General features: G+C 72.1%; 63 protein-coding genes (1 of these 63 running past the window's edge). 33 read left to right on the forward strand and 30 right to left on the reverse strand.

What is annotated here, in order from left to right:
* Window positions 1–172 precede the first annotated feature (172 nt).
* From ABEB28_RS40835 to ABEB28_RS40845, 3 genes are all read left to right on the forward strand, one after another.
* Complete coding sequence (locus ABEB28_RS40835; protein WP_345733691.1) at window positions 173–430, forward strand: hypothetical protein; 258 nt, start codon at window positions 173–175, stop codon at window positions 428–430.
* 109 nt (window positions 431–539) lie between these two features.
* Window positions 540–737, forward strand: coding sequence for a hypothetical protein (locus ABEB28_RS40840; RefSeq protein WP_345733692.1), 198 nt, complete (start codon window positions 540–542; stop codon window positions 735–737).
* A 90-nt stretch (window positions 738–827) separates the two neighbouring features.
* Complete coding sequence (locus ABEB28_RS40845) at window positions 828–1,463, forward strand: FMN-binding negative transcriptional regulator (protein WP_345733693.1); 636 nt, start codon at window positions 828–830, stop codon at window positions 1,461–1,463.
* Here ABEB28_RS40845 and srmL read toward each other — a convergent pair.
* The 6 genes from srmL to ABEB28_RS40875 form a co-directional block, all read right to left on the reverse strand.
* Window positions 1,448–2,572 carry a PheS-related mystery ligase SrmL gene (gene srmL / locus ABEB28_RS40850; protein ID WP_345733694.1) on the reverse strand — a complete coding sequence of 375 codons (1,125 nt, stop codon included), beginning with the start codon at window positions 2,570–2,572 and terminating at the stop codon, window positions 1,448–1,450. The genes ABEB28_RS40845 and srmL overlap by 16 nt on opposite strands.
* A 167-nt stretch (window positions 2,573–2,739) precedes the next feature.
* A complete protein-coding gene (locus tag ABEB28_RS40855; RefSeq protein ID WP_345733695.1) occupies window positions 2,740–3,462 on the reverse strand; it encodes a DUF72 domain-containing protein in 723 nt (240 codons plus the stop codon).
* Between the two features lie 4 nt (window positions 3,463–3,466).
* Window positions 3,467–4,105: a hypothetical protein gene (locus tag ABEB28_RS40860; RefSeq protein ID WP_345733696.1), complete on the reverse strand. Its 639-nt coding sequence runs from the start codon at window positions 4,103–4,105 to the stop codon at window positions 3,467–3,469.
* Between the two features lie 77 nt (window positions 4,106–4,182).
* Window positions 4,183–5,949 (reverse strand): thiamine pyrophosphate-dependent enzyme, encoded by a 1,767-nt coding sequence (locus tag ABEB28_RS40865; protein ID WP_345733697.1) that lies wholly within the window; start codon window positions 5,947–5,949, stop codon window positions 4,183–4,185.
* A 36-nt stretch (window positions 5,950–5,985) separates the two neighbouring features.
* Window positions 5,986–6,834 (reverse strand): siderophore-interacting protein, encoded by an 849-nt coding sequence (locus tag ABEB28_RS40870; protein ID WP_345733698.1) that lies wholly within the window; start codon window positions 6,832–6,834, stop codon window positions 5,986–5,988.
* Window positions 6,831–7,805, reverse strand: a complete 975-nt coding sequence (locus ABEB28_RS40875) for an ABC transporter substrate-binding protein (RefSeq protein ID WP_345733699.1) — start codon at window positions 7,803–7,805, stop codon at window positions 6,831–6,833. Before ABEB28_RS40875 ends, ABEB28_RS40870 begins: the two co-directional genes overlap by 4 nt.
* A gap of 125 nt (window positions 7,806–7,930) precedes the next feature.
* Here ABEB28_RS40875 and ABEB28_RS40880 point away from each other — a divergent pair, with 125 nt between their 5' ends.
* The 7 genes from ABEB28_RS40880 to ABEB28_RS40910 all read left to right on the forward strand — a co-directional run bounded on the left by ABEB28_RS40880 (window position 7,931) and on the right by ABEB28_RS40910 (window position 13,659).
* A complete protein-coding gene (locus ABEB28_RS40880) occupies window positions 7,931–8,914 on the forward strand; it encodes a FecCD family ABC transporter permease (protein ID WP_345733700.1) in 984 nt (327 codons plus the stop codon).
* Entirely contained in the window at window positions 8,911–10,062 is a 1,152-nt protein-coding gene (locus tag ABEB28_RS40885; RefSeq protein ID WP_345733701.1) for a FecCD family ABC transporter permease, read from the forward strand. The genes ABEB28_RS40880 and ABEB28_RS40885 overlap by 4 nt, the downstream gene beginning before the upstream one ends.
* Window positions 10,055–10,873 (forward strand): ABC transporter ATP-binding protein, encoded by an 819-nt coding sequence (locus ABEB28_RS40890; protein WP_376981379.1) that lies wholly within the window; start codon window positions 10,055–10,057, stop codon window positions 10,871–10,873. The genes ABEB28_RS40885 and ABEB28_RS40890 overlap by 8 nt, the downstream gene beginning before the upstream one ends.
* Window positions 10,874–10,925: 52 nt before the next feature.
* A complete protein-coding gene (locus ABEB28_RS40895; RefSeq protein WP_345733702.1) occupies window positions 10,926–11,351 on the forward strand; it encodes a YybH family protein in 426 nt (141 codons plus the stop codon).
* A 75-nt stretch (window positions 11,352–11,426) separates the two neighbouring features.
* Window positions 11,427–12,590, forward strand: a complete 1,164-nt coding sequence (locus ABEB28_RS40900; RefSeq protein ID WP_345733703.1) for a serine hydrolase domain-containing protein — start codon at window positions 11,427–11,429, stop codon at window positions 12,588–12,590.
* A 40-nt stretch (window positions 12,591–12,630) separates the two neighbouring features.
* Complete coding sequence (locus tag ABEB28_RS40905; protein WP_345733704.1) at window positions 12,631–13,002, forward strand: VOC family protein; 372 nt, start codon at window positions 12,631–12,633, stop codon at window positions 13,000–13,002.
* Between the two features lie 18 nt (window positions 13,003–13,020).
* On the forward strand, window positions 13,021–13,659 hold the full coding sequence (locus ABEB28_RS40910; RefSeq protein ID WP_345733705.1) for an O-methyltransferase: 639 nt from the start codon (window positions 13,021–13,023) through the stop codon (window positions 13,657–13,659).
* Here the strand turns inward: ABEB28_RS40910 and ABEB28_RS40915 are convergent.
* Window positions 13,616–14,185 carry a hypothetical protein gene (locus ABEB28_RS40915; protein ID WP_345733706.1) on the reverse strand — a complete coding sequence of 190 codons (570 nt, stop codon included), beginning with the start codon at window positions 14,183–14,185 and terminating at the stop codon, window positions 13,616–13,618. The two genes, ABEB28_RS40910 and ABEB28_RS40915, sit on opposite strands and share 44 nt — an antisense overlap.
* Window positions 14,186–14,313: 128 nt before the next feature.
* Between ABEB28_RS40915 and ABEB28_RS40920 the strand changes: the two genes are divergently transcribed.
* The 3 genes from ABEB28_RS40920 to ABEB28_RS40930 all read left to right on the forward strand — a co-directional run bounded on the left by ABEB28_RS40920 (window position 14,314) and on the right by ABEB28_RS40930 (window position 16,889).
* The gene (locus ABEB28_RS40920) at window positions 14,314–14,664 is read left to right on the forward strand and encodes a LexA family protein (protein WP_345733707.1); all 351 of its coding nucleotides are present in this window, start codon (window positions 14,314–14,316) and stop codon (window positions 14,662–14,664) included.
* 109 nt (window positions 14,665–14,773) lie between these two features.
* Window positions 14,774–16,303 (forward strand): DHA2 family efflux MFS transporter permease subunit, encoded by a 1,530-nt coding sequence (locus tag ABEB28_RS40925; RefSeq protein WP_345733708.1) that lies wholly within the window; start codon window positions 14,774–14,776, stop codon window positions 16,301–16,303.
* Entirely contained in the window at window positions 16,287–16,889 is a 603-nt protein-coding gene (locus tag ABEB28_RS40930) for an acyl-CoA-like ligand-binding transcription factor (protein ID WP_345733709.1), read from the forward strand. The genes ABEB28_RS40925 and ABEB28_RS40930 overlap by 17 nt, the downstream gene beginning before the upstream one ends.
* A 14-nt stretch (window positions 16,890–16,903) precedes the next feature.
* Here ABEB28_RS40930 and ABEB28_RS40935 read toward each other — a convergent pair whose 3' ends face one another.
* Entirely contained in the window at window positions 16,904–17,575 is a 672-nt protein-coding gene (locus tag ABEB28_RS40935) for a hypothetical protein (protein WP_345733710.1), read from the reverse strand.
* 134 nt (window positions 17,576–17,709) lie between these two features.
* Between ABEB28_RS40935 and ABEB28_RS40940 the strand changes: the two genes are divergently transcribed.
* Entirely contained in the window at window positions 17,710–18,015 is a 306-nt protein-coding gene (locus tag ABEB28_RS40940; RefSeq protein ID WP_345733711.1) for a hypothetical protein, read from the forward strand.
* 19 nt (window positions 18,016–18,034) lie between these two features.
* Here the strand turns inward: ABEB28_RS40940 and ABEB28_RS40945 are convergent, their stop codons facing one another.
* The 3 genes from ABEB28_RS40945 to ABEB28_RS40955 form a co-directional block, all read right to left on the reverse strand.
* Window positions 18,035–18,313 (reverse strand): ribbon-helix-helix domain-containing protein, encoded by a 279-nt coding sequence (locus tag ABEB28_RS40945; protein ID WP_345733712.1) that lies wholly within the window; start codon window positions 18,311–18,313, stop codon window positions 18,035–18,037.
* Complete coding sequence (locus ABEB28_RS40950) at window positions 18,310–18,594, reverse strand: hypothetical protein (RefSeq protein ID WP_345733713.1); 285 nt, start codon at window positions 18,592–18,594, stop codon at window positions 18,310–18,312. The genes ABEB28_RS40945 and ABEB28_RS40950 overlap by 4 nt, the downstream gene beginning before the upstream one ends.
* A 102-nt stretch (window positions 18,595–18,696) precedes the next feature.
* Window positions 18,697–18,969, reverse strand: coding sequence for a hypothetical protein (locus tag ABEB28_RS40955; protein WP_345733714.1), 273 nt, complete (start codon window positions 18,967–18,969; stop codon window positions 18,697–18,699).
* A gap of 233 nt (window positions 18,970–19,202) precedes the next feature.
* Between ABEB28_RS40955 and ABEB28_RS40960 the strand changes: the two genes are divergently transcribed.
* The 3 genes from ABEB28_RS40960 to ABEB28_RS40970 all read left to right on the forward strand — a co-directional run bounded on the left by ABEB28_RS40960 (window position 19,203) and on the right by ABEB28_RS40970 (window position 21,537).
* Window positions 19,203–19,535: a PadR family transcriptional regulator gene (locus ABEB28_RS40960; protein ID WP_345733715.1), complete on the forward strand. Its 333-nt coding sequence runs from the start codon at window positions 19,203–19,205 to the stop codon at window positions 19,533–19,535.
* Window positions 19,532–20,326: a hypothetical protein gene (locus ABEB28_RS40965; protein WP_345733716.1), complete on the forward strand. Its 795-nt coding sequence runs from the start codon at window positions 19,532–19,534 to the stop codon at window positions 20,324–20,326. The genes ABEB28_RS40960 and ABEB28_RS40965 overlap by 4 nt, the downstream gene beginning before the upstream one ends.
* A 221-nt stretch (window positions 20,327–20,547) precedes the next feature.
* Entirely contained in the window at window positions 20,548–21,537 is a 990-nt protein-coding gene (locus tag ABEB28_RS40970) for an LLM class flavin-dependent oxidoreductase (protein WP_345733717.1), read from the forward strand.
* Here the strand turns inward: ABEB28_RS40970 and ABEB28_RS40975 are convergent.
* The 5 genes from ABEB28_RS40975 to ABEB28_RS40995 form a co-directional block, all read right to left on the reverse strand.
* On the reverse strand, window positions 21,534–22,847 hold the full coding sequence (locus ABEB28_RS40975; protein WP_345733718.1) for a right-handed parallel beta-helix repeat-containing protein: 1,314 nt from the start codon (window positions 22,845–22,847) through the stop codon (window positions 21,534–21,536). The genes ABEB28_RS40970 and ABEB28_RS40975 overlap by 4 nt on opposite strands.
* A gap of 79 nt (window positions 22,848–22,926) precedes the next feature.
* Complete coding sequence (locus ABEB28_RS40980) at window positions 22,927–23,319, reverse strand: GntR family transcriptional regulator (RefSeq protein WP_345733719.1); 393 nt, start codon at window positions 23,317–23,319, stop codon at window positions 22,927–22,929.
* A complete protein-coding gene (locus tag ABEB28_RS40985) occupies window positions 23,316–23,969 on the reverse strand; it encodes a hypothetical protein (RefSeq protein ID WP_345733720.1) in 654 nt (217 codons plus the stop codon). The genes ABEB28_RS40980 and ABEB28_RS40985 overlap by 4 nt, the downstream gene beginning before the upstream one ends.
* The gene (locus ABEB28_RS40990; RefSeq protein WP_345733721.1) at window positions 23,966–24,634 is read right to left on the reverse strand and encodes a hypothetical protein; all 669 of its coding nucleotides are present in this window, start codon (window positions 24,632–24,634) and stop codon (window positions 23,966–23,968) included. The genes ABEB28_RS40985 and ABEB28_RS40990 overlap by 4 nt, the downstream gene beginning before the upstream one ends.
* Window positions 24,631–25,527 carry an ABC transporter ATP-binding protein gene (locus tag ABEB28_RS40995; RefSeq protein ID WP_345733722.1) on the reverse strand — a complete coding sequence of 299 codons (897 nt, stop codon included), beginning with the start codon at window positions 25,525–25,527 and terminating at the stop codon, window positions 24,631–24,633. The genes ABEB28_RS40990 and ABEB28_RS40995 overlap by 4 nt, the downstream gene beginning before the upstream one ends.
* Before the next feature lie 138 nt (window positions 25,528–25,665).
* Here ABEB28_RS40995 and ABEB28_RS41000 point away from each other — a divergent pair, with 138 nt between their 5' ends.
* Window positions 25,666–27,054 carry a bifunctional glycosyltransferase family 2/GtrA family protein gene (locus tag ABEB28_RS41000; protein ID WP_345733723.1) on the forward strand — a complete coding sequence of 463 codons (1,389 nt, stop codon included), beginning with the start codon at window positions 25,666–25,668 and terminating at the stop codon, window positions 27,052–27,054.
* On the forward strand, window positions 27,051–29,252 hold the full coding sequence (locus ABEB28_RS41005; protein ID WP_345733724.1) for a mannosyltransferase YkcB-related protein: 2,202 nt from the start codon (window positions 27,051–27,053) through the stop codon (window positions 29,250–29,252). The genes ABEB28_RS41000 and ABEB28_RS41005 overlap by 4 nt, the downstream gene beginning before the upstream one ends.
* Before the next feature lie 48 nt (window positions 29,253–29,300).
* Here ABEB28_RS41005 and ABEB28_RS41010 read toward each other — a convergent pair whose 3' ends face one another.
* Complete coding sequence (locus ABEB28_RS41010; RefSeq protein ID WP_345733725.1) at window positions 29,301–30,317, reverse strand: TIGR03617 family F420-dependent LLM class oxidoreductase; 1,017 nt, start codon at window positions 30,315–30,317, stop codon at window positions 29,301–29,303.
* Window positions 30,318–30,367: 50 nt separating this feature from the next.
* On the opposite strand from ABEB28_RS41010, the gene ABEB28_RS41015 reads away from it, so the two are divergent.
* Window positions 30,368–30,670, forward strand: a complete 303-nt coding sequence (locus ABEB28_RS41015; protein ID WP_345733726.1) for a DUF1905 domain-containing protein — start codon at window positions 30,368–30,370, stop codon at window positions 30,668–30,670.
* Here the strand turns inward: ABEB28_RS41015 and ABEB28_RS41020 are convergent.
* Window positions 30,645–31,172, reverse strand: coding sequence for a DUF1990 domain-containing protein (locus ABEB28_RS41020; RefSeq protein WP_345733727.1), 528 nt, complete (start codon window positions 31,170–31,172; stop codon window positions 30,645–30,647). The two genes, ABEB28_RS41015 and ABEB28_RS41020, sit on opposite strands and share 26 nt — an antisense overlap.
* A 107-nt stretch (window positions 31,173–31,279) precedes the next feature.
* On the opposite strand from ABEB28_RS41020, the gene ABEB28_RS41025 reads away from it, so the two are divergent.
* The 3 genes from ABEB28_RS41025 to ABEB28_RS41035 are packed head-to-tail and all read left to right on the forward strand — an operon-like array spanning window position 31,280 to window position 33,531.
* Window positions 31,280–32,683: an FAD-binding oxidoreductase gene (locus ABEB28_RS41025; RefSeq protein WP_376981387.1), complete on the forward strand. Its 1,404-nt coding sequence runs from the start codon at window positions 31,280–31,282 to the stop codon at window positions 32,681–32,683.
* A gap of 4 nt (window positions 32,684–32,687) precedes the next feature.
* Window positions 32,688–32,864, forward strand: coding sequence for a hypothetical protein (locus tag ABEB28_RS41030; RefSeq protein WP_345733729.1), 177 nt, complete (start codon window positions 32,688–32,690; stop codon window positions 32,862–32,864).
* Between the two features lie 31 nt (window positions 32,865–32,895).
* On the forward strand, window positions 32,896–33,531 hold the full coding sequence (locus tag ABEB28_RS41035) for a protease complex subunit PrcB family protein (protein WP_345733730.1): 636 nt from the start codon (window positions 32,896–32,898) through the stop codon (window positions 33,529–33,531).
* Here the strand turns inward: ABEB28_RS41035 and ABEB28_RS41040 are convergent.
* From ABEB28_RS41040 to ABEB28_RS41065, 6 genes are all read right to left on the reverse strand, one after another.
* Window positions 33,528–34,307, reverse strand: coding sequence for a S1 family peptidase (locus ABEB28_RS41040; RefSeq protein WP_345733731.1), 780 nt, complete (start codon window positions 34,305–34,307; stop codon window positions 33,528–33,530). The two genes, ABEB28_RS41035 and ABEB28_RS41040, sit on opposite strands and share 4 nt — an antisense overlap.
* A 94-nt stretch (window positions 34,308–34,401) precedes the next feature.
* Window positions 34,402–35,175: an ABC transporter ATP-binding protein gene (locus ABEB28_RS41045; protein ID WP_345733732.1), complete on the reverse strand. Its 774-nt coding sequence runs from the start codon at window positions 35,173–35,175 to the stop codon at window positions 34,402–34,404.
* A 604-nt stretch (window positions 35,176–35,779) separates the two neighbouring features.
* Window positions 35,780–36,718, reverse strand: a complete 939-nt coding sequence (locus tag ABEB28_RS41050; RefSeq protein WP_345733762.1) for a FecCD family ABC transporter permease — start codon at window positions 36,716–36,718, stop codon at window positions 35,780–35,782.
* A 23-nt stretch (window positions 36,719–36,741) separates the two neighbouring features.
* Window positions 36,742–37,731 carry a FecCD family ABC transporter permease gene (locus ABEB28_RS41055; RefSeq protein ID WP_376981385.1) on the reverse strand — a complete coding sequence of 330 codons (990 nt, stop codon included), beginning with the start codon at window positions 37,729–37,731 and terminating at the stop codon, window positions 36,742–36,744.
* Complete coding sequence (locus ABEB28_RS41060; protein ID WP_345733733.1) at window positions 37,709–38,491, reverse strand: siderophore-interacting protein; 783 nt, start codon at window positions 38,489–38,491, stop codon at window positions 37,709–37,711. Before ABEB28_RS41060 ends, ABEB28_RS41055 begins: the two co-directional genes overlap by 23 nt.
* On the reverse strand, window positions 38,488–39,474 hold the full coding sequence (locus ABEB28_RS41065) for an ABC transporter substrate-binding protein (RefSeq protein WP_345733734.1): 987 nt from the start codon (window positions 39,472–39,474) through the stop codon (window positions 38,488–38,490). Before ABEB28_RS41065 ends, ABEB28_RS41060 begins: the two co-directional genes overlap by 4 nt.
* Window positions 39,475–39,567: 93 nt before the next feature.
* Between ABEB28_RS41065 and ABEB28_RS41070 the strand changes: the two genes are divergently transcribed.
* Both ABEB28_RS41070 and ABEB28_RS41075 read left to right on the forward strand, forming a co-directional pair.
* The gene (locus ABEB28_RS41070) at window positions 39,568–40,365 is read left to right on the forward strand and encodes a helix-turn-helix transcriptional regulator (RefSeq protein WP_345733735.1); all 798 of its coding nucleotides are present in this window, start codon (window positions 39,568–39,570) and stop codon (window positions 40,363–40,365) included.
* A 134-nt stretch (window positions 40,366–40,499) separates the two neighbouring features.
* On the forward strand, window positions 40,500–40,964 hold the full coding sequence (locus ABEB28_RS41075) for a DUF4383 domain-containing protein (protein WP_345733736.1): 465 nt from the start codon (window positions 40,500–40,502) through the stop codon (window positions 40,962–40,964).
* Window positions 40,965–41,042: 78 nt separating this feature from the next.
* Here ABEB28_RS41075 and ABEB28_RS41080 read toward each other — a convergent pair whose 3' ends face one another.
* The gene (locus ABEB28_RS41080; RefSeq protein WP_345733737.1) at window positions 41,043–41,645 is read right to left on the reverse strand and encodes an MSMEG_1061 family FMN-dependent PPOX-type flavoprotein; all 603 of its coding nucleotides are present in this window, start codon (window positions 41,643–41,645) and stop codon (window positions 41,043–41,045) included.
* 121 nt (window positions 41,646–41,766) lie between these two features.
* On the opposite strand from ABEB28_RS41080, the gene ABEB28_RS41085 reads away from it, so the two are divergent.
* Together ABEB28_RS41085 and ABEB28_RS41090 are read left to right on the forward strand one after the other, a co-directional pair.
* Window positions 41,767–42,741 (forward strand): helix-turn-helix transcriptional regulator, encoded by a 975-nt coding sequence (locus tag ABEB28_RS41085; protein WP_345733738.1) that lies wholly within the window; start codon window positions 41,767–41,769, stop codon window positions 42,739–42,741.
* Between the two features lie 58 nt (window positions 42,742–42,799).
* Window positions 42,800–43,156, forward strand: a complete 357-nt coding sequence (locus tag ABEB28_RS41090) for a BBE domain-containing protein (RefSeq protein ID WP_376981375.1) — start codon at window positions 42,800–42,802, stop codon at window positions 43,154–43,156.
* A 30-nt stretch (window positions 43,157–43,186) separates the two neighbouring features.
* Here ABEB28_RS41090 and ABEB28_RS41095 read toward each other — a convergent pair whose 3' ends face one another.
* On the reverse strand, window positions 43,187–44,113 hold the full coding sequence (locus ABEB28_RS41095) for an SDR family oxidoreductase (RefSeq protein ID WP_345733739.1): 927 nt from the start codon (window positions 44,111–44,113) through the stop codon (window positions 43,187–43,189).
* Between the two features lie 46 nt (window positions 44,114–44,159).
* Window positions 44,160–44,483: an STAS domain-containing protein gene (locus ABEB28_RS41100; RefSeq protein WP_345733740.1), complete on the reverse strand. Its 324-nt coding sequence runs from the start codon at window positions 44,481–44,483 to the stop codon at window positions 44,160–44,162.
* A gap of 242 nt (window positions 44,484–44,725) precedes the next feature.
* On the opposite strand from ABEB28_RS41100, the gene ABEB28_RS41105 reads away from it, so the two are divergent.
* Window positions 44,726–47,122 (forward strand): putative bifunctional diguanylate cyclase/phosphodiesterase, encoded by a 2,397-nt coding sequence (locus tag ABEB28_RS41105; RefSeq protein ID WP_345733741.1) that lies wholly within the window; start codon window positions 44,726–44,728, stop codon window positions 47,120–47,122.
* On the opposite strand, the gene ABEB28_RS41110 is transcribed toward ABEB28_RS41105, so the two are convergent.
* Both ABEB28_RS41110 and ABEB28_RS41115 read right to left on the reverse strand, forming a co-directional pair.
* Complete coding sequence (locus ABEB28_RS41110) at window positions 47,085–48,719, reverse strand: PAS domain-containing protein (RefSeq protein ID WP_345733742.1); 1,635 nt, start codon at window positions 48,717–48,719, stop codon at window positions 47,085–47,087. The genes ABEB28_RS41105 and ABEB28_RS41110 overlap by 38 nt on opposite strands.
* Before the next feature lie 150 nt (window positions 48,720–48,869).
* Complete coding sequence (locus tag ABEB28_RS41115; RefSeq protein ID WP_345733743.1) at window positions 48,870–49,118, reverse strand: hypothetical protein; 249 nt, start codon at window positions 49,116–49,118, stop codon at window positions 48,870–48,872.
* A 143-nt stretch (window positions 49,119–49,261) separates the two neighbouring features.
* Between ABEB28_RS41115 and ABEB28_RS41120 the strand changes: the two genes are divergently transcribed.
* Window positions 49,262–49,744 carry a GNAT family N-acetyltransferase gene (locus tag ABEB28_RS41120; RefSeq protein WP_345733744.1) on the forward strand — a complete coding sequence of 161 codons (483 nt, stop codon included), beginning with the start codon at window positions 49,262–49,264 and terminating at the stop codon, window positions 49,742–49,744.
* Here ABEB28_RS41120 and ABEB28_RS41125 read toward each other — a convergent pair.
* Complete coding sequence (locus tag ABEB28_RS41125) at window positions 49,704–50,633, reverse strand: LysR family transcriptional regulator (protein ID WP_345733745.1); 930 nt, start codon at window positions 50,631–50,633, stop codon at window positions 49,704–49,706. The two genes, ABEB28_RS41120 and ABEB28_RS41125, sit on opposite strands and share 41 nt — an antisense overlap.
* 72 nt (window positions 50,634–50,705) lie before the next feature.
* Between ABEB28_RS41125 and ABEB28_RS41130 the strand changes: the two genes are divergently transcribed.
* From ABEB28_RS41130 to ABEB28_RS41145, 4 genes are all read left to right on the forward strand, one after another.
* Window positions 50,706–51,368, forward strand: coding sequence for a cyclase family protein (locus ABEB28_RS41130; RefSeq protein WP_345733746.1), 663 nt, complete (start codon window positions 50,706–50,708; stop codon window positions 51,366–51,368).
* Complete coding sequence (locus tag ABEB28_RS41135) at window positions 51,365–51,655, forward strand: CBU_0592 family membrane protein (protein ID WP_345733747.1); 291 nt, start codon at window positions 51,365–51,367, stop codon at window positions 51,653–51,655. Before ABEB28_RS41130 ends, ABEB28_RS41135 begins: the two co-directional genes overlap by 4 nt.
* A gap of 481 nt (window positions 51,656–52,136) precedes the next feature.
* On the forward strand, window positions 52,137–53,039 hold the full coding sequence (locus ABEB28_RS41140) for a tyrosine-type recombinase/integrase (protein ID WP_345733748.1): 903 nt from the start codon (window positions 52,137–52,139) through the stop codon (window positions 53,037–53,039).
* A 654-nt stretch (window positions 53,040–53,693) separates the two neighbouring features.
* Window positions 53,694–53,969, forward strand: partial view of an OmpA family protein gene (locus tag ABEB28_RS41145; protein WP_345733749.1) — the beginning only. It continues 1,353 nt past the right edge of the window; only the first 276 of its 1,629 coding nucleotides appear in the window; its start codon is at window positions 53,694–53,696; its stop codon lies beyond the right edge, outside the window.

Consider the following 53,969-nt stretch of genomic DNA (forward strand, 5'->3'; position numbering starts at 1 on the left):
CGGACACCGAACCGGGCAAGCCAGGAATTGGCTGCCCGGCCCGGCGATCAGCTGAGCCGGCACTCGGCATTCCGCGGACGCTCAGCCGGACAGAGGTACCAGTACCCCGGGCTCCGACGCCGTTGGCCACCCATTAGGGTCACCGCGTGACTCTGCGGGACGGGACGCCCCGTTGACCAGGGCCGGGGACGCCACCCCCGACCACTGCGGGATCGGCATGCCGGACGGAAGCGACTGTCCGAACCCCGCCGAAGTGAAGCTCGCCGACGGCTCCGGGGCCGCGGCGTGGAGCTGCGCCGAGCATGCGGACGAGGTTCTCGTCAGCGCTCGTGGCGTTTTCATCGCCAGCGACGAGCCGGACGGTCTGACCGCCTTCCTGGCCGCCCGCGGCCGCCAGCCCGACGGCACCCTGAACCCGAGGAGTTCCTGATACGTCAAGTGACCGCTTGGTTGCGGCTCCAACGGGGAATGAGGGGATCAGTTCCTGCGGGCACCAAACCAACCCCCCGTCGGGTGCCCCCACCCCAGGAGGTCGCGAGATGCGTATCGGAAGCATTGTGCTGGTGATCTGGTTGCTGATCGGCGTCATCGCGGCAGCACAACGCGACTACTTCTCCGGCGGAGACGCCACCTGTGCGAAGACGGGCACGGTGATCGTCACGATCATCGCGGGTCCGCTGAACTACTTCGGGCTCAACCCGAAGGTGGACTGCGAGACTCCGCAGCCGTCGAAGTAGTGGGGAACGGCGGGGCCGGCGGTGGCGTAAACCACTGCCGGCCCCGTGCTGTGCGCGGTTAATGTCGGTGGAGCGAGAGGAGCTCCACCGATGTACGTCCCGTCCCACTTCGCGGTACCCGCGGACCGCCAGGCCGAGCTGCTCGGCCGCGGTGGTTTCGCGCACCTGGTGACGCCGACCGCGGAAGGGCTGGTCTCCACGCCGCTCCCCCTGCTCTACGACCCCGGACGCCCTGGACGGGGCGCGTTGCTCGGGCACGTCGCCCGGAACAACCCGCACTGGCGCGACCTACCGGACACCGAGTCGCTGGCGATCGTCACCGGGCCGGACGCGTACGTCTCGCCGGGGTATTACGCGACCAAGCGGGAGCACGGCCGAGTGGTGCCGACGTGGAACTACGAGGTGCTGCACGTCCACGGGCGGCTCGTCGCGCACGACGACGTCGCCTGGCTACGGGACCTGGTCACCCGGCTCACCGATACGCACGAGGCCGGGCGGGCGGCGCCGTGGGGCGTCACCGACGCGCCGGAGCGTTTCATCGACGGCCAGCTCCGGGCCATCGTCGGCCTGGAGCTGGTGATCAGCCGGGTCGAGGCCAAGGCGAAGCTCAGCCAGAATCGGTCGGCCGCCGACCAGGACGGCGTGCTCGCCGGGCTGGCCGCGTCCGGGCTGCCCGGCGAGGCCGCGGTGGCCGCCGCGATGCGAGCCGTTCACCCGGGTGGCTGACCGGCCCACTCGTGATGCGGGCCGCGGTGCACCGCGGTGTAGACGGCGTCCCGGAGCCGGTTCGCCTGCTCGTCGGTGAGCGCACCGGTCAACGGCCGCAGGACGAGACGCAGCAACGCGTTGACCTGACCCGGGCGGAGTCCCAGCCGACGCCGCGCTGCGACCGGTAGCTCGTCGTAGCCGGTGACCGCGAGGATCGAGACCGACTCGAGCTGCTCGGCGTCCGGCCCCAGCGCCGCCCGCACGGCGTCACCGACCAGCTCGGCGTCCGGAGCCGCGTCGAGGACGACCGACACGTCGCGGCGGATCGGTGGTTGCCGGGACACCGGCCGCCAGGGCGCCAGATCCCGCATCTGCGTCGCGACCCGGGGATCACCGGAGCGGAGCAGGCGGATGTCGTCGACGCCCTTCCGGAGCATGAGCGCCCGGTCCAGGCCCATGCCGAGCGCCAGCCCGTTCCACCGGCTCGGTGCCAGCCCGGCACATTCGAGCACGGCCGGCGCGATCAGCCCGCACTCGGCCAGCTCGACCCACCCGGCCGGTGTCTCGACGTCGACCTGCCGACCGTCGACGGTGTACGGATGGGTGGCCGGCACCAGCCGGTAGCGCGCGCCGGGCAGCACCGCCTCGACGACGCGGGCCACCATCTCTTCCAGGTCGGAGCCGCGCTGGGGCCGGGTCGTCACCCGCCACAGGTCGACCTGGTGCGGCGCGCCGACGTGCAGCCGGTCGATCGTGTCCCGGCGGTAACAGAGTCCTGGCAGCGCCACCAGGACGTCGGGGCTCGGTGCCGCGGCGAGTGCGCGGAGCGCGGGCGGAATACCGGCGGTCGTGTGGCTGCGCAGCATCACGGTCTCGGCGACGTACCGGCTGTACCGGGCGTCCCGGGTGACCGCGTCGGCGGCGTAGCCCAGCCGGTCGTAGTTGTCCTCGACGGACACCAGCGGGCGGCGTCGCTGGACGTCGAGTGCGCACTCCCAGGCGGCGGTCAGCGCGGAGAGCACGTCGTCCAGCAACAGCTGCATGGCGTGCGGCCCGGAGGACGGATCGGACAGGTCACGCAGCCGCAGGGCAGCCGCGAGCTCGGGGATCGAAAGCAGAGTGGGCACGAGCGTTTCCTCGTCGACGTCGGGGTGGGAACGGGTCTCTCCCCCGGCGGTCGACGCCCGCGCTACCGGCCGATCACGGCGCCCGCGCGGCTGAACGACAGCCGGGGGCGGCGAAAGGAGGCCGGTGAGATCCGCATACCCCCACGGTAAAACCGTCGGCGAGCGAATTAACCGCCGACGAACGCGCGCAGCGTCTCGGCGTTGCGCACCGCGTGGCCGTGGCCGTCGTTGTTGAAGTACGCGTACACCTCGTGCCCCGACCCGGCCCACTCGCGGAGCCGCTCCGCCCACCAGCGAAGGTCGTCGTCGGAGTACGACCCGGCGTAGAGGTGCTCGGTGTCCGGGCCGTGGAAGCGCACGTAGACGAAGGGCGCGGTGGCGCGCAGGATGCACGGCAGCTTCGCGCCGCTCATCACGCAGTACGCAGCTCCGTGCCGCTCCAGCAGCCCGAACACCGCCTCGTCGTGCCAGCTCGGGTGACGCAGCTCGACCGCGACCGGCAGCCAGGACGGCAGGCAGCCGAGGAAGTAGTCCAGCCGGGCGTCGTCGCGTTGATGGGCGGGATGAGTCTGCACGAGCAGGACCCCGCGCTTGTCCCCCAGCTCGTGCCAGCAGGCCGCGATCCGCTCGATCCACACCTCCGGCTCGAAGAGCCGTTTGGCGTGGGTCAGACCACGCGGCGCCTTCACGGTCAGGCGGAAGCCCTCCGGGAGGCGCTGCCGCCAGCCGGCGAACGTCGCGGTCTTCGGCCACCGGTAGAAACTCGCGTTCAGCTCGACGGTGGAGAACCGCTGGACGTAGTGGGCGAGCCGATCGCGGGGCGGCGTACCCGGTGGGTACAGCACGTTCTCCCAGTGGTCGTAGCTCCAGCCCGAGGTTCCGATGTGCACGTCTCTAACCTGCCCAGACGGGCGCCTCCGCTACCGCCCGAGGCGCCGCGAACGAGTCCGGTAGCCCGTTCACGTAGCGGGCGGCGGCCAGCGCGGCGACAACGAGGACGACGAGGCTCGCCATCGCGACCGTGACCCCGACGGCAACCCCGCGCAGCCGTCGCGGTCGAACCCCGTCTGCCGCGGGCACCCGCCAGAACGCCAGAACGACCAGGGCGACGCCGAGCGCGAGCACACCGGCGGCGACGCCCCGGTGCTGGTCGACGGTCTGCGGCTGCGGGATGAACCAGGCCTCCTCGTATCCGCTCCGGTACTGCTCGGCCCGGTAGCGCCCGACCCCGACCAGGAAGACCTGGATCGGGAGCAGCCCCCACGCGATCGGACGCACGGCCGCGATCCGTCCCCGCCACGCACCGGCCGCGAGGACGGTGAGCGCCACGGCGAGCAGCAGCGAGACCAGGCCGAGGGCACCGGCGACGTCGAGGCTCTCGCTGTACTCGGACACGTCCTGCCACGATTGCTGCGCGTGGGCACTCAGCACCCGGTCGCGGCGCCACACCGCCTCGTCCGCGTACCACCGCACGGCGTAGAGGTGAGCCACGGCGGCCAGCGCCAGCGGAACGGAGACGAGGTAGCGACGCATCGCACCAGGTCAGCACCCGCCCGCAGACGTCGCCACGATCTGTCGGCTAACCGTCTGCGGGCCGGCCGCTACCGGGCTCAACGACCGAGCTGGGACAGCTTGTCCTTGAACAGCGTCGTGGCGGTGGCGACCTTGTTCGGCTGGCCCTTGAGCCACGACTCGGCGAACTTCTTCGCCTGCTCGTACCCGACCTTGCCGGGCAGCGGCGGCTCGTTCGGGTTGACGTCGATGTCGACCAGCGCCGGTCCGTCGAACGCCAGCGCCTCGGCGAGCGCACTCCGGACGTCGCCGGGCTCGGTGACCTTGCGGCCGTATCCACCGCAGGCCTCCGCCCAGGCCGCGAAGTTGCCCTCCGGCATCGGGTACCGGACGCCGTGCTCCGGGTAGCCGAGCACCATCTGCTCCCAGAGGATCTGGCCGAGCGAGTTGTTGTTGTTGATCACGACCTTCACCGGCAGGCGGTGCTGCACCGCGGTGAGGAACTCGGCCATCAGCATCGCGAACCCGCCGTCGCCGAGGTACGCGATGATCTGACGCTCCGGGTAGGCCAGTTGCAACGCGTTGGCGTAGGGCAGGCCGGGAGCCATCGTCGCCAGGTTGCCCGACAGGTAGAAGCCCCGGTCGCCGCGGATCGTCCAGTGGCGGGCCGCCCAGGTCGCGATCGTGCCGGAGTCGCACGTGAGGATCGCGTCGTCGGTGGCGAGCTCGGACAGGACACCGACCGGGTACTGCGGAGCGATCGGCGCCCGGTCCGGGTTCTCCAGCGCGGCCATGTCGTCGCGCCAGGAGCGCATCTTGTCCTGGTACTTCCGCAGATGGGAACGGTCGTCCCGACGCTGCACCAGCGGAAGCAACGCGGCCAGCGCCTCGCGCGAGTCCCCGATCATCGGCACCTCGGTCGGCAGCCGGGCACCGGCCCGCACCGGATCGGCCTCGATCTGCACCACCCGGACCTTGCCCGGCGTCGGCAGGTGCTGGGTGTACGGGAAGTTGGTCCCGACCATCAGCAGCGTGTCGCAGTCCTCGGCCAGCTCCTCGCCGGGTTTCGTGCCGAGTAGCCCGATGCCGCCGACCGCGAACTCGGAGTCGTCCGGGATCACCGCCTTGCCCGGCAGCGTCTTGATCACCGGCGCGCCCCATGCATCGGCCAGCGCCAGCACCTCGGCGCGGGCGTGCAGCGCGCCGGCACCGGCCAGGATCGCCGGCCGCTCGGCCGCGTTGAGCACCTCGGCCGCGGCGCGCAGGTCCTCGTCGCGCGGACGCCCGGGCGCCGGGAGGTAGATCGGGGCCGTCGCCGGCGGGTTGGCGGGCGCGACGTGCTGGTACGGGTCGGCGTCCGCGTCGGCGACCTGTACGTCGTTGGGGAACGTCAGGTGCGCGACTCCGCGGCGGGCGTAGGCGGTCCGGATCGCGTAGTCGACGACGCCCGGCAGCTGAGCCGGGTTGGACACCACCAGGTTGTACTCGGCGACGTCCTGGAAGACGTGCTCGAGCGCGACCTCCTGCTGGTAGCCGCTGCCGAGCACGCTGGTCTCCTGCAGACCGGTGATCGCCAGGACCGGCGCGTGGTCGAGCTTGGCGTCGTAGAGACCGTTGAGCAGGTGGATCCCGCCGGGGCCGGACGTCGCCAGGCACACGCCGATCTTTCCGGTCGCCTTGGCGTAGGCGGTGGCCATGAACGCGGCGGCCTCCTCGTGGTGCACGAGGACGAACCGCACCCGATCGGAGTGGCGACGTAGACCCTCCATGATCCCGTTGATGCCGTCGCCGGGCAGGCCGTAGACGGTGTCCACGCCCCACTCGGCGAGCCGTTCGATGAGTGTCTCCGCTGCGATCCGTCCCATGCCCAGTGGATTGGACGCTGGGCACGGGACGAAACCTCAGTGGTCGCGGCCCAGGAGATGGGCCACGGCGTGCCTGGCTCGCTCACCCAGTGACTCCGGCGCGTCCTGGGCGGCGCCACGGCGCCAGTAACCGGAGATGTCACTCTGGTCCTTGCCCAGCCCGTGCGCCCGAGCCCACCGCCGGACCGGCTTCAGGCACCCGGCCTCCCCCGCCGCCCACAGGTAGGTGTGGGTGTCGGAGGGCAGCGTGACCGACTCGACGTACCGGCCCAGCAGATCGGTGCTCCCGGCCGGAGCACCGTTCCGGTGCAGCCACGTCAGCTGCGCCCCGTCGTGGCACTCGATCGGCTGCTCCTCGTCCGCGTCGGCCACCTCGATGGCGGCCACGGCACGTGTCGACGGCGCCAGCTCGGACAGCCACCGCGCGATGGCCGGCAGCGCCGTCTCGTCCCCCAGCAGGACGTGGAACCCGAACGCGGGCGGAACCACCCGGCCGGGCCGTGGCCCGGCCACCCAGATCGAGCTGCCGAGCGGGGCGGTCCGCGCCCAGGTGGCGGCGAGCCCGACGTCGTGCAGAACGACGTCCAGGTCGATCTCGCCGGCAGCCCGGTCGTAGCGGCGGACCGAGCAGTCCCGGACCGGCGGCATCGGGTCCGGCCAGTCGAGGTGGTCACCGTCCTGCGTCGGTGGCCGGGTGACGCCGGTGTCCCGATCGGGAAAGACCAGCTTGACGTGCTCGTCGGCGAGGTGGCTCTCGAAACCCGCCATTCCCGGGCCGCCGAGGGTCAGCCGCAGCATCCGTGGGGTGATCGGAGTGCGCTTCCGCAGCTCCAGCTCGCGGATTTTGATGTCGAAGCTCGCCCAGGTCGCCCTCGGTAAGGTCACGACGTGTAGTCCTTGGCCGCGGCCTCGAGATCGCGCGCCTGAGCCAGACTGGCCTCGAACGTGTAGATGGTTCCGCTGGTCAGCGGATACACGTGTCCCTTCTGGGCAGCAGGCAGCCGCTCGAACGCCGGCTCGTCGAGGACCTTCTGCACGCTGTTCAGCGGCTTCCCGCTCAGGTCGGTGTCGTAGAAGATGATGTCCTGGTCGGCCAGGTCGGGGATGTTCTCGAAAGCGAGGTCGGCGACGTAGCGCTCGGGGTTCGCGGTGTACTTCGGGTTGTATCCGAAGCCGGCCGCGTCGATCCGCTGGTAGGTCAGCGACTTGCTGGTGTCGACCGAGATCGCGGCACCGTCGAAGGATCCGAGCGCGGTGACCTTCCGCGAACCGATCTTGCTGCCGTACCTGTCGGCGACCTTCGTCAGCGCGGCGTCCAGACGGCTCTTCTGCTCGGAGAAGTCGGCGGAGACGCCGGCCAGATCCGCGATCCTCTCGTAGTTGGCCCACACGTCGGTCGGTTCCGCGATCTTGAGGATCACCGTCGGCGCGACCTGCGACAACTCCTTGTAGTCGATGGTCAGACCGCCGTTGTCCATACCGAGGATCAGGTCGGGCTTCACCGCGATGACCTTCTCGATGTCGACGCCCTCGAAGTTGCCGACCGTCGGCACCTCGGAGACCGTCGCGTACACCTCGGGACCGAGTTCGTCCTCGAGGAATTCGTCCTGCAGCGCGCCGACCGGGACCACGCCGATGTCGGCGAGTTCGGAGCCGGTGCGCCAGAGCGCGACGATGCGCTTGGGCTTGGTGGGAACGCCGGTCACGGTTCCGGTGAACGTGTCCTCCACGGTCCGCGTCGTGGCGGCCGACGGCTCGCCGTCGGTGTCCGCGCTGTCGTCGCCACCGCAGCCGGTCAGTGCCAGCGCGAGCGCGGTGCCGACGGCAGCCAGCGTCGAGAGACGGGTGTTTCGCATTCGTCTGTCCTCGGGTGGGGTGCCGCTGCGATACGGGCGGCAAGGTGAGGCTAACCTAAGTCACTGTGTCGGAAGTTCGTCAAGTGGCTCCTGGGGTTCGTCCTCCGGGCACTGGTGCACGCCGGATGCGCTGGGCGGCGCTCGTTCTCGTCGCGGCGGTGATCGCCTCGGTGCTGCTCAGCCTCGTCGTCGGTAGCCGCAGCATCGGCGTCGGCGAGGTGCTCCGCGCCGTGCTCTCCGACTCCGACAGCGACAACGCGACCGTGATCCGCAGTCAGCGGGTGCCGCGGACGATCCTCGGGGTGATGGCCGGCGCCGCCCTCGGGATGGCCGGCGCGTTGATGCAGGGCCACACCCGGAACCCGCTGGCTGATCCGGGGCTGTTCGGGGTGAGCGCCGGAGCGTCGTTCGGTGTCGCGGTGCTGGTGTTCGGACTGGGTGTCGAGGAGCCCGGCGCGCAGGCGACCGCGGCCCTGGTCGGTGCCGCTGCGGCGACGGTCGCGGTGTTCCTGGTGGGCTTACGCGGCCTGCACAGCGGAGCGCTGGTGATGCTCGCCGTGGTCGGCACCACGCTGTCCGCGTTGCTCGTCGCGCTGACGATGGCGATGATCCTGCTCGATCGGCGGACTCTCAACGTGCTGCGGTTCTTCGAGGTGGGGTCGATCGCCAACCGGGAAGACCAGGTGTTGCTGACGGTGGCGCCGCTGCTCGCGGTGGGTGCGGTACTCGCGCTGGTCAACGGCTTCGCGTTGAACCAGCTCGGGCTCGGCGTCGAGATCGCGCGGGTCCTGGGTGCGCGGGTACGCACCGCGCGCGTGCTGGGCATCCTGGCGATCACGCTGCTCATCGGCCCCGCCACCGCGCTGTGCGGACCGATCGTCTTCGTCGGGCTGGTCGCGCCGCACGCCGCGCGCCGGATCACCGGGCACGACTACCGCTGGCTGATACCGCTCGCCGGTCTGATCGGCGCGATGCTACTACTCGTCGCCGACGTGGTCGGGCGGGTGTGCGCGCCGCCGGGCGAACTGGAGGCCGGGATCGTGATGGCCGCGATCGGCGCTCCGGTCCTGATCGGCCTGACCCGGCGGCGCCGGGTGATGGCACTGTGAGCGTCGCGTCCCGCAACGTCGCGGGCGCCACCCGCGGCTCCCACGGCTTCCGCGGTTCCCACGGAGACGGCGACCCGGCGGCAGCGGGCCGGAAGCGCGCGACCGGACGGCGCGGGATCCGGATCGGGCCGGTCGGGATCCGCTTTCGCCCGCGCGCGGTGCTCGTCGCGCTCGTACTGCTGGCGTCGTGGACCGCGGTCGGCGCGATCGGGATGTTCACCGGCACCCTCGACTTCCCGCACGAGCGGGTCTGGGCGACGCTCCTCGGTGAGGGATCCCGGATCGAGAACCTCGTCCTGCTCGACGGACGCTTGGCCCGGGTCGCGCTGGGAGCACTCGTCGGCTTGCTGCTCGGCATCTCCGGCGCGCTCACCCAGACGCTGACCCGGAATCCGATCGCCAGCCCCGACATCCTCGGCGTCACCGCAGGCGCAGGCCTGTTCGCGGTCGTCGTCGTCGCCCATCCGGCGGCACTGTCGGAGGTCGGCATCCCGGCACGCGTCGGCTTGCCCACGGCCGCCGTGGTCGGAGCCGCGGCGACGACCGGACTGATCCTGGCGCTCTCCTGGCGCGCGGGATTCGACGGCTTCCGGCTGGTGCTCGTCGGCCTCGGCGTCAACGCGACCGCCATCGCCGGAACATCCTGGCTGCTCACCCGGGCGACGCTGGAGGAAGCCGCGATCGCCCAACGGTGGCTGACCGGCTCGCTGGACGGCGCCGAACCGGCCGACCTGTGGATCGCCGCACCGTTCGCCGTGCTCGGGATGGTGGCCTGCGTGCGGCAGGCGTCCTCGCTCCACGCGATCCGGCTCGGGCGGGAACTCGCCGCCGGACTGGGTGCGCGCCCGCCGGTGGTGGAGGCGTCGGCGCTCGCCGTCGCCGTGGTGCTGGCTGCGGCCGCCACCGCGGTCGCCGGCCCGATCGGATTCGTCGCGTTCGTCGCGCCGCAGGCCGCGATGCGGTTGTTCGGCACCGCGGGGCCTCCGCCGCTGGCAGCCGGGCTGACCGGCGCCCTGCTGGTCACCGCCGCCGACCTGACCGCCCAGCGCCTCCCGGTCGAGGTGCCGGTCGGCGTCGTCACCGCGGTGATCGGCGCGCCCGCACTGTTGCTGTTGTTGGCCCGGTACGCGAGGAGACTGAGTGGCTGAGGAACGGCGGGTGTCGAATTCCGTGCACCTGGCGGCGACCGGGATCGGCGCCGCCTACGGCGCCGCGCCGGTGCTGCACGACGTCGACGTGACGATTCCCCGCGGCCGGGTGACGACGATCATCGGACCGAACGGCTGCGGTAAGTCGACGCTGCTGCGGGTGCTCGCACGGCTGCTGACCCCGACGTCCGGCACGGTCCTTCTGGACGAGAAGCCGATCACCGACCTGCGGGCCAGGGAGCTCGCGACGCGGCTGGCGATGCTGCCGCAGAACCCGGTCGCACCGGAAGGCATGACCGTGGCCGACCTGGCGGCGCGCGGCCGGGCGCCCCACCAGCCCTGGTACCGGCAGTGGTCCCCGGACGACGACGCGATCGCCGCGGACGCGATGGCCGCGACCGGTGTCCTCGACCTCGCCGATCGCCCGCTCGACGAACTCTCCGGCGGGCAGCGGCAGCGCGCCTGGATCGCGCTCAGCCTGGCGCAGCAGACCGACGTCCTGCTGCTGGACGAGCCCACCACCCACCTCGACCTGGCGCACGCCGTGGAGGTGCTGGAGCTGGTCACCCGGCTGCGCGATCAGACCGGCCGGACGTTCGTGCTGGTGCTGCACGATCTGAGTCTCGCCGCTCGCTACAGCGACCAGCTCGTGGTGCTGCGGGGCGGTCGGGTGCACACGACCGGAGCGCCGGCCGACGTGGTGACCCCGGAGCTGCTGCGCGACGTGTTCGGCCTGGCCGCGCACGTCTTCCCGGATCCGGTCGACGGGTTGCCGACCGTGGTGCCTGCCCGCGCCACCGCGGCTCCGTGAGGTCCCGTTCGGACCTTGACCTCAAGCGAAGTTCAGCTTTTACCGTGCTGCCATGACGCTCACCGCACCACCCCGCCTGACCCACCCGCTCGACCCGGAGGACGAGGCGGCGCTCCGCCGGATCGTCCGTGACGTGGAAGACGGCTTCAACCGCAACGACCCCGCGCTGCTCTCCGCCCACATCGCCGAGGACGCCGTCATCGGTACCGCCCGCGGCACGTGGGCGACCGGGCGCGCGGCGATCGACGAGGCCAACCAGGCCGTCCTCACCGGCTTCCTGCGCGACGCGACCGCGTACTACGAGTTCTCCGACGCCGTCGCGCTCGCGCCCGACGTCGCGGTGGCGCAGAAGCGCGCCTGGTCGACCCGCGACGCGGCCGACGCCGGCGAGCCGCCGGAGATGATCGCGCTCTACGTCTTCGTCCGGCGCGACGGCCGCTGGTGGATCGCGCGCAGGCAGAACACGCTCGTCGCCTGAGGACGGGCGGGAAAGCCCGGTCCGGACCCCTTCCGTCGAGCGACAATCCTGGTGTCCCGACGGAAGGAGCCCGCCATGACCGAGCGGCAGCTGAGGTCGGTCGCCGATCTCGGGTTGTTCACCGGGGCACCGCAGCACGACCACTTCGCCCGCATGCACGAGCTGGTTCCGACCAGCACGATGGCGGCCGCGGCGGAGCCGTCCGAATGGCCACACGGTGACCCGGTGGAACTGCCCGAGGCGTTCGACTTCGACGGGCGCGAGCGACCGACGTCCCCGTTCCTCGTCGAGACGGACACCGCGGCGCTGCTGGTGCTGGCGGACGGCGTCGTCCGACACGAGACCTACCGGCTGACCGGCGGGCCGGACGTCCGGTGGCTGTCGATGTCGGTGGCGAAGAGCTTCGTCTCCGCGCTGGTCGGGATCGCGGTGGCCGAGGGCCACATCACCGGCGTGGACGAAGCGATCAGCACGTACGTCCCGGTGCAGCCGGCGTCGGCCTACGACGGCGTCTCCATCCGGGACGTGCTGCGGATGTCCTCGGGCGCGCGGTGGAACGAGGACTACAGCGACCCCACGTCGGACGTGTTCGTGCTCAACGCCGCCGTGGTTGGCGTCGGCACGCTCGACGAGTTCGTCGCGTCGATGGCGCGGGAGCACGCACCGGGCACGCTCTGCCGGTACAACTCCGGGGACACGCAGGTGCTGGGTGCGCTGGTGGCGCGGGCGACCGGGCGCTCGCTCACCGACTACATGCGGGAGAAGCTGGTCGAGCCGCTCGGCATGGGCACCGGCCACTGGCTCGTGGACGGCGCCGGGACCGAGGTCGCGTACGGCGGGCTCAACCTCACCGCGCGTGACTACGCCACGCTCGGCGAGCTCTACCGGTACGGCGGCCGGTGGCGCGGCAGGCAGATCGTCCCGGCGGCGTGGGTGACCGACTCGACCACCGTCGCGGCACCGCACCTCGCGCCGGGGCAGCCCGTGATCAGCGGGGAACGGGTCGGCCTCGGCTACGGCTACCAGTGGTGGCTGCCCGACGGCGACCGCGGCGAGTTCGCCGCGATCGGCGTCTACAACCAGTTCGTCCACGTCGATCCGGTGAGCCGGACGACGATCGTGAAGCTCTCGGCCAACCGCGCGTACGGCACCTCGACCGCGGAGGCGACCAACCGCGAGATGGAGACCCTGGCCTTCCTCCGCGCAGTCGCCCGCCACGTCGGACGCCACGTCGCCTGACCGCCCACGGGCTGTCGTACCCCCGCTCTACGGTCGTCACATGGACTGGAAAATCGAACTCATCCCCGTCCCGGTAACCGACGTCGACCGCGCGAAGGCGTTCTACGAGAAGCTGGGCTTATCCGCCGATCACGACCACGAGGTGCACGAAGGGCTGCGGTTCGTCCAGCTGACGCCGCCCGGGTCGGCCTGCTCGATCATGGTCGGCAACGGCATCACCGAGAAGACGCCCGGCACGCAGGAGATCCAGGTGGTGGTCGCCGACGCCGGGGCCGCGCGGGCCCAGCTGCTCGACGCCGGCGTCGACGCGAGCGACGTCGACGTGCAGCCGTGGGGCAACTTCGTCCACTTCCGCGACCCGGACGGCAACAGTTGGGCGCTGCAGGCGATCCCGTCGCGTCCCAACGGCTGATCGGCGAAGGGGAACGCGATGGACGACGCTCTCCGCGCCACGCTGGCCGACCTCTACGCCGACGGTGGCCGGCACGACGGGGCGGAGGCCGATCGACGGCGTCGGCGGCGCAACCTGGAGCCGGAGACCGCGGAGCTGCTGGCGATGATCCTGCGCGCCGCCGCCGCCCAACGCGTCGTGGAGATCGGCACCGCCAACGGGTACTCGACGATCTGGCTCGCCGACGCCGCCCGCGACACCGGCGGCCGCGTGACCACCGTGGACGTGGAGGAGTGGCCCGGCCTCGGCGCGAACCTCGAGCGGGCAGGTGTCCGGGACGTCATCGACGTCCACCGTGCCGACGGCGGCGCGTACCTGGCCAGCGTGCCCGACGGCAGCGTGGATCTGCTGTTCCTCGATGCCGAACGCGTCGAGTACCCGGGATGGTGGCCGCATCCGGCTCGGGTGGTCCGATCGGGCGGGTTGCTCGCCGTCGACAACGTTCTGTCCCACCCCGACGAGGTCGCCGAGTTCCTCGCGCTGGTCGACGCCGAGGCCTGGTTCGATCGCACGACCGTCCGCGTGGGCAAGGGGTTGACCCTGGCCTGGCGACGCCCGGCCGGAGCGCCGGGCGCTACTTCGGCACCGTCACCGCACGGAAGACGATCGTCTCGCTGAACGACGCGCCGTCCACCTGATACGCGTAGCAACCCGGTCCGCTGACCGTCGTCGTCGCCGGCAGATCGTTGTCGCGCGCCGGCAGCTCGGCGGAGAACCCGTCCGGGCCCGGGGTGCCGCGGTAGGAGAACCGGGCGCTGGCGGTGCCCGGACCGTCGATCCGGTCGGCGCGCAACACCACCGGCCCTTCGTAGCCGACGCCGACCCAGCGGACCTTCTTCACGTACGAGCCGTCGGGCTGCCGGTCGTCGGGGCGGAGTTCGAGCGTGGCGCCGTTCCGGAAGTAGTGGGCGACCGGATGGAGCGGCCCGTCGCCGAGCACGACCGACGCGTCGTCGGACGGCCCCCGCCGCGGCGTCGCCGTCGGGCACGCCTCGCCGGTCCCGACGCTCGGCAGGGCCAGCGGCCGCGGCGAGAACGGCGCCGTCGGCGCAGCGCCCGGCGAGTCCGGCGCCTCCGCGTCGTCGCACCCCGCCACGCTCAGCGTGAGCACGGCGAGCAGCGCCGCCCGCGTCCGGAATCGCATTCCCCGACTATCGACCCCGGCGGCAACACCGTCCAGGCTCGACGGTGCCACCGACGCGACCCGGTGGGAACACTCCTCTCCGCGGACGCTTCGTACATGTGATCGAGAAAATGTCGTAGGGTGCTGCTATGGCACCTCCCGAGCCGACCGGACGTCGGCGCGAGCACCTCGAGGACGCCCTCACCCTCCCCATCAGCCTGGTGAGCCACGGCGATTTCTTCACGCTCCGTGTCCGCGGTGACTCGATGATCGAGGCGGCGATCTGCGACGGGGACCTCGTCGTCGTGCGGAAGCAACCCACCGCCGACCACGGCGACATCGTCGCCGCGGCGCTCGACGGCGAGACCATCGTGCAGGTCCTCGAGGTGACCGACGGTCACGTCCGGCTGGCGCCGCGCAACCCGCATTACGCGCCGGTCGACGCCGACCACGCCACGATCCTCGGCCGAGTCGTCAGCATCCTCCGCCGGCTCCCCTGAACCCCGCTGACCGTCGGCGCCGCCCGAGCCGCGCCGTCGGTGCTTGACGTCTCGTAGAAAGTGGTGGTTACCTCCATTCGGTAGAGACAACCGAAAGGTGGTAGCCGCCATGTCAACCTCGGCAGCGCGGTGGTGGGCCCTGGCCGCCGTCAACCTCGGCGTCCTCGTCGTGGGATTGGACGGGACGGTGCTGTCGGTCGCGCTCCCGACCCTCGCCGGCGCCCTCGATGCCACCCAGTCCGACCTGGTCTGGTTCTCCTCCGGCTACCTGCTGGTGATCGCCGCGGCGGTCCTGCCGGTCGGTGTGCTCGGTGACCGGTTCGGCCGCAAGAAGGTCATGCTGGTGTCGCTCGTCGGCTTCGCCATCGGCTCGGTGATCTGCGCTTACGCGTCCTCGGTCGGCGTGTTCCTCGCCGGGCGGGTCGTGCAGGGGCTGGCGGGCGCCGGCATCACGGTGATGGCGCTCTCCGCCCTGGTCGTCCTGTTCCCTGAGACAGAACGGGCGAAGGCGGTCGGGGTCTACCAGGCAGCGAACTTCGTCGCGCTGCCGCTGGGCCCGCTCCTCGGCGGCTGGATGCTCGCGCACTTCTGGTGGGGCTGGGTGTTCCTCGTCAACGTGCCGATCGTCCTCGTCGCGCTCGGCGTCGGGTACCTGCTGATCCCGGAGTCGAAGGCGGACGAGCGACCGGGCCTCGACCCGGTCGGCACGGTCGCGTCCGCGCTGGGGCTGGTACTGGCCATCGGCGGCCTCATCCGGGCCGGCCAGCACGGGTGGTCCGACGCCGGTGCGCTCGCGCTGCTCGGTAGCGGTGTGGTGGCGCTGCTGGGGTTCGTCGCCTGGGAACGCCACGGCGCCAGGCGTCCGCTCATTCCCCCGGCGTTACTGCGATCGCCGACGTTCCTCCGCGGCTCGGCGCTCGTCGCCGTCGCCGGGCTCGCGATGATCGGCGCGCTCTTCACGCTCCCGCAGTTCTTCCAGGACGTGCAGGGCGTCGACACCCTCGGCTCCGGTCTGCGGCTGCTCCCGCTCATCGCGGGAACGGTGCTCGGTGCGGGCGTCGCCGACCTGCTCGTGCGCCGAACCGGTGCGCGGGCGACGGTCACGACCGGCTTCCTCGTGCTGGCCGCCGGCCTTCTTCTCGGCGTGACCACGGACGTCGGCTCGGGAGACGTGGTGGTCGGGGCGTGGACCGCCCTTCTGGGTGCCGGCACCGGCCTGGTCCTCGCCGCGTCCACGTCCGCCGCGCTGTCCGGTCTGGACGCCGAACGCAGTGGGGTGGGATCAGCGGTGGTCCAGGCGTTCAACAAGACCAGCGGTCCGTTCGGGACGGCGATCACCGGCAGTGTGCTCGTCGCCGCCTACCAGCACCGGGTCGACGCCGCGGACGTTCCCCCGGACGTGGCCGCGACCGCGCGGCGCGGCCTGGCCGACGGTCTCGACGTCGCGGCGCGGACCGGCTCCGACGCGGCGCGCGATGCCGTGCTCGCTGCCTTCGTGGGAGGATTCCGGACGTCCCTGCTGGTCTCCGCGGCCGTCGCGGTGGCGGGCGCGATCGCCGCGGCGGTGGTGCTCCCGGGCAGGCACACGACCGACGATCCGCCGTCGCGGAGGGACCACACGGATGTCGTCCACGGCTGAGCGCCCGACGCTGGGCCTGCGGGAACGCAAGAAAGCTCGCACTCGCGCGTCCATCCAGGCGCACGCGCTGCGCCTCTTCCGCGCGCAGGGGTACCAGGCCACCACCGTGGAGCAGATCATCACCGCTGCCGAGGTGTCGGAGACGACGTTCTTCCGGTACTTCCCCACCAAGGAGGACGTCGTCCTGCAGGACGACTTCGATCCGGTGATCGTCGCGACGCTGCTGGAGCAGCCGCCCGAGTTGTCACCGGTGCAGGCGATCCGACGCGTGCTCCGCGCGCACTTCGCGTCGCTCGCTCCGGAGCAGGCGGAGGAGATGCTCCAGCGGCTGACGCTCGTCGTCGCGGAGCCCGCCCTACGTGCCGCGATGCTCGACCAGAACACGCGGACGATGCGCCTGATCGCGGACGGGCTCGCCGAGCGCGCCGGTAGGCCTCCCACCGATCTGGCGGTCCGCGCGGTGGCCGGCGCGGTCATCGGCGTGCTGATGGCCGCACTCGAGGCGTGGGTCGACGACCCGGCCGGCGACCTTCCCGCAATCGTCGACGCCGCCCTCGGCCACCTGGAGCGTGGCCTGACGCTCTGAGGAGCCGGTCCGGCTCAGCGAGCCCGCCGCGCCGTGACCGCGCCCAGCGCCAAGCCGCCGGAGAGCAGGTAGAGCAGCGGGTCCAGCTCGACGGCGTCGGTGATCGTGAACGTTTCCCAGCCGGACGGGCTCGGCAGCCCGAAGCCGCTGTCGGTGAGCGCGGTGAACAACCAGACCGGCGCGGACGCCGGGTGCGGAGCGTCGGCCCCGGAGAGGACCACCGTCACGATCACCGCGAGGTCGGCGAGCACGACGGCACCCAGCACGCCGACCGACCAGGCGCGTGCCCGGCGGCCGGCGGCGACCAGCCGATCGACGGCGACGAGCAGCCCGGCGAGTCCGCCGAAGAACACCAGGTACGCCGGCCCGTGCGTGGTCAGCTTCGACGACGAGTGCAGCAGCGCGTACTGCGCGACGCCGAGCAGGAGCGGCGGCGCGGTGACGCAGAACACCAGCGCGGAAAGCCCCGCGTCCGGCAGCGTCCACCAGCGGCCGAGCCGCGCCAGCACGGCGGCGCCCCCGACGCCGAGCAGCGTCAGCACCGGGTACTGCAGCGGCTCCGGAAGCGGCAGAGATGCCAGGACGACGAGGCCCACCGCGAACAGCAGGACGGCGGTCAGCGGTCCCAGTAACGCCAGCCGGACGACCCGGCCCGAATTCTCGCCCACTACCCCGGTGATCGCCACGACGCCGGAGTGTATCGACGCCCGGCGACAGGTTTGCGGCCATGCCGATGTGCGAGGCTTCTCCACGTCTAGACCGGAGTGCGGCGGTGGTGTGACGATCGTCGGACGGGACGTCCACTGCGAGGGAGCTCCAGATGAACGATCAGAACAGCCGTGCCGCAGAGGACTCCGCAGCAAGGGAAGGCCTGCTTGCAGAAGACACTGCCGGTGCGCAGAGCGCGGTCACTCGCAACACGAGCGATGTCGCCGCCGAAGGAGCGAAAGAAGCCGAACGGAAGGCCGCTCAGCAACGCACCAGGGACCGCACTGCGGAGCTACGCGTGAAGGCAGAGCGACACGCGATCGATGCGTCCACCTGCGCCGACCAGGGTGACTCCGAAGGCGCCCAGGCGCACGCTCTCGCGTCGATCGCCCTGCATCTGATGCTCTCCCGCCCGTAGCTCCCGGTGGGGCGACGCGCTAGTCGGCGCGGAGCGCCGGGGCGGGGAGGGGTGCACCGTCGAGCGCTGGGCTGTTCTGTGCCCGGAGAGGTGCGGTCGCGGAGTTGATGAGTTCGCGGAGGACTTCGCTGGGTCTCATCCCGCGTCGGTCGGCTTCCGCGGTCAGCGCGGCGGACACGTCCGGCTCCAACTGCACCGTGTGAGTGACACGGGCGGACCGCTGCTCGCGGTCGACGATCGCGCTTGACCAGTCGTCGCTGGTCAACGCCTCCTCGATGTCCGCGTCGTGGGTGCTCATCGGTTGCTCCCCTCGTCGAGCAGACGTGCGATGCCTGCGGCTTCTTGGTCGTGGAGCTCGCGCGCGGTGACGATCTGGAAGGCGTTGTCGGAGGCTTCGTCCTCGATCAGTATGACGAGTAGCCAGCGGCCGTCGCGGTCTTGTCCGGCTACCCGGAGAACGGCGCCGATCGGCTGTCGGAGTCTCGGCGGGATGTGTAAGACGTCCAAGACCGAGCGCCAGGTGATCCCGGCTTGGCGGAGCCGCTCGTACGCGGCCTCGTCGAAGCTATATGTCTCCATCGCGCGGAAACGTACACGATTGTAATCAGCACGCTGCGAGCGCATCCGGATGCACAGAGCGACGGGGCCCTGCTCCGATGTCTCGACTGCCGGCCCACGTCGCTACTCCGGTGCGATGACACCCCCGAGGGTGCTGCCGCCGCGGCCGTCGTGGCGCAGCGGGTCGAGGAGCTCGATGCTGCGCAGGATGTTGCCGTCGTCGTCCTCGAGGTCGATGTGCATCAGCCACATCTTGTCGTCGTCGGGACTCATGCCTTCGGGGAACTTGACCCACATGCCGCTGTCCGTCGGCATCCCGCTCTTGCGGCGGCGGCCGATCTCGTAGAACTCGCCGTCGTCGCCCTGCAGCTTCGCGACGATCCAGTGGTCAGCCATCGCTGTTCCCTTCTCGGCCGCCGCGCTCCTGCCGAATGGCGCGGGCGATCAGCGCCGAGCCGTCCTCGGTCAGACGTGGCCGCTGTCCGTGCGGAACAGGACCGTAGTCGTTGTGGCCCGCTGACGGTACAGAACTCGAACGCGTCGGCCCGCGTCCGGAACGGGCTGGGCGCCTTCACCGCCACGGCGTGTTCGGGTTCCGGTGGGGCGATGACCCTATATAGAGTACGAGCATGCCCCTTCGGATGACCCTGCAGACGCAACTCGTGCTGCGTGATCTCCTCGCCGAACCCGACGCGGAGCGCTACGGCCTGGCGGTGGTCGACGGCACCGGCCTGCCGCCGGGCACGATCTACCCGATCCTCACCCGGTTGGAGACTGCGGGCTGGGTGACCAGCCGGTGGGAAGACGTCGATCCCCGGGCCGAAGGGCGCCCGCGCCGGCGTTTCTACCGCCTCACCGCCGACGGCGCACGGCAGGCACGCACCGCGCTCGCTCAGGTCGAGGAGCGTCGGCGGCGGCCGGGCCGGGCATCGGTGGTGCGCAGTGCGGGGGCCGAGGCGTGAGCGCCTCCGAGTCGACGTTGCGGATTCTGCTCGCGGTTGCGGCTCGGCTCCTGCCGCGTGCGGCGCGTGCCCGGTGGCGCGAGGAGGCCCTCGCTGATCTGCTGGCGACGTCCGGCCGGCGACGCTGGTGGTTCGCCGCTGACGTCGTCCTGAAGGTGCCGGTGCTCGCGGTCGCGCACCGGGCCGCCGGTGGGTGGAGGCCGTGGGCAGGCATGCTGGCCGGGACCGGGCTGGTGGCGGCGGTCGTGACGATCGTCGGCGCGTTGGTGTCGGCGTCGGTGATCGGGGAGGACACGGCCGAGTTCTGGTTCCTGTTCGCGCCGTGCGGGATGCTGCCCGCCGTCGCGCTCAGTGCGTTCGATCGCGCTCGGCGACGCGGCGGAGGCGCTGCGCGGTGGCTGGCCGCTACGGCGGTCACGGTGGGCGCGGGCACCGGGCCGATCCCGGCCGGGCTGGTCGGCCTGGCCACGACCGGATGGTCCACCGCCGGGTTCACGCTCGTCCTGATGACGGCGAGTGTCCCCGGCGGGTGGCTGGTCCTCACCAGCGTCCGTTCGTTCCGGGCCCGGAACAGCCCGATCGGCCTCGCGGTCCTCGGTGGCGTGGCCGGCGGGTCGTCGCTGGCCGTCATCGCCGGGGTCTGGGCCGACGAGATGCTGTCGGGCTTCGGCGCGATCCTCGGGCTCCCCTCGGTGCTGGGGCTGGTGCTGTTCGTCCCGTCCATGCTCGTGTGGGGGCTCTGGGCCGGTATCCGCTTGCTGCGGGGTGACCTCGTCGTCCTCACCGCCTGACCCCGGAGCGACCGCGGCGACGGCGGCCGGTCCGGATTCGCTGTACGGGTGCTCGCGAGTGTGACGATCCGCTGAATTCGGAGGCGAGCGGGTATTACCGGCGGACTCGGCGGTGTTGCGTCTGCAGTAGGCCAGTGCTGCACCGCAGCCCGCCGGGAGTGGGCTGTGTGCGTCACCGGTGCATCGATGACTGATCTGCGCACACCGGAGGTATCGCATTCATGGGCGTCCCGATTTCTATCCTCGACCTCGCTCCGGTGAGCCCGAATGAGTCACCCACCAGCGCGATCGCCGGGAGCGTCGCGCTGGCCCAGGCCGCGGAGGAGCACGGCTACCAGCGGGTCTGGTATGCCGAGCACCACAACATGCCCAGCATCATGTCCTCGGCGACCAGCGTCCTGATCGCCCACGTCGGCGCGCAGACGTCCCGGATCCGGCTCGGCGCCGGCGGCGTCATGCTGCCCAACCACGCCCCGCTGACGATCGCCGAGCAGTTCGGCACGCTCGCCGCGATGTACCCGGACCGCATCGACCTGGGTCTCGGCCGCGCCCCCGGCTCCGACCAGAACACGATGTACGCGCTGCGGCGCGACCCGCAATCGGCCGAGACGTTCCCGCAGGACGTCCAGGAGCTGCAGGGCTACCTCACCGGGCACTCGCTGGTGCAGGGCGTCAACGCCTACCCGGGCAAGGGCACGAACGTGCCGCTCTACCTCTTGGGCTCGTCGCTGTTCGGCGCGCAGCTCGCCGCCGCGCTCGGACTGCCCTACGCGTTCGCGTCGCACTTCGCGCCGCAGGCGTTGACGCAGGCCGTCGCCGTCTACCGGGAGAAGTTCCGCCCCTCCGAGCAGCTCGCCGAGCCGTACGTGATCGCCGGCGTCAACGTGCTGGCGGCCGACACCGACCAGGAGGCCCGCGAGCAACTGGAAGCCACCCGCCGGCTGCGCGCCCGTGCCCTCTTCGGCCGGGGACGGAACCTGACCGACGCGGAGACCGACGAGTTGCTCGCCTCCGGTGTGGCGCACCACGTCGACCAGATGCTGACCTACTCCGCGGTCGGTACGCCCGGCGACGTCCAGACCTACCTGGAGGGCTTCCGGAAGGAAGCCGACGCCGACGAGCTGATCACCGCGCACCAGTCCCCGGACACCGAGGGACGTCTCCGCTCGGTCGCGTTGCTCGCCGAGGCGATGGAGCAGGTCCCCGCTTAAGAGGTCGGTGACGCCGAGGGGCGGACCGCGCCGAACTCGTACGCCCCGAGGTCCGGCCCGGCGCCGACCGGCCGGGCGGCGCCGGTGAGGTCGAACGCCGGTGCCCGCCCCGGCGTCGCCGCGTCGATCGCCGGCGAGCTCTCCTTCAGCCGGACGTCCCCGGCGGCGAGGTCGACGAACTCCGGATCCGACGTGAGGTTGTTGCTCATCGTGATTCCGGGGACGTCGTACAGCGGATTGCCGTAGATGATGTTGTTCGTCGCGACGGACTTGGTCACCGAGCCGGTGTTGAGGCGGATCGCGGCTCGGCCGTTCCGGTAGATCGTGTTGTTGTAGATCGCGACGTCGGAGTAGGTGCCGACCCAGAAGTCGATGCCGCCACCCGGGTTGCCGTGCAGCAGGTTGTTGAAGATCCGGACGTTCCGGGCACTGCCGCCGGACTCGACCGCGAGCCCGATGCCGGACTTGGTCGGGCCTTTCGCGTCGTACACGTCGTTGTTGAACACCTGGACGTCGCTCGCACCGTCGACGTAGATGTTCGGTCCGTTGTTCGCGTAGACCCGGTTGCCCTGGATCGTCCCGTTGGTGGTGTCGTTCTTGACGTCGATTCCTTCTTCGTAGTTCTCGTGAACGACGTTGCCCTGGATCCGGAAGTTCGTCGCCTGGTACAGCGTGATGCCCTCGTTGGCGGCGCGCTCGATGTCGCCGTCCTCAGCGGCCGCGTTGTTGTGGTGCACGCGGTTGCCGGTGAGGGTCAGATCCGCGCCGTCGCCGATCAGGATGCCGCCGTCCTGGGAGTGGGAGACCTCGCTGCCCTCCACCACGACGTGGCTCGCGTGCCCGGCGTAGATGCCGTGCCGGGCCGACCGGGTCACGGTGAGACCGGAGATCCGGACGTACTGCTGCCGGTCGAGCGTGATCAGCCCGCGGGTCTCCGACGAACTCTCCGGTAATTCGCCCCCGCCGTCGAGGACCACCTTCTCCCCCGGCTTCGCGGCGATCGTCAGGTACGCCCCGGGCCGGCCGCTCCGCGTGAGGTGCACGACCTCGCGGTACGTGCCGCCGGCGATGCGGACGGTGTCGCCCGGTCCGGCCGCGTCGACCGCGGCCTGGATCGACGTGTACTCACCCTCCGGGCCGACGGTCAGCGTGTTCTCGTCACCGTGGTCGGTGATCGGCGTCGTACGCCGGCCACCGTCGTCGTCCGAACCGGTCGTGAGGGTGACACCGGCGATGACGGCGATCGCGACGAGAACGGCCGCGACCGCCCACCCGACCCGTCGACTCCGGCCTGAACGAGTCTCTGCCATAACCTCCCCCACGCCGGACCGCCCGACCGGCCGCGACGACGATCAGCCAGATCCTTTCACGGCGGCCCGACGCGCGGGATCAAGCGACCCGTTCCGCGAACACCTCCCGCATCGCGCTGGTGAACAGTGCGTTGACCGCCTCCGGATCCAAGCCCGCCCCGCGGGCCTCGGTCAGCCAGGCGACCAGCGACCGCCGAAGGTTGGGGTGCGCGCCCAGCGCGGGTGAGACCAGCGACCGGGTGACGAACGTGCCCTGGCCCGGCCGCGACTCGACCAGCCCCTCGCGTTCGAGCTCCCGGTAGGCCTTGTGGACGGTGTTCGGGTTGATCGCCAGCGCCGAGACCACCGCCCGGGCGGTCGGCAGCTGGTCACCGGACTCCAGCACACCCAGCCGGAGCGCGTCTTTGACCTGCTGGACGAGTTGCAGGTAAGTCGTGACGCCGGACGCCCGGTCCAGCCGGAACTCGATCATGCTGCCGTCCCCCTTCGCGCGAGCACGACGAACGTACCGACCACCAGCAGCGCGGCCGCTCCTCCGTAACAGCCCAGCTCGATCCACCCGACGCCGTTCCAGTCACGCCAGTCCACGAGGCGCCACCGCACCTCTCCCCCGGCGAACCGTGCCACCGCGTAGACCAGCAGCGTGACGGCCATCGCCGGCTCCACCCGCCCGATCACCGCTCCGGCGAACATCCCGAGCGCAACCGCGAAATACGTGTACCCGATCGCCGCCACCGACACCACGTCGTGCGTGTAGTGGGCGTCGAACCGGTCCGCCAGCACGCTCGACAGGATCGCTCGCACCGCCAGCGCGACCCCCAGCGTGGCCAGACCGAGTCCGACCAGCGCCGCGGTGAACCAGCGGAGCCGCGACACGGTCTGCGTCCAGATCAGGTCGGCGGTGTGGTTCTCCAGCGGACGGGCCAGCAGCGGCACACCCCAGAACACCCCGAGCGCGGCAGGCAGGAACGCCGCGATCAGCCGTGTGTTGCTGGCCGCCCCGACGTCGATCGACCTCCTGGTTTCGAGCAGTCCGGCCAGCGCGATGCCGGCGATCACGGCCAGACCGGCGAGGACGATCGATCGCTGCTGCCGCCAGGTGAGCCAGATCAGCCCGCTCATGAGCGAGGCACCCGTCGGATCATCCATCCGAACGCGCCGACGAGCAGCGCCGCGGTCAGCGCGGCGAGCACGCTCACCGCGAACCCTTCGACGAAGACCTCGACGCGCGAGTCCGCCTGCCGGCCCACGAGCAGCACGATCCGGAGGACGTAGGGCAGCGCGAGGATCCCCACGACGGTGGCGGCCATCGCCGGTACGGTCCGACCGACCACCGCGCCGACGCAGAGGCCCATCGCCACGGCGCAGACCACCCACCCCACGGTGAGCAGCATCGGCTCGTAAGCCCGGAAGTCCCAGGCCGCCAGCTCTCCCGGTTCGATCAGCCGACGTAGCGCGACGTCGACCGCGAGCGTCCCGAGAATCGCGCTCACCAGGACCGGTGCGATCCACGCGACCAGCCAGCCGGCCCGGGTGACCGACTGGGTGTAGGCGAGGTCCACGGTGCCGTTCTGCTGCTCCCGGGCCAGCAGCGGCGCCGCCCAGCAGGCGCCGAAGCCGATCGGCAGGACGAACGCCGGGTCGGCGAACGCACCCGCGTGCCACGCCATCTCCATCAGGGCGGGCGTCCGAACCGAGGCGCTGAACGCATAGAACAGCACGACACCGAGCGTGATGAGCACCGCCCAACGCTGCCGACGCCACGCGAGCCAAGCCAGGCCGATCATGCCGGCACCTGCCTCGGGCGCGCCGCGATCGTCGCGTCCGGACTGCGCAGGTAGCCGAGGACGACGTCGGTGAGCGTGACCGGGTGCACCACCCACCGGGGGTCGATCGGCGCGTCGCTCCACTCGACCAGGACCGTCGCCTGCCGTTCGGTCGTCCGCGCCGAGACCACCGCGTGCGCGCCGACCCGCCCGGGATCCGAGTACGCCTCGACCGGGCCGACGAGCAGACGGTGCCCGGCGATCAGGTCGTCGATCAGGCCGGAGACCTGGAGCGCGCCCTCGTTCATCAGCAGCAGCGAGTCGCAGACGTCGGTGAGCTCGGTCAGCACGTGGGAGGAGAGCAGGACGGTGCAGGCCCGCTCCTCCACCGTGGCCATCAACTCGCCGAGCAGGGCGGGGCGGGCCAGCGGGTCGAGATCGGCCATCGGCTCGTCGAGCAGCACCACGTCGGCCCGCTTCCCCAGCGCGAGTGCGATCGCCACCTGCGTCCGCTGGCCACCGGAGAGCCTGCTGACCGTGCGGTCGAGCGGGATACCGAGGCCGCGGAGCCGCTCGAGGGTGCCCCGCTTGTCGAACGCCGGGTTCGTGACCGTACCGAAGCGGACCATCTCCGCCACCGTGAACCCCGGGTAGAGCGGCTTGGTCTGGCCGACGTAGGCGACCCGGCTGAGCGCATCCCGGCGGTAGGTCGGTACGCCGTCGACACGGACGACGCCCTCCGTCGGGCGGGTCAGCCCGGCGGCCAGCCGGAGCAGCGTGGATTTGCCGGAGCCGTTCGCTCCGACCAATGCCACCACCCGCCCTGCAGGCACGGCGAACGAGCAGTTCCGTAAACCCCAGCGCCGGAGGGCGTAACGCTTGCCCAGTCCGGTCGCGTCGAGCACTGCCGCCATGCGGCCTCCCCGAGTCGATGTGCCAACTACTAAAGTACTAGCACCATAGTAGAAGTCCTGCTGACGCGGGCGGCCTTCACAGGTCCGCTACAGCTCGCCCCCATCGCGCCGACAGGTCGCCGGTCGAATGTCGGGGGCATGACGATCGCGACGCTCGACGGGGACCACCCCGACGCGAATCCCGGCAGCACGTCCGCCGATCCCCTTGCCGGGGACGCCCCCACGACGACCCGCGGGAGGACCGGTCCGCAGGCCACGGCCGACCCGGTCCACGCGGCCGAACCTGTCCTTGCGGCCGACGCGGTGCGGGCTGCCGCCGCCGCCGGCCGGGCGGTGCTCGACGTGGTGGTTCCGGTCCACAACGAGGAGAAGGACCTCGAAGGCTCGGTGCGGCGGCTGCACGCGCACCTGACCGCGACCTTCCCCTACCCGTTCCAAATCACGGTCGCCGACAACGCCAGCACCGACAACACCTACCCGATCGCCCAGCGGCTGACCGACGCGCTGCCCGGCGTCGTGGTCGTGCACCTCCCACAGAAGGGTCGCGGTCGCGCACTCAAGGAGGTCTGGTCCGGGTCCGACGCGCCGGTCCTGGCCTACATGGACGTCGACCTCTCCACCGACCTGGCGGCATTGCTGCCGCTGGTCGCGCCGTTGATCTCCGGCCACTCCGACCTCGCGATCGGCACCCGGCTGTCCAAGTCGTCGCGGGTGGTGCGCGGTGCGAAGCGCGAGGTCATCTCCCGCTGCTACAACCTGATCCTGCGCGGCACCCTGCAGGCGGGCTTCTCCGACGCGCAGTGCGGCTTCAAGGCGATCCGGCGCGACGTCGCCGAGCGCCTCCTGCCGCTGGTGGAGGACACCGGCTGGTTCTTCGACACCGAGATGCTGGTGCTGGCCGAGCGAGCCGGGCTCCGCACCCACGAGGTGCCGGTCGACTGGGTGGACGACCCGGACAGCCGCGTCGACATCGTCGCCACCGCGGTCGCCGACTTACGCGGCGTCCTCCGGCTGGGCAAGGCGCTCGCGACCGGCGTGCTGCCGCTGCACACGCTCCGCTCCGAGTTGGGGCGCAACGCACCGGAGGTCGCGCCGGGCGTCGAGACGGGGCTGGTCCGGCAGCTGCTCCGGTTCGCCGGCGTCGGGGTCGCGAGCACGCTGGCCTACCTGGTGCTGTACGTGCTGCTGCGGGGAGTGCTGGGCGCGTTCGCCGCGAACCTGCTCGCGCTGCTGATCACCGCGGTGGCGAACACCGCCGCGAACCGGCGGCTGACGTTCGGGGTTCGGGGCGCCGAGCGTCGGAGGCGGCAGCACCTCGAAGGTCTGCTCGTCTTCGGCCTCGGGCTGGCGCTCACCACCGGAGCGCTCTCGGCCCTGCACGCGGCGACGAGCGTCCCCGGCAAGGCCCTGGAGCTCAGCGTCCTCGTCGGCGCGAACCTCACCGCGACCGTGCTGCGTTTCCTCCTCTTCCGCGCCTGGGTGTTCAACCCACGGCGGGTCCCGTCCCCCACACAGGAACAGCGATGACTGCGATCACCACACCTCCGACCCCACCGCCCCTCCCGCCGCCGTCCGTCGACGGTGAGGTGCTGGCCACCGCGTCGGCGAAACCGGCGAAACCGGCGGGGCGGCTCGGACGGTTCCTCCGAGGCCGGGACGAGGACCCCCGCTGGGTCCGGCCGGCCCTGCTCGGTCTGCTGCTCGGCACCGCCGTGCTCTACCTGTGGGATCTCGGCTCGTCCGGCTGGGCGAACAGCTTCTACTCGGCCGCCGTCCAAGCCGGCACCGAGAGCTGGAAGGCGTTCTTCTTCGGCTCGTCGGACGCGTCGAACTTCATCACGGTCGACAAGACGCCGGCGGCGCTCTGGGTCATGGAGATCTCCGCGCGGATCTTCGGCGTCAACGCCTGGAGCATCCTGGTGCCGCAGGCGCTGGAGGGGGTCGCGTCCGTCGGGCTCCTCTACCTGGCGGTCCGGCGCTGGTCCGGCCCGGTCGCGGGCCTGATCGCCGGAGCGGTGCTCGCGCTGACGCCGGTCGCCACGCTGATGTTCCGATTCAACAATCCCGACGCGCTGCTCGTCCTGCTGCTGATCGGTGCGGTCTACGCGACGATGCGCGCGATCGAACGCGCCGCGGTGCGGGCCGGCACCCGGTGGCTGGCGCTGGCGGGTCTGCTGATCGGGTTCGGCTTCCTCACCAAGATGCTGCAGGCCTTCCTGATCGTGCCGGTGCTCGGCCTGGTGTACCTGGTCGTCGCCCCCACGTCGGTGCGCCGCCGGATCGCGCAGCTTCTGATCGCGCTGGCGGCGCTCGTGGTCGGTGCCGGCTGGTGGGTCGCGCTCGCGGAGCTGTGGCCGGCCGGCAGCCGTCCGTACATCGGCGGCTCGCAGACCAACAGCGTGCTGGACCTGGTGTTCGGTTACAACGGCCTGGGCCGGCTCAACGGCGACGAGGCCGGTAGCGTCGTGCCCGGCGGCGGTGGCGCCGGTTCCTGGGGCGAGACCGGGCTTCTTCGCCTGTTCAACGCGGAGTTCGGGACGCAGGCCAGCTGGCTCCTCCCCGCCGCGCTGATCCTGCTGGTAGCGGTGCTCGGCTTCACCGCTCGCGCCGCGCGTACCGACCGGACCCGCGCCGCGATGCTGCTCTGGGGCGGCTGGCTGGTCGTCACCGGCCTGGTCTTCAGTTACATGCAGGGCATCATCCATCCGTACTACACGGTGGCGCTGGCGCCCGCGATCGGTGCGGTGGTCGGCATCGGTGCGGTCTCGGTCTGGCGGCTGCGCGGCGAGGACGCCGCCCGCGCGGTGCTGGCGGTCGCGATGGCGGCCACCGCGATCTGGGCTTTCGTCCTGGTCGGACGCGCGGACTGGCAGTCCTGGCTGCGGTGGATCGTCCTCGCCGGTGGGCTGGCCGTCGCGGTCGGGCTCGCGTTCACGCCGCGGCTGGCGCGGCGGCTCGCGGTCGGGCTCGCGGCGCTCGCGATCCTGCTCGGGATCGCGGCTCCCGCCGCGTACGCCGTCCAGACGGCGTCGGAGCCGCACTCGGGGGCGATCCCGAGCGCGGGGCCGTCCGGCGGGTTCGGCGGTGGTCCCGGTGGTTTGGGTGGACGCCAGGGCGGCGGCCGATTCGGCGCCCAGCAGGTGCCGGGTGGGCAGGTGCCGGGTGGGCAGGTGCCGGGTGGGCAGGTGCCGGGTGGGCAGGTGCCGGGTGGGCCGCAGGGCAGCGGGCAGTTGCCGTGGCAGCAGGGTCGGGGCAACGGCTCTTCGGGGTCACCGGGCACGCAGGGGTCACCGTCACCGGGCCCGCAGGGCGGGTTCGCGATGGGCGGCAACCGGGGCGGTGGCAGCCTTCTCAACGGCAGCACCCCGAGCGCCGAGCTGACCGCGCTGCTCGCGAAGGACGCCGACCGGTACCGCTGGATCGCCGCGACGATCGGCTCCAACTCGGCGGCCGGCTACCAGCTGGCCACCGGTGACCCGGTGATGGCGATCGGCGGCTTCAACGGCACCGACCCGACGCCGACGTTGGCCGCCTTCCAGGCCTACGTCCGGGCCGGCGAGATCCACTACTTCATCGCCGGCGGCACGGGTTTCGGGAGCTCCAGCAGCTCCGGAACGTCCGGGCAGATCACGCAGTGGGTCGAGGAGAACTTCACCGCGACCACCGTCGACGGAGTCACCGTCTACGACCTGACCCAGTCCGGCTCGGTCCCGACCGAGGAGTAACGCCGCACTCCGAGAGGGCCCGGTCCCGGGCCCCCAACGCCGCCCGCGTCAGGGGGCGGCGCGACGTAGGGCGGCGGCGAAGTCGGCGATCAGATCGTCGCTCGCCTGGTACCCCGGGAAGTACGCGCACACCCGGTCGCACTCGCCGTACCGGGCGACGATCTCCGCCGCCACCTCGTCCGGCGTCCCGCACACCGCCAGCGTGTCGACCATCTCGTCGGTGACCAGCTCGGCCATCTGGCCCCACTCCCCGCGCTTCGAGCGGGCGTTCAGCTCGGGCTGCAGGTCGCCCCAGCCCTCGACGTCCAGCACGGCCCGGTAGGCGGGCGTCGACCCGTAGAACGCCAGCAGGCCGCGCACGCCCCGCGCCGCCGCCAACTCCTCCTCGGTACGGCCGACGCCGACGATCACCTCCGCGATGACCTCGATGTCACCCCGGTCCCGTCCGGCGGCGGCCAGACCGTCCCGGATCGCCGGTAGCGTCCGTTCCTGCATGTGCCGCGCGGTGTTGAACGGCATCACGAGGACTCCATCGGCGACCTCCGCCGCCATCCGGTTCATCCGCGGACCCAACGCGCCGACCAGCACCTTGGGGACGCCGTACGGGTTCGGTCCCGGGTCGAACGTCGGGGTCATCAGCGTGTGCCGGGTGTACTCGCCGCGGAAATCGAGGCGGGTACCGTCCTGCCAGCTGTTCAGGATCGCTTTCGTCGCGGACACCCACTCCCGCATGTGCTCGACCGGCCGTCCCCACTGCGCGCCGTACCGGTTCTCGATGTGCGCCCGGACCTGCGAGCCGAGACCGAGCCGGAACCTCCCCTGCGACAGCAGGTGCAGGTCGTAGGCGGCGTTGGCGAGGTGCATCGGACTGCGTGGGAACGCGATCGCGACGTTCGTCATGAGGTCGAGCGAGCACACCGGCGCCGCCGCGACCAGCGGGAAGAACAGGTCGTGCGCGTTCTCGAACGTGAACACCCCGTCCACGCCTGCCCACTCGAGCGCGCGGGCGCGGTCCGCCGCGTCCACCACCGAGTTCGACAGCATCACGTCGAGTTTGAGCGTCATGCACCGTCACCTCTCCCGGAACTGTCACACCGTGGTGCGATGCTGCCGTTGTGAGGGTGACCTTCGATGCCGAACTGTGGATTTGGGACGCTCGGCGTTCCGAAAGCTGGACGTTCGTGAGCCTGCCCGTGGACAGCTCGGAGGACATCCGCGAGCTGGCCGGCGGGGCGCCGCGCGGGTTCGGCTCGGTGCGGGTGCGCGTCATGGTCGGCGGCAGCACGTGGACGACGTCGATCTTTCCGGACAGCGGCCGCGAGGCCTACGTGCTCCCGATCAAGCGGGCGATCCGCAAGGTCGAGGGCCTCGACGCCGGCGACACCACCACGGTCACGGTCGAGCTTCTCGACTTCTGAGCGCGCTCAGATAGCGGTGGGTGATGAGTCGTTGGACGTAGCGGCTCACCGGGGCACCGGCGCGCGCGTACCAGGCTTCCGGGCGCACGAAGCCGGTGATCGTGAACGTCACCGGCCCGTCGGCGGGGCGTTCGAGGACGAACTGCTCCTCGCCCTGCTCCGGGTGCCCGCGGAGCGTCCCGTAGGTCAGCGCCGCCCGGTCGGCGTCGGTGACGAGGTCCAGGATGCGGACCGGTGCCGTCAGGACCACCGGCCCCACCCGGAAGCGCTGAACCAGCACCACGCCCGGCGCCAGCACCGGCGCCGTCATCGTCACCCGGACGCCCGACCGCTCGTGCATGCGCCCGGCGAGCAGGTCGCCGACGGCGGTCGCGAAGTGGTCCGCTCCGCCGAGCGTCGCTCGGTACCCGAAGTGCTCGTAGCCCGGTGGCCGGTGCCCGCGGCCAAGCGCGCCGACCTCCGGATAGCTGAACGGCACGTCGTTCCAGGCGTCTGCGTCCACCCGATCATTCTGCGACCAGGGCCCGCCGCCCGGGCTTCGGCCGTCCGCCGCCGGCCGCCGTAGATTGGGGTGGCTCGGGCTCGGTGAGCGGAGGAGTGCCGGTGACGCTGGTCGACGAAGTGCGGTCGCTGCTCGGCGCCGATCGGCTGATCGAGGATCCGGACGTTCAGGCCTCCTACTCCCACGACGAGGCCGAGTGGGCACCGCACGGCGCACCGCTGCTGGTCGTGCGTCCGCGGACCAGTGCGGAGGTCCAGCACGTCGTGCGGGCCTGCCTGCGGCACCGGGTGCCGATCGTGCCGCGCGGCGCGGGCACCGGGCTCTCCGGCGGCGCGAACGCGCTCGACGGCTGCGTGGTGCTCTCCACCGAGCAGATGACCCGGATCGTCGAGATCGACCCGGTCGAGCGGCTCGCGGTGGCCCAGCCCGGCGTCGTCAACGAGCAACTCCGGGCCGCCTGCGCCGCGCAGGGCCTCTGGTACCCGCCGGACCCGGCCAGCGCCCCCTGGTCGACGATCGGCGGCAACGTCGCGACGAACGCCGGCGGGCTGTGCTGCGTCAAGTACGGCGTCACCCGCGATTACGTGCTCGCGCTGGAGGTCGTCACCGGCACCGGCGAGCTGGTCCGGCTCGGGCGCCGCACCGCGAAGGGCGTCGCCGGTTACGACCTGGCCGGACTGATCGTCGGGTCGGAGGGCACGCTCGGCGTCGTCACCGAGGTGACCGTGCGGCTACGACCGGCGCGCGCTCCGGAGCGGACCGTCGCCGGCTACTTCGACTCGGTGGTCGCCGCCGGCGAGGCCGTGCGCGCGGTGAGCGAGGCGGGCGTCGTCCCGTCCGCGCTCGAACTGGTCGACCGGCACTGCCTCGCCGCGGTGGACGCCTGGAAGAACATGGGCCTCTCGGTGGACGCGAACGTCGTCCTACTCGGCCGCACCGACGCGCCGGGACTCGCCGGGGAGACCGAGGCCGCGACGATGCTGGCGTGCTTCGAGGCCGCTGGCGCGACCTGGGCCGCGCAGTCGACGGACCAGGAGGAGGCCGACGCCCTGTTCGCTGCGCGGCGGCTGGCCTACCCGGCGCTCGAACGACTCGGCCCGGTACTCACCGAGGACGTCTGCGTCCCGAAGGCGGCGGTACCGGAGATGCTGGGACGCGTCGAGGCGGCCGCGCGGGCGAACGACGTCCTCATCGCGAACATCGCCCACGCGGGCGACGGGAACCTGCACCCGTTGATCATCACGCCGGCCGACGACGACGCGGCCCGCCTGCGGGCCCAGGCCGCGTTCGAACAGATCATCGGCGACGCGCTGGCGCTGGGCGGCACGGTCACCGGTGAGCACGGAGTCGGGCTGCTCAAGCGCGGTGGGCTGGCCCGCGAGCTGTCGCCGGCCGTCCAGGCGATGCACCGCGCGGTGAAGCACGCCCTGGACCCGGCGGGAATCCTCAATCCGGGCAAGGTCTTCGCGGAGCAAAAGCAGTCCGCCGAGGGCGCTGCGGGCCTAGCGTAGGCGCATGGGCGTCAGCTCGGTGAGCGCCGCGATCGAGTGGAACTGGATCCTGCGCGGGCGCCCGTGGTGCGCGCACGACGCGGGCGCCGTCGAGGAGGGCGACGGGCAGCACTGGGTCTGTGCGGAGTGCGGTGCGCTCTGGTGGCATCACGGCACCCCGCCCCCACCGCGCGGCGAGTAGTGGAACCGGCGGCGCCGGTCGCGCGTCCGACGTGGACGAGGCACCGCCGGTCGGGCGTGGCCGGCTCGGCGAGCGGGAGGCCGTTATGGCCGCACCGGAGCAGTCCCCGGTTGGTCGCAGGTCGCGGCGGACGGTGTGGCTGGCCGTCGGAGCGGCGACCCTGGTCGTCGCCGCCGGGGTGGTGGTCGGGATCGTGACGAACCGTGATCCCTGGAGGCAGGGGCACCCGTGGGCGCGGGGGCACCCGTGCGCGGAGGCGGCGACCGGCGATGCACTTCCGTTCCGCGACCTGGAACATTCCGCCAACGGTGCGAACTGGGTGCGGCCCGAGCTCACCGTGGCGCGCAGCCACACCGAGCTGACGACCTTGTGGACGCGGCTCCACGCGGGCCAGCAACCCGTACCGCCGCCGCCGTCGATCGCCTGGTCGCACGCGCTCGCGATCGGCGTCACGGTCGGCACCCGACCCACTGGCGGCTACCGCGTGGAGATCGAGCGGATCGTGCCGTCCGCGCGCGGCGTCGAGGTGTGCGTCGTGGAGTACACCCCCGCACGGGGCAGTGCGGTCTCACAGGCCCTGACCCTTCCGTACCAGCTGGTCGAGGCGCCCCGGTTCAACGGATCGGCGCACCTGTCGATCCGGAAAGAGGCGGGTACTCCCGACTAACGGCCGCGGATCGTCGTCCGGATCCAGTCCGCGCTGACGTCCACCCGCGCGGTCGTCTCCTCGACGAAGTGCGGGCAGTCCGGCCCGGCGCTCTCGGTGGACACCACCTCGGGCCCGCGGCGGGTCTCCCGGAAGTACGGCGCGCCGGAGTCGTAGAGGCACGCGCTCGTGCTCGGCGACGGATCCTTCCCGACGACGCCGATCGTGGTCTCGGCGACGCTCTCCACCGTGACCAGACCGGTCTGCAGGTGCTCGGCGGGCTCGGTGGAGAGCCCGTCCAGCGCACCCCAGCCGGTCAGCCGCAGCACCTCGCCGGCTTTCGGCGCCGTGCGCGCGAGCCGGATGGGCTCGATGCCCTTCCCCGATCGGCCCACCACCGGCTTCGCCAGCCGCGCCAGCGCGATGTCGTTGACCGGCGACTGGGCCACCGCGACCACGGCAACGTCGACGCCGCCGGGTCCGGAGGCCTCGACCCGGCCGAGCGTCGCGGTGGTGGGGTACGGCACCCGACCACTCACCCGCTTGCCGTTGACGTCGCGGAAGCAGTGCCCGGCGGTGAGCACCCACTGCGCCGCGACGAGCGCACCCGAGCACGCGCTGTTCCGCGTGCTGCCGTCCGGGTTCGGGATGCCGGTCATCGTCAGCTTCGTCGAGAACCGGTACTTCCCCTCCTCGACCGGCACGCCGTTGGCGACCGCGCCGGCGGGAGACGCCGCTCCGATCAGGACGGCACCGACGGTGACGGCGGACAGAGCTAAGGCGGACAGCGAGCGCATGCGGACCTTTCGTCGGATGACCGTGCTCCTTCCTACTCGGCCCGGTTCCGCTCCGCTCGCGAACAGACGGAATTCCGTCGATCTCCGGCGCCGCTCACGCCGTGGGGACCACCATCGGCGTGCCGGTGACCGGGTTGGGCATCACCAAGCTGGGCAACGCGAAGACGTCGTCCATCAGGGCGGCGTCCACGATGTCGGCCGGCGGCCCCTGGGCGACGATCCGGCCGTCCTTCATCGCCACCAGGTGATCGGCGAAACGGCAGGCCTGGTTGATGTCGTGCAGCACCGCGACGACGGTCCGGCCGGCGTCGCGGAGCCGCGCGAACAGCGCCAGCAGCTCGTACTGGTGGGTGATGTCCAGGAAGGTGGTCGGCTCGTCCAGCAGCAGGTACGGCGTCTGCTGGGCGAGCACCATCGCGACCCACACCCGCTGGCGCTGCCCGCCGGAGAGCTGGTCGACCGCGCGGTCGGCGAGCTCGGTCACACCCGCGTCGGCGAGTGCGGTGGCGACCGCGTCCGCGTCCGCCGCCGTCCAGCTGCCGAGCAGCGACTGGTGCGGGTACCGGCCGCGGGCGACCAGGCGGCGCACGGTGATGCCTTCCGGCGCGACCAGCGTCTGTGGCAGGAACCCGATCTGCCGGGCGAACACCCGCGGCCGCAGCGACGTCACCGGCACATCGTCCAGCAGGACCTCGCCCGATGACGGCGCCAGCAGCCGCACCAGCGCCTTGAGCAGCGTCGACTTGCCGCAGGCGTTCGGACCGACGATCGCGGTGAACGCGCCGTCGGGTACGGCCAACGTGATGTCCGGGGACACCACCCGCTCGCCGTAGGCGAGCGTGAGCCCTCGCGCGATCAATCGGCTCATCCGGATACCTCGCTCTTCGCGCACGCGCTCATCGGTGTACCTCGCTCTTCGCGCACGCGCTCATCGGTGTACCTCGCTCTTCGCGCACGCGCTCATCGGTGTACCTCGCTCTTCGCGCACGCGCTCATCGGTGTACCTCGCTCTTCGCGCACGCGCTCATCGGTGTACCTCGCTCTTCGCGCACGCGCTCATCGGTGTACCTCGCTCTTCGCGCACGCGCTCATCGGTGTACCTCGCTCTTCGCGCACGCGCTCATCGGTGTACCTCGCTCTTCGCGCACGCGCTCATCGGTGTACCTCGCTCTTCGCGCACGCGCTCATCGGTGTACCTCGCTCTTCGCGCACGCGCTCATCGGTGTACCTCGCTCTTCGCGCACGCGCTCATCGGTGTACCTCGCTCTTCGCGCACGCGCTCATCGGTGTACCTCGCTCTTCGCGCACGCGCTCATCGGTGTACCTCGCTCTTCGCGCACGCGCTCATCGGTGTACCTCGCTCTTCGCGCACGCGCTCATCGGTGTACCTCGCTCTTCGCGCACGCGCTCATCGGTGTACCTCGCTCTTCGCGCACGCGCTCATCGGTGTACCTCGCTCTTCGCGCAAGCGCTCATCGGCGGCGCACCTCCACCATCAGCAACCAGATCAGATAGCACCCGCCCAACGCGGTCGTGACGACGCCCACCGGCAGCGCGGTCGGTGCCAGCAGCACCTGCGCGGTCAGGTCCGCCGCGAGCAGCAGCACCGCACCGGCGAGCGCCGCGGGCAGCAGCGGCACACCGGCTTCGCGGGCGAGCCGCCGCCCGATCTGCGGCGCGGCCAGCGCGATGAAGACGATCGGCCCGGCGACCGCGGTCACGGTCGCGGTGCAGCCGACCCCGGTCGCGACCAGAAGCAGCCGGAGCCGGTCCAGCCGGACGCCGGACGTCACCGCGACGTCGTCGCCGAGCGCGGCCTGGTGCATGGTGTGCGCCAGGCCCGCGAGCACGATCGCCAGCGCGCCGAGGACGCTCAGCGGCACCACCAGCTCGTCCCAGTCGACGCCGTTGAGCGAACCGGCGCTCCACCCGGTCGCCGCGATCGCGACGTCCAGCTCGGCGCGGAGCACGATCCACGAGTTCACCGCCGTGAGGATCGCGTTGACCGCGATACCGACGACGATCAGCCGCAGGCCGGAGAGGCCCGAGCGTCCGGCCGAGAGCACGTAGACCGCCGCCGCTGCTGCCAGCCCGCCGAGTACCGAGCTGGCTTGGAGCATGCCCGCTCCCCCGCCGAGCAGCGTGATCGCGACCAGCGCCCCGGTGTAGGCGCCGGTGTCCAGCCCGATGACGTCCGGGCTGCCCAGCGCGTTGCGGGTCAGGTTCTGGAAGAGCGCACCGGCCAGGCCGAGCGCGGCGCCGAACGCGAGCGCCGCGGTCACCCGGGGCAGCCGCCAGTTCAGGATCACGAACGCCTCGTCGCCGCGCCCGACCAGGGCGGCGAGCACGTCGGACGAGGTCGACCAGGTGCTGCCGTAGTGCAGGGCGGCGAACGCCAGCGTGAGCGCCACCCCGATCGCCGCGAACCGGAACCTCACGACGCCGCCTCGAACGTCCGCACGGCCCAGATCAGCACCGGGCCGCCGAGGAACGCGGTCACCACCGCCACAGGCACCTCGCCGGTGGGCAGCAGCAGCCGGGCCCCGACGTCGGCCACCACCAGCAGCACCGCACCCACCACGAGCGAGTGGACGAGCAGCCAGGGCACCGAGTCCGCGGCGATCCGGCGGGCCAGGTGCGGCACGATCAGCCCGACGAACGCCACCGGGCCCGCCACCGCGGTCGCCGTGCCGGCCAGCACCGTCACCAGCAGCAGTACCACCGCGCGGGTCCGGCCGACGTGCGCGCCGAGCCCGCGGGCGACGTCCTCGCCGAGGGCCAGCGTCGACAGCGGCCGGGACATCAGCAGCGCACCGGCGAGCGACAGCGCGACGACGACCACCGGAACGGTCAGCGGGATCCGCTCGCTGCCGGCCAGCGCGCCGACCGACCAGAACCGGTAGCGGTCGAAAACGTCCGGGAACGTCAGCCGCAGGCCCAGCGAGATGCCCATCAGCACCGCGGTCAGCGCCACCCCGGCCAGCAGCAGCCGCAGCGGCGAGGTCCGGCCGACCGCGTACACGATCACGGACGCGACCGCGCAGCCGACGACCGCGAGCCCCAGCTGCCCGAGCTGGGTGCCGGCCAGGCCCGCGAGCACCCCGACGTTGATCGCGAACCCGGCGCCCGCGGTCAGCCCGAGCAGCGCCGGCTCGGCGAGCGGGTTGCGGCTGACCGTCTGGATGAGCGCGCCGGACACCCCGAGCGCCGCACCGACGCACACGCCGAACACCGTCCGCGGCAGCCGGAGGTCCCGCACCACGACGTGGTCGTCGGTGCCGGCGTAGTCGAACAGCGCCCGCCAGACCTCGGCGGGCGCGACCGACCGGGCGCCGACGGCGACGCCCGCCAGCAGCGCGCCGAGCAGCACCACGAGCGCGACGGTGAGGAAGAGCAGCTGGTCAGTCCTCGCTGTGCGCCGCAACGCCACGTTTCCAGTATCCGGTGACCAGGTGGTCGAGTCGCCCGCGGGCCCAGGTGCGCACCGGCTTGAGCGCGGTGGCCTCCCCGGCGGCGAACAGGAACGTTCCCTCCGGCAGCGGCAGGCCGCGGACGGCGTCCGGTTCGTCGTAGGTGACGGTCACCCGTTCGCGCGCCGCCAGCGGGTAGGCCCGTTCGTCGCCGGTGACGACGACGTGCGCGCTCACGTCCGGGGGTGACTCATCGAGCCAGCGGCCGAGGGCCGGGAGTGCGGTGGCATCGACGACGAACGCGTAGTGGCCGTACGTGTGGGGGAACGCTTCGGCACCGGGTGGCCCGGCGATCGTCACGTCCTCCCCGACGGCGGCGCCGCGCACCCAGGTCGAGGCGAGCCCGCCCTCGTGCAGCACGAAGTCCAGGTCGAGCTCGAGCGCGACCGGGTCGTACCGGCGGATCGTGTACTTGCGGGTCGGCGGGAACGGGTGCGGCCAGTCGAGCATGTCGTGAGCGTTGGGCACCGGATCGCGCTGGGTGCCGTCCGGGTCCGGGAACACGATTCGCACGTGGTCGTCGGCCTGGTAGGTGTGCAGGCCCTGGAGGCCGTCACCGCCGAACGTCAGCCGGGTCATGGCTGGGGTGACCGACGTGATCCGGGTGATCGACGCCCTCCGGACGCCGATCGGGTACGGGACGCGGGTCAGGCCGCTGCCCGCCCGGTGGTGGGCAGCGACCTTCGGACCGGGATCCGTCCTCGACTGCTTCACTTGGCCAGCAGCGGCGCGAAGGCCGTGTCGATCGCGTCGAGCGTCTTCGTCGCCGCGGGGTACGTCGCCGCCTCGGTGTAGCGGATCGCGAACACCTTGCCCGCCTTCACCGCCTTGAGGTTCTTCCAGAGCGGCGAGTCCAGCACGGCCTGCACGGAGTCGGACGGCGTGCCGTCCGGCTGCACGGTGTAGGTGATCGCATCGGCCTCGCCCAGGCTCGCGGAGAGCTCCTCCAGCGACGGGTACTCGGAGACCGCCTTGCTGCCCTCGCCCGGCTCCTTGACCTGGCCGTAGTAGGTGACGCCGATGTCTCCGGCGACGTTCGTGCCCCAGGACTTGGCGAACTCGCGGTGGAACTGGCCCTTGGAGATGTCGCCGTAGCCGCCCACGTGGCCGAACTTCAGGCTGTCGAGGGCGGACGCGTATTTGGTCTTCAGCTCGGCGGCCTTGGCCTCGTAGGCCTGCTTGCCTTTCTCGAACTGCTCGGTGGCGCCGGCGGCGTCCGCCTGCTTCTGCGACAGCGTCCGCCAGGCGTCGGGGATCGTGGGGCCGATCGCGACGACCGGCGCGATCCCCTTCAACCGGTCCAGGTCGATGTCGGCGAGCACCGGCTTCGGAACACCGATGACGATGAGGTCGGGCTTGGCGGCCGCGATCGCCTCGTAGTTCGTCTCGGCGGCGGTCTCACCGGCCACCTTCGTCAGTTCGTTGTAGGTGGCGAGGTCCTCGGGCGTCATCAGCGGGATGCCGCGCTTCCAGGACGAGATGCCGACCAGCTTGGCGTCGGCCTCGATCAGGGCGGGAACCGCGTAGCCGGTCGCGACGACCCGCTGGGGGTTCACCGGGATCTCCACGGTGCCGTTGTCGGCGCTGAAGCTACGCGTGGCGGCCTCGTCGGACGCGGAGGTGGAGTCGTCGCTGCTGCCGCAGCCGGCCAGGAGAGCGAGGGCGAGAACGGCCGCGCTGAGATGTCTGAAACGCATATGAGCTGGTCCTTGGACGTGCTGATGAGGGCTATCGGAGAGGTGAGGTTACCCTTACCTAAACCGTCGTTCGTGTCGCTGAGAGGTCATCCCGTGTCGCGCACAGGACAGTCGTTCCTCGTCGGGTCCGACCCGGTTGTCTGCGACGAGTACGGCTACGGGCTCGGCCGACCGAACGGGATCCTCGTCCTGCGGTACCGCTCCTCGTCCGTACTCGGTTTCGGCGAGGGGCGGGAGGACCTGCTGCACCAGTTTTACTGGTCACCCTCCGGAATGCTGGCGGCACGCCACGGCACGACGCCGCTGTTCGTCGGGCCCGACGAGGCGTTCTGGGTGCGCCGCGCGATCACCCACGAGGTCCGCGCCGGGGCCGATCAGAGCGTCTACCGCGTGTGCTTGCGGGAGATCCCACCCGGCCTGCTGGGGTTCCGGGTCGGCATCGCCGCGTTCGCGCCCCACGCGGCCGCGCTGCTGGAGAACATCGCCCGGCCTGGCTACCCGGAGCCGGAGGCGCTCGCGGCCCGCGCGGAGATCATGGCCGGGCTGACCCCGGTCTCGGCCGACGTCGAGGGCGGCCCCGAGGGGCGGTACGCCCTCGCGGTGGCGCGGGCGCTGACCCGCGACCCCGCCGACCCCACCACCCTCGCCGAGTGGGCCGGGCGCTTACACATCAGCCCGAAGACGCTGCAGCGCGACTTCCAGCGGGAGTACGGCACGTCCTACTCGCAGTGGCGGACGGACCTGCGGCTCCGAGCGTCCACCGTGCTGCTGAGGACACACCCGGTGGCGGAGGTGGCGCGGCGGGTCGGGTACGCGAGCACGTCGGCGTTCGTGGCGGCGTTCGGCCGCGCGTACGGCCACACCCCGGGCCGGCACACCGAGCACGTCTGACGACCGCTCGTCGGACGGGACAGCCGGGTCGCCGATTCCCGTTTGGATTCCGCTACGCCGGGGATTCCCCTGCCCCCGACAATGGGGTTGCATCCGACATTCGGGATGTATGTATCCGACGATTGGAGTGTGCCATGGCGAGTACCTCCGACTCCGCCCGTGGGCGCCTCACCGCTGGGCGGACGCCGGTACAGCTGGCCGCGCTCGGCTCCGGCGCGCTGTTCGTGTTGGTCGGCTTGCTCGGGTTCATTCCCGGGCTGACGACGAACTACGACGACCTGGGCGTGGCTGGGCACGAGTCCGAAGCCCTGCTGCTCGGCGTGTTCCAGGTATCGATCCTGCACAACGTCGTACACCTGCTGTTCGGCGTCGCGGGCCTGCTGATGGCGCGCACCGCACGCACGGCGACGCTGTTCCTGGTGGGCGGCGGTGCGATCTACTTCCTGCTGTTCCTCTACGGCCTGGTCATCGACCACGAGAGCGGGGCGAACTTCGTCCCGGTGAACACGGCCGACAACTGGCTGCACCTGCTGCTCGCGGCCGGGATGATCGGAGCCGGCCTGCTCCTCGGCCGTCGCACGGCCGCGAACGTCCGCTGATCCCCTGTCCCGCTGATGCCCTGTCCCGACCTCCCGATCCCGCGGCCCCGTGCGCGACGGCTCACGGGGCCGCGCCCGTCACCGGGGACGCTTGGCGGTGACGCCGGGGAGCGGCTCCGCCCAGTACGCGGACTGGCTGTAGAAGATCTCCTTCACCGTCGGCAGGTCGGCGGCGTCCGGCCAGGTGTCCGGCTTCCACAGACCGCCACGCGTGGACGCCTGCCCGCAGTGCAGGAAGACCTCGTCCACCTCGACGACCGTCCCCAGCGGCGGGCTGTCCCCCGGTAACGACGCCAGGAACGGCGCGTCCCGGACGATCGTCGCCCGCCCGTTGACCCGCACCGTCTCCCGCATCCCGGGCACCAGGAACAGCAGGCCGACGGCGGGCCGCTCCAGGATGTTCCGGAAACTGTCGATCCGCCGGTTGCCCGGCCGGTCCCCGAACGCCAGGTGCCGCTCGTCCAGCAGGACGACGCCGCCGGGCTGCTCACCGCGCGGCGACACGTCCACCGCCCCGTCCGCGCCGACGGTCGCCAGCAGGAAGTACGTCGACAACGCGAGGAAGCGGGCGGTCTGGTCGTCGACCACCGAGATGGCCTTGTCCCGCATGTGCGGGTGTGGTTCCTCGATGAACTCGCGCACTTCGGCCACGCTGGTGACCGGCCGCCCGAACGGCGTCATGCGGTGTCCTCCTCGGTCCGGGGCGTGCAGTCCCGGAGCGGGCACCGCGTCGGTTAGGTCCACCTAACCTAACAGGCGTCCCGCTGCCTTTCCCCGTGCGGTGATGCGAAAGGATGACGGTGTGCGCGCGGAACGCCTGGTGGCTCTGCTCTTCATCCTGCAACGCCGCTCCGCCGCGACCGTGCCCGAGCTGGCCGAGGCGGTCGGCGTCTCCGAGCGGACGCTGCACCGCGACCTCGCCGCCCTCCGCGAGGCCGGTGTCCCGCTCTGGACCGAGACCGGCCGCCACGGTGGCGTCCGCCTGGTGGAAGGCTGGCGCTCGCACCTCGACGGACTGACGTCCCGGGAGGCGGTCGCTCTGTTCGCGATGGGGGTGCCCCGCGCGCTGACCGAGCTGGGCCTGGGCACCGCGGTCTCGGCCGCGCACGCCAAGGTGGCGGCCACGCTGCCGCCCGCGCTACGGGACCAGGCGCAGGTGGTCGCGCAGCGGTTCCACCTGGACGCCCCGGACTGGTTCCGCAGCGAGGAGGACACCGAGCACCTGGCCACGCTCGCCCGGGCGGTGTGGAACTCCCGCCGCACCCGGCTGTGTTACCGGCGGGACAGCGGCACCGTCGAACGCACGGTCGATCCGCTCGGCCTCGTCCTCAAGGCCGGGATCTGGTACCTCGTGGCGCGCGTGGCCGGCACCGACGGCACGATCCGCACCTACCGGGTGGGGCGCATCGCCGAGGCCGACGACCTCGACGAACGCTTCGACCGGCCCGCCGGATTCGACCTGGCCGGCTGGTGGGAGCGGTCGTCGGCGCAGTTCGAGCGCTCGCTGCGCCGCGTCGACGTGCGGATCCGGGTCAGCCCCCGAGGCCTGCGCTGGTTGCGCCAGACCGTCGCCGCGGACGTCGCCCAGGAGGCGTTGCGCACGGCGGGGGCACCCGACGCCGAGGGCTGGCGCGAGCTGACCGTGGGGCTGGAGAGCACGGAGATCGCCGCCGGGCAGCTGCTGCCGCTCGGCGTCGAGGTGGAGGTGCTCGAACCGGCGGCGGTGCGGGCCGCGTTCGCCCACACCGCCGCGGAGATGGCTCGGCGTCACCGATAGCTACCGAGGTTGGTCGTCAGCTCACGATCTCGAGACCCGATCGGTCGACCGTGATGTGTTGCGGCTGGGCGATGAGCCGGGCAGCGCCCTCCGCGGCGTCCACTCCAGCCCGACCCAGAAACCTTCATCGGCGGGAACCGCCTGCACCGGCGCTCCGCGCGCCACGACCGGAGTCCCGGCTCCCGGTGACGCCACCAGCGGAGCGTCCATCAACCACCCGGACGTCGACCTCGCCGATCCGGAGTGGAACACCCCGCACTGTCCCTGGTACTCGATGTACTACCGCGGCAACTATCCCCGACTCCAACGCGTCAAGCTGCGCTGGGACCCTCTCGAGGTGTTCCACCACGCCCTATCGATCGCCCCGACCCCATCGGTGACGGCGCGCCAGCCCGGCTTCCGTGACCGCCACTAATGGGACGTATCGTGTTAGCCTAGGACACCGTTACCGATATTTACTCACGGTACTTTCCTCGGCGGGCTTGCCTGCCCGCTCCACCTCCATCATGTAGCGCCAGGCGTCCGGCCGGCTGCCGTCCACGTCGTCGACGCCGTACCGCCGGGCCAGCGAGCCGCTGTCCAGCGTCCGCCCGCTCAGCTCGGCCCGCTCCGGGTCGGCGGCGAGCGCGGCCACCGTGCGTCCGACGTAGGTCGGCGTCTCCGAGATCGCGAAGTGCGGCTGCGCGGCGGTCGCGTCCCGCCAGTTCCCCTCGCGGACGCCGAACGCGTCGAGCATCGCCTCCGACCGCAGCCAGCCGGGCGTCAACGCGACCGCGGTGACCCCGTGCGACGCCAGCTCGGCCGCTTCCGCGCGCGCCAGGTTGTGCGCCGCGGACTTGGCCACGTAGTACCCCAGCGCGGTGCCGTTGCGGTACTCGGCGTTGTACTCCTCGGTCCCGTCGGTCATCTCGACGAGCAGCCCGGCCGGCGCCTTCAGCACCAGCGGCAGCAGGAAGTGCGACGTGATGACGTGCGCGTCGATGCCCAGGTGCAGCATCCGCAGGCTCGCGTCCAGATCGTGTTCCCAGACCGGCTTGCCCCACTGGAGGTGGTGGTCACCGCCCCAGACGCCGTCGACCAGGACGTCCAGCCTGCCGTGCGCCGCGTCGATCGTCGCGGCGAGTTCGCGCACCTGGTCGGGGACGAGGTGGTCGACGCGCAGGGCGGTACCGGTACCGCCGGCGGCCTCGATCAGCGCGACGGTCTCGTCGATCGTCTCCGGCCGGTCGACGTCCGAACGCTGTCCGGTCGACGAGCGACCGGTCACGTAGACGTAGGCGCCGGCCCGACCCAGCTCGACCGCGATGGCCCGGCTGGCGCCGCGCGTCCCGCCGGCCACGAGAGCGATTTTTCCGGTGAGGTCAACAGTCATACGAGCAGCGTTGCGCCGAACCCTGCCATCCAGTGACATGGTTCGGTCAACGCACCGGAAGTGACACCACCGTGTGCATGTCGGAGCGGACGAGCACCGTGCGCACGAACTCCGGTAGCCCGCTGATCACCACCGGGTCGCCCACCCGCTGGGCCAGCGCGGCGAGGAAGTTCAGGCCGGTCGCGCCGAAGAACGTCACCCCGCTCAGGTCGAGCACGACCCGGTCGTCCCGGGTGACGGCCGCCGTCACCCGACCCAGCAGGTCCTTCTGCTCCGGGTCGACGGCGCCCTGGAGCCAGACCAGGAGCAACCGGTCGGAGCGGACCCAGTGCACCGGGCTGGTGTCCGTGGGGGTGCTGACATCGTCCACCTGCGGCTCCTGGTCCCCGCCACGGTCCTACCAGGCCGTGACGCTGCGGTCGGTCTGGACGGGCCGACTGCTTGACCACGTACGTGCAGGCGCCTCGGCGCCCGCTCCGCGACCATTCTGGCCCACCGCCGGGCATCCGGCACGTCGGCGACCGCGAGCACGCGCATTTCACGAAATCGGCGCGGTTGCCTGCCGATGGGTCGGGCGGAGTGTGTTCCGGGCTCGGCGGCGGAGGGGGCGGCATGGCGTGTGCCGGACGTCCGGTCCGTACCCTGGCCGGGTGGCTGTTGTTCGCCGTCGTCCTGGTCAGCCTGCACGTGTGGCCGGAGCGGGCGGCGGCGCTGTACAGCGCGTCGATCATGCTGATCACCGCGTGCGGGACGATCCTGCACGGGACGACCGCCTGGCGCTCCACCGGCCGGGCACGCCGGGTCTGGTCGATGGCCGCCGTCGCCCTCGGCTGCTGGGCGGTCACCGAGATCTCGGTCGGCGTCCCGACCGTGGCCACCGGCGACCCGCCGACGCCGTCCCTCGCCGCGAACCTGCTCAACCTCGTCGGGCTGGTGTGCGCGGTCATCGCGATGCTCTTGATCCCCGGCGCGCCCCGGGACCGGTTCGGCCGGCTACGGATGCTGCTGGACGGCGTCGTCGCGGCGGCCGCACTCTCCGGCGTGGTCTGGATGCTGGTGTTGAACCCCCTGATCGAGGGCGCGGGCTCGGTGCCCTCGCCGTTCCTGATGGCCTACCCGGTGGCCGCCACCGGTGTCCTCGCCGTCGGTGTGGTCCTCCTGGCGGGTCAGCCGGTGCGGTGGACGACGGCGGTGACCCGGGTCACCGCCGGTGTGGTGGCGCTGACGCTCAGTCTGCTGCTGGAGATGATGAGCGCCGTGGCCGACCAGCCGTGGCTCTACGCGCTGTCGCTGGACGGCTACCTGATCGCCGCCGCGCTGTTGGCGCTCGCCGCACGCGCCCCGCTCCCCGACGACCAAGAGCGGATCTGGCAGCCGGCCGGCGCCGGGATGCTGCTGCCCTACGCCCCGGTGGCCGCGCTGTTCCTGACCGCTGCCGGGTTCACCGCCGCGGGTCAGACGCTGGATCCACCGGCGACCGGCTCAGCCCTGATCATGACCGCCGCCGTGCTGGCTCGGCAGCTCCTGGCGCTGCGGGCCAACGCACGGCTCACCGAGGACCTGGCGGCCCAGCGCGCGCAGCTGATCTTCGAAGCCACCCACGACGCGCTGACCGCGCTCCCGAACCGGGCCCGGCTGCAGGCGGCCCTCGCCGATCTCGCGCAGGCCGAGGGCGACCCCGATCCGGACGGGACGGCGGCCACGTCGGTGCAGCAGAGCTCACTGCTGATGATCGACCTCGACGGGTTCAAGTCCGTCAACGACACGCTCGGCCACGCCACCGGCGACCAGCTGCTGGTCGTCGTCGCCGACCGGATCCGGCGCGCGGTCGCGGCCCACGGCGAGGACGCGCTGCCGGTGCGGCTGGGCGGGGACGAGTTCGCGGTGCTGCGGCGCGGCGGTGGCGCGCCCGCCGCGGTGGAGCTCGCGCAGGATCTGGTCCTGAGCATCGGCACCCCGATGTCGCTGGATGGTCACCCCGCGACCGTTGGCGCCAGCATCGGCATCGCCGCGCACGGCCGGGCGGAACGAATGCTGCACGACGCCGACGTTGCGCTCTACGAGGCCAAGGCCCGCGGCAAGGGCCACTACCGGCTGTTCGACGAGCGGCTCTCGGCCGCCGTGGCCGCGCGGCGGAGCCTGGAGGCGGACCTGGGCGGAGCGCTCGGCGGCGAGCAGCTCGCGCTCGAGTACCAGCCGGTGGTCGACCTGATGTCGGGGGAGGCACACCGCTGCGAGGCGCTGCTGCGCTGGAACCACCCGACGCGCGGTCGGCTGACCCCGGACCACTTCCTCACCGCCGCGCAGAACGTCGGGCTGCTGCCCGCGCTCGACCGCTGGGTGCTCGGCACCGCCGCCGCGCAGGTCGCGACCTGGCGGCGCGTCGATCCGGAGTACGCGGTCAGCGTCAACGCGTCCGCCGCCTACCTCGCATCCGGGACGCTGCCCCGGGACATGCGGCGGGTCCTGGAGACCCACGGGCTGCCGGGCAGCGCGCTGACCGTGGAGGTGACCGAGAGCTCGCTGATCGCGAACCTGGACGCCACCGCCGGCTTGCTCGCCGAACTCCGCGAGCTGGGCGTCCGGGTGGCGCTCGACGACTTCGGCGTCGGCTACTCGTCGCTGACGTACCTGCGGCAGCTGCCGGTCGACGTCGTCAAACTCGACCGGTCGTTCACCCGGGAGCTGGGGACCGGACCGGACGCGGTGATCCTCGTCGACGGCGTGCTGGACCTCGCGTACCGGCTCGGGCTGGAGACGGTCGCGGAGGGGGTGGAGACCGACGAGCAGGCCGATCAGCTACGGGCGCTGGGCTGCCGCAACGCCCAGGGCTTCCGGTTCGGGCCGCCGCGCCCACCCGACGACACGCACCCGCCGGCGGCCGGGGACGGCGTCGCGCCGGATCGCGGACTCCACCCCGTCGACGTCGACCCGGTCGAGGCCGTTGACGCCGTCGACGTGCTCACGCCGGTCAGTCCGGCGGACCGTCGATCGGAAGCCGCACGGTGACCGTGGTGCCAGGGTGGTAACCGTAGGTCACGGTGAGGGTTCCGCCGTGCGCGCGGACGATCGCGTGGCTGCGGCTCAGCCCCAGGCCACCGGTGCCGGGGCTCTCCGGAGTGCGGCGGCGCGTGCGCGGACGGACGTCGGGTAGCACACCGGGGTCGGTCACGGTCAGCTCGGCCACGCCCGGCTCGTCCCGGAGCCGCACGTAGACGTCCCCGCCGGGGCTGCGCGCCACCGCGTCCCCGATCACCGCGTCGACGACCGACCGCAGCCGCCCGACGTCGCCCCGGACCGAGAGGTGTTCCGGCAGGCCCCGGTGCAGCACCACACCGGACGCCAGCGCGGTCGGTCCGAGCGCGGCGAGCGTGTCGGCCACCACCGCGGCGAGGTCGAACCGGCACAGGTCGAGCCCGGCGAGACCGGCCTCGAGCGTGGTCAGGTCGATCAGGTCGTCGGTGATCGCCCGGATGGCGGCCGCGTCGCGGCCGAGGGCTCGCAGCAGGGGCCCGTGGGCCGCCGGGAAGCCCTCCGTCGCGGCGAGCGCCTCGGCGTGGCGGACGATCGACGCGAGCGGCGCCCGCAGCTGCTCACCCACCAGCGTGCGGAAGTCCGACCGGGTCCGACTCAGTTCGACGGCCAGGTCGTCGGCGCGACGCCGGGAGAGGAAGTGACCGAACTGGTTGGCGATGCTGCCGAGATCCTGCACCAGCCGCTCGCCGTCGTACTCGCGGTGATCGGCGACGCAGGTCAGGACGCCGAGCACGGCCCGGCCGTCCCGGACCGGCACCGAGACCACCGACCGCACGCCGGAAGCGGCGGCTCGCCGCATCCGCTCCGCGAAGTCGCCGGTCGTCGCGAGGTCGCTGGCGAGCACGTCGGGGATCCAGAGTGGTTCCCCGGTGGCCCACACCGTGCCGCCCACCCCCCATCCGCGGGTGATCGTCGCAGTTGTGAGCGAGTCGAGCGTCCGGCCGGGAGCGTCCCACTGACCGACCAGCCGGAGCACGTCCGCGACTTCGTCGACGAGCCACAACCGCGCATGGGACCAGCCGAGCGCGCCGGCCACCGCGCGGGTGAACGCCGAGCTGACGTCGGCGACCGTGGTCGCCTCGGCCAGCGCGCGGGCGACCAGCAGCTCGCAGGTGCGAAACCGGTCCGCGCGGTGTCGCGAGGTCACGTCCCGGAACGCGGTGACGGCGCCGAACCGCAGCCCGTCGGTGCTGCGGATCGGGCGCGCGTTCACCTCGGCGTGGCGGGGCGGTCCGTCCGGAACGGTGATCCGCACCTCGGCGCCGTCCACGGTCTCGCCGCCCAGCGCTCGCTCCACCGGGTGGTCGGCGTCGGGCAACGCGGCGCCGTCCGGGAGGGCCAGGCTTTGGCGCACCAACTGTCCGAGCGTGTCCAGCTCGGCCCGGTCCCCACTGTCCTCCGCAGGCAGCTGGTACAGCGCACGCAGTGCCCGATTGGCGAAGACCAGCCGACCGTCCTCGTCGAACGCCGCCACGCCGACCTGCAAGCTGTCGAACAGCACGGACGCGAACCTGTCGGCGGCCTCACAGGCCCCGGCGTCACCGTCGCCTCGGGCCGGGTCCGTTGCCATGCGCGCCTTCCGGTCGGGTGCACGACTGCTGCTCCGGCGGACCTACCGCGCAGTCACTCATCCGGATACCGCAATTCGGTCAGAGTAGCTGTGAGGATAGGTCTCCGCCGCGCTGCACACCGCCCCAGGAGCGCATTCGCGGATATATCGTTATTTCTTCTTCTTCGACCCCTTCTTCTTGCTCTTGGCGTCCTCGGTCACCGTCGTGTCGGGGTGCCGCTTCGCGGTCGATTTCTTGACGAACTTGCCGGTGATCGCGCTGCGCTTCTGACCGGTGCCCTTCTTCTCGCCGCTCTTCTCGGCCACCGTCGTCCGCGGCTTCTTCTCGACCGTCTTCTTGTCGACGTACTCACCGGTGACCGCGCTGCGGCCCTTCTTCTTCGTGTCCGTCTTCGCCATCATGGCCTCCTTCGTCTGGATGCGACTCCACGTGCCCTACCCCGTGCGGTCGCGCGCTACCCATCCCGTCCCTCGATCCACAGTGGTCATCCGAACGTTGACGTCCGTCTCCGCGCTCGGGAACGATCCCCCGGGTGACGGACGTGCGAATCAGAACGTTGGCGAGCACCGACATCGACGCGGTGGTCGAGTTCGGGTTGCGGGCGTGGGAGCCGGTCTTCGCGTCGTTCCAGCAGGTGCTCGGGCCGACGGTGTTCACGCGGACCTGGCCGGACTGGCGGACCTCCCAGGCGGAGGCGATCGCCGAGGCGTGCCGATCCGCGCACGCCTGGGTCGCCGACTCCGGCGGGACACCGATCGGGTTCGTCACGCTGGTGTTCCACGGCCCCGGCCCGAGCGAGCCGGACGCCGGAGAGATCGAGATGGTCGCGGTCGACCCCGCCCACCAACGCGGAGGCGTCGGCGCGGCGCTGGTCGCGTTCGCCGTCGACCGGCTGCGCGAGGCGGGCGTGCCGCTCGCGATCATCGCCACCGGCGGCGACCCCGGGCACGCCCCGGCGCGGCGGGTCTACGAGCGCGCCGGCTTCATCGGGTTCCCGCAGACGCGCTACTACCTGCCGCTCTGACCCGCTCGGCGCGAGCGGAGATCGCGTCGAGCACCACCCTCGCCGCCGGGGCCGGCTCGTGCCGACCGGCGCGGTACAGCACGCCGATCCGCCGCGCCCCCACGGCCGGCACCTCCAGCATCCGGAGACCGGCTGGGAGCTTCGCCGGCACCGCGAGCCCCGGCACGACGGCCGCCGCGAGACCCGCCGAGACCAGGGCCAACGCCGCAGGGTTCTCCAGGCACTCGTGCTCCCGCCGCAGCGCGACGCCGTGCCGTGCGGCCAGCCCGTCCAGCGCTGCCCGCGCCGCCGACCCCGGCGGCCCGGCGACCCACGGACGCGACAGCGCACCGTCCACACCGGAACCCCATTCCGGCGGCGTCACCACCCGGAACTCGTCGTCCAGCAGCCAGACCCCGCCGAGCCCCGACGGTGGGGCGTCCGGATAGGTCTCGGTCATCACCAGGTCGACGCCGCCCGCGCGGAGTGCCGCGAGCGCGGGCTCGGGGTCGAGCTCGCGCACCGAGACCCGTACGTGCGGCGAGGCGGCGTGCACCGCGGCCGCGGCCGGCCCGACGAGGTGGTCCATCGCGGTCGGGAACGCCGCCACCACCACGCGCCCGGTGGCCTGCCCGGTCAACGCCGCCAGATCACGCTCCGCCTCGGCGAGCACCACCGCGACCCGCCCCGCGTGCTCGGCCAGCAGCCGGCCCGCCGCGGTGAGCCCGACGGTGCGCCGTCCGGCCGCCCGGGACCGGTCGAGCAGCGCGACGCCGGTCTCCGACTCCAGCCGCGCCAGATGCTGGGACACCGCCGACGGCGTCAGGTGCAGCACCTTCGCCGCCGCCAGGACGCCACCCGCGTCGGCGACCGCGCGGAGGACGGCGAGCCGCCGGGGATCGAGCTGCATTCAGCCAAACTACATGTCAGCTGCAGTAATCGTCGTTACCGCTTAAGTCCCCAGGTGGGGCACGATGTGGTCATGACGCTGATCGACCTGTCCCACGTGATCGCCGCCGGCCTGATCACCTACCCGGGACTCCCCGCCCCGGAGATCACCCCGCACCTGACGCGCGAGGCGTCCCGGGACGTCTACGCGCCCGGCGTCGAGTTCGCGATCGACCGAATCACGATGGTGGGCAACACGGGCACGTACCTGGACTCGCCGTTCCACCGGTACGAGGGCGGCATCGACCTCGCCGGGCTGCCGCTCGCCTCCGTCGCCGACCTCCCCACCGTCGTGGTCCGCGCGACGACCCGGGCCGTCGACGCAGCCGTGCTCACCGCAGCGCTGGCGGACGTCCCCGACCTCCGTGGGCACGCGGTGCTGCTGCACACCGGCGGTGACCGGCACTGGGGCACCCCGGCCTACGCCGACGACGCCCCGTACCTGGCCGAGGACGGCGCCACCTACCTGGCCGAAGCCGGGGTGGCGCTGGTCGGGATCGACAGTGTCAACATCGACCAGGTGACGCCGGAGGGCTACCGGCCGGCGCACTCCGTCCTGCTGGCCGCCGAGATCCCGGTGCTGGAGCACCTCACGAACCTCGCCGCCGTCCCGGACACCGGCGGGCGGCTGCACGCGGCGCCGCCGCCGGTCCGCGACTTCGGCACGTTCCCGGTTCGCGCGTACGTGGTGGTGTGACCGCGGTCGGCGCCGAGATCGTCGGATGGGCCGGCGCGGCGGCGCTGCTGGCCGGGTACGCCCTGCTGTCGCTCGGCCGGATCCCGCACAGCCGCCGCTATCAGGTGCTCAACCTGGCCGGCTCGGCCGGGCTGGCGATCAACGGCGTGGTGCACCAGGCCTGGCCGTCCACGGTCCTCAACCTCGTCTGGGTGGCGATCGGGGCGGTGGCGCTGGCCCGGCTCGCGCGTCTCGCCCGGCTGCCCCGCCCGGAGGCAGGCGCCACCGGCCCGCAGCCGAAGCACTGATCCGAGGCACCCCGAGCCGCCCTGCACGGCGCACCCCGAGCCGCCCTCCGCTGTGCGTGCCGTGCCGCGCCGCGAGGGGCGGCACGGCATGCACAGCACCGGTGTGACTGGCGTGCGGCTCGCGCGCGGTTGACGGTGGTGGTTGTCGCCGTTTCCGGGTGCGGCCGAGATGGTTGTCGCGCATTCCGCACCATGGTGCGGAATCCATGACAACCATCGCCTGCGCCACCCGGGAAGGGCGCCATCCACCGCCCACTCCGCCCGGAAAGGACGACAACCACCCGACGGGCCACCCGGGGAACGTGCCAACCATCGGCGGGCTACCCGGAAAGCGCGCCAACCACCCGGCGGGCTACCCGGAAAGCGCGCCAACCATCGGCGGCGCCAGCCAACCACCACTTCTGTGGGGTGGCGCCGCGCGCTCGGCGCCAATCGGCGTGTCGCCCGCACCTTCCGCGTCTGGGCTTGTTATTTTTTGTCCATGTCGGAATCCGGTATCGCCACTCTGGACGCCCTGGTGGCGGCCGCCGCCGTCGGGCGCAGTCCCGCCCGGCTGCGGCAACTGCGCTGGGTGGCGGGTGAGCTGTCGCTGTTCGTGGCCCAGTACGCCGACCAGCCCACCGAGGGCGAGCAGCCACCGGTCCGCCGCCCGCGGACGGTGCGGGACTGGTTCGACCGGGCGTTGATCGGCCCCTTCCTCGCCGCCGCCGACGCCGGGACGCTGCGGCGCCGGGGCGCGGCCGGGCGTCCGTCCGGGGACGCCACCCGCAGCGTCCGGCGGAGTTGCCTGCGGATCCTCGCCCGGCAGGCCGGCGTGGACGACCCGGTGCCGGACGAGATTCCGCGGCCCGCTCCCCTGACCCGGGTCGATCCGGTTCCGGCGGGGATGGCGCTCGGGCACCTGTCGACGCGCGCCGACCGCACCCGCTCGGCCGGTGCCGTGCGGGCAGCCGCGATGGCGGCGGTCACCCGGGAACTCGGGCTGCGCACCGGGGAGATGGCGGCGTTGACGCTCGGCGACGTCGACCTCGCCGCTGGGACGTTGACCTGGCGTCCGGCGGCACCGCGGTCGGGGCCGTCGCCGGAGCCGCGGACCGCACGGCTGTCCCGGTCGACGCTCGCCGCGCTGCGGGACTGGCTGGAGGTGCGCCCCGCGCTGGTGACGATGGCACCGCGGTCGAAGGCGCTGTGGGTGTCGATCCGGGGCAACCACGACGGGTCAGGCGTGCGGCGTCCACCGGGGATGCCGTTGCGGCCGAACGGGATCCGGCGTTCGCACGAGCGGGCCGTGCAGGACTGCAACGTCAACCTCGCCGGCGAGCCGGGCTACGAGCCGCTGCCCCGCGTCCCCGGCCGTCTGCGCCCGGAGGAGCCCGAGGCCTGAGGGATCGCCTCTCGGAAAGACCACCTCTGAACGCCCGCCGAGAGGTTGCCTTTCGGAAAACCACCTCCGGCCGGCCCACGAGCGGTTGTCTTCCCGAAAACCCGCCGCCCACGCGCGCCTCGCACGCGCTCAGGAGGACCCCGCCACCGGCGCCCCGCGCCCACACAACCGGGATCCTCCGCGCGTACACGTGCTCAGGAGGACCCCGCCACCGGCGCCCCGCGCCCACACAACCGGGATCCTCCGCGCGTACACGTGCTCAGGAGGACCCCGCCACCGGCGCCCCGCGCCCACACAACCGGGATCCTCCGCGCGTACACGTGCTCAGGAGGACCCCGCCACCGGCGCCCCGCGCCCACACAACCGGGATCCTCCGCGCGTACACGTGCTCGGGAGGACCCCGCCGCCGGCGCCCCGTGGCGGCGGGATCCTCCCGTTTCGGCGCGCCCCGACTGTCGCCGCCGCACCGGCGACAGTCGGTCGTGCGCTGCCAGGTCTCACTCTGGTGGGGCGCCGTTTCCGCAGGGCATCCGAGGGATTTCCGAACTGGAACATTTGTGTGCGGTGACCGGGTCGTACCCGCCGAGCACACCGGCGATACTCCGCCACTGTGCACACATACGTTACGTTCTGCCCGAATAAGGGGGATGTGACGTGAACGAAGATCGCACCCGGCGGACGATCCGGACGCTGCTCGTTCTCCTGGCGACGGCCAGTCCGGCGTTCGCGGCCCCGGCCGCCGCCGCGGCTCCGGCAGCCCGAGCAGCCCAGACGACCGCGGAGGCCCCAGCGGCCCCGGCCCCAGCAGCCCCGGCGGTTCCGGCCCAGGTCCCGGCAGCCCCGGCCCCGGCGGCCCCGGAAGAACTGCAGCACCCAGCGGCCCTGGAAGCCCCAGCCGCCGACACCGACAACCCACCGCCCGGCGGCCCG

The sequence above is a fragment of the Cryptosporangium minutisporangium genome (assembly GCF_039536245.1).
Classification (GTDB): domain Bacteria; phylum Actinomycetota; class Actinomycetes; order Mycobacteriales; family Cryptosporangiaceae; genus Cryptosporangium; species Cryptosporangium minutisporangium.

Coding starts and splice junctions, on each gene's coding strand:
- ABEB28_RS40945 (WP_345733712.1), bottom strand. CDS start 18,313: ATGAGCACCCACGACGCGGACATCGAGGAGGCGTTGACCAGCGACGAC.
- ABEB28_RS41140 (WP_345733748.1), top strand. CDS start 52,137: ATGTCGGAATCCGGTATCGCCACTCTGGACGCCCTGGTGGCGGCCGCC.
- ABEB28_RS40880 (WP_345733700.1), top strand. CDS start 7,931: ATGCGCTGGGCGGCGCTCGTTCTCGTCGCGGCGGTGATCGCCTCGGTG.
- ABEB28_RS41045 (WP_345733732.1), bottom strand. CDS start 35,175: ATGAGCCGATTGATCGCGCGAGGGCTCACGCTCGCCTACGGCGAGCGG.
- ABEB28_RS41065 (WP_345733734.1), bottom strand. CDS start 39,474: ATGCGTTTCAGACATCTCAGCGCGGCCGTTCTCGCCCTCGCTCTCCTG.
- ABEB28_RS40875 (WP_345733699.1), bottom strand. CDS start 7,805: ATGCGAAACACCCGTCTCTCGACGCTGGCTGCCGTCGGCACCGCGCTC.
- ABEB28_RS41105 (WP_345733741.1), top strand. CDS start 44,726: ATGGCGTGTGCCGGACGTCCGGTCCGTACCCTGGCCGGGTGGCTGTTG.
- ABEB28_RS40920 (WP_345733707.1), top strand. CDS start 14,314: ATGGCACCTCCCGAGCCGACCGGACGTCGGCGCGAGCACCTCGAGGAC.
- ABEB28_RS40985 (WP_345733720.1), bottom strand. CDS start 23,969: ATGAGCGGGCTGATCTGGCTCACCTGGCGGCAGCAGCGATCGATCGTC.
- ABEB28_RS41000 (WP_345733723.1), top strand. CDS start 25,666: ATGACGATCGCGACGCTCGACGGGGACCACCCCGACGCGAATCCCGGC.
- ABEB28_RS40860 (WP_345733696.1), bottom strand. CDS start 4,105: ATGCGTCGCTACCTCGTCTCCGTTCCGCTGGCGCTGGCCGCCGTGGCT.
- ABEB28_RS41110 (WP_345733742.1), bottom strand. CDS start 48,719: ATGGCAACGGACCCGGCCCGAGGCGACGGTGACGCCGGGGCCTGTGAG.
- ABEB28_RS40900 (WP_345733703.1), top strand. CDS start 11,427: ATGACCGAGCGGCAGCTGAGGTCGGTCGCCGATCTCGGGTTGTTCACC.
- ABEB28_RS40845 (WP_345733693.1), top strand. CDS start 828: ATGTACGTCCCGTCCCACTTCGCGGTACCCGCGGACCGCCAGGCCGAG.
- ABEB28_RS40910 (WP_345733705.1), top strand. CDS start 13,021: ATGGACGACGCTCTCCGCGCCACGCTGGCCGACCTCTACGCCGACGGT.
- ABEB28_RS40865 (WP_345733697.1), bottom strand. CDS start 5,949: ATGGGACGGATCGCAGCGGAGACACTCATCGAACGGCTCGCCGAGTGG.
- ABEB28_RS41115 (WP_345733743.1), bottom strand. CDS start 49,118: ATGGCGAAGACGGACACGAAGAAGAAGGGCCGCAGCGCGGTCACCGGT.
- ABEB28_RS40990 (WP_345733721.1), bottom strand. CDS start 24,634: ATGATCGGCCTGGCTTGGCTCGCGTGGCGTCGGCAGCGTTGGGCGGTG.
- ABEB28_RS40840 (WP_345733692.1), top strand. CDS start 540: ATGCGTATCGGAAGCATTGTGCTGGTGATCTGGTTGCTGATCGGCGTC.
- ABEB28_RS41005 (WP_345733724.1), top strand. CDS start 27,051: ATGACTGCGATCACCACACCTCCGACCCCACCGCCCCTCCCGCCGCCG.
- ABEB28_RS40950 (WP_345733713.1), bottom strand. CDS start 18,594: ATGGAGACATATAGCTTCGACGAGGCCGCGTACGAGCGGCTCCGCCAA.
- ABEB28_RS41040 (WP_345733731.1), bottom strand. CDS start 34,307: ATGCGCTCGCTGTCCGCCTTAGCTCTGTCCGCCGTCACCGTCGGTGCC.
- ABEB28_RS41095 (WP_345733739.1), bottom strand. CDS start 44,113: ATGACTGTTGACCTCACCGGAAAAATCGCTCTCGTGGCCGGCGGGACG.
- ABEB28_RS41075 (WP_345733736.1), top strand. CDS start 40,500: ATGGCGAGTACCTCCGACTCCGCCCGTGGGCGCCTCACCGCTGGGCGG.
- ABEB28_RS40980 (WP_345733719.1), bottom strand. CDS start 23,319: ATGATCGAGTTCCGGCTGGACCGGGCGTCCGGCGTCACGACTTACCTG.
- ABEB28_RS40940 (WP_345733711.1), top strand. CDS start 17,710: ATGAACGATCAGAACAGCCGTGCCGCAGAGGACTCCGCAGCAAGGGAA.
- ABEB28_RS41130 (WP_345733746.1), top strand. CDS start 50,706: ATGACGCTGATCGACCTGTCCCACGTGATCGCCGCCGGCCTGATCACC.
- ABEB28_RS40955 (WP_345733714.1), bottom strand. CDS start 18,969: ATGGCTGACCACTGGATCGTCGCGAAGCTGCAGGGCGACGACGGCGAG.
- ABEB28_RS40960 (WP_345733715.1), top strand. CDS start 19,203: ATGCCCCTTCGGATGACCCTGCAGACGCAACTCGTGCTGCGTGATCTC.
- ABEB28_RS40905 (WP_345733704.1), top strand. CDS start 12,631: ATGGACTGGAAAATCGAACTCATCCCCGTCCCGGTAACCGACGTCGAC.
- ABEB28_RS40975 (WP_345733718.1), bottom strand. CDS start 22,847: ATGGCAGAGACTCGTTCAGGCCGGAGTCGACGGGTCGGGTGGGCGGTC.
- ABEB28_RS40995 (WP_345733722.1), bottom strand. CDS start 25,527: ATGGCGGCAGTGCTCGACGCGACCGGACTGGGCAAGCGTTACGCCCTC.
- ABEB28_RS40925 (WP_345733708.1), top strand. CDS start 14,774: ATGTCAACCTCGGCAGCGCGGTGGTGGGCCCTGGCCGCCGTCAACCTC.
- ABEB28_RS41030 (WP_345733729.1), top strand. CDS start 32,688: ATGGGCGTCAGCTCGGTGAGCGCCGCGATCGAGTGGAACTGGATCCTG.
- ABEB28_RS41080 (WP_345733737.1), bottom strand. CDS start 41,645: ATGACGCCGTTCGGGCGGCCGGTCACCAGCGTGGCCGAAGTGCGCGAG.
- ABEB28_RS40930 (WP_345733709.1), top strand. CDS start 16,287: ATGTCGTCCACGGCTGAGCGCCCGACGCTGGGCCTGCGGGAACGCAAG.
- ABEB28_RS40970 (WP_345733717.1), top strand. CDS start 20,548: ATGGGCGTCCCGATTTCTATCCTCGACCTCGCTCCGGTGAGCCCGAAT.
- ABEB28_RS41010 (WP_345733725.1), bottom strand. CDS start 30,317: ATGACGCTCAAACTCGACGTGATGCTGTCGAACTCGGTGGTGGACGCG.
- ABEB28_RS41125 (WP_345733745.1), bottom strand. CDS start 50,633: ATGCAGCTCGATCCCCGGCGGCTCGCCGTCCTCCGCGCGGTCGCCGAC.
- ABEB28_RS40895 (WP_345733702.1), top strand. CDS start 10,926: ATGACGCTCACCGCACCACCCCGCCTGACCCACCCGCTCGACCCGGAG.
- ABEB28_RS40915 (WP_345733706.1), bottom strand. CDS start 14,185: ATGCGATTCCGGACGCGGGCGGCGCTGCTCGCCGTGCTCACGCTGAGC.